The following is a 47,071-nucleotide window of genomic DNA, read 5'->3' on the forward strand; positions in this document are numbered from 1 at the left end:
GCGCAGCCGCGATCGGGTACAGCAAATCCCGTCAGGACCGCAGTGAGAGCGAGGCCCGCACCCGAAAGGGACAGCGGGCCTCACTCATGTCACCGCGTCAGCGGCGGTGGAAGAGCCCGGGTCGGCAGACCCGGGCTCTTCTTCGTGTGCGCGCCGGCCGACGGCGCCCGGCACTCGGCGCCCGGCAGCGGGCGCCCGCGACCAGGGAGGCGCTGGGCGCCCCTCTCGCGGCCTTGACGGCGTCACATTCGCTCGGTACTCCGGAAGCAGGGCCCGCTCTCCGTGCGGCCCCCGGAGGTGGCGTATGGCGGCATCGGCGAGGCACGAGACCCGGGCACTGCTCCGCGCGCACCTGTCGGCCGCGTCGTCGTACCGCCATCTGACGCGCCACTGTCCGATCTGCCACCGCCTGCTGCGGCTGGCGATGGATTCGGCGCCGCAGCCCGCGAGCGGCCCCCAGGAGGCCGGAGAGGACGAAAGTCCCTCCCCGGCGTGACCTTCGCCGGCCCCAACACCCGTACGGCGGTGGGATGCTGGAGGGCGAGCCTCCTCTATCGCACATATGCCAGAGACAACAAGCACCGCGATGTGTGACGGGTGTCACCGCATGAGTTTTTGAAACCGCGGTATTTACACCCCGCCTACAAGCGGTCAATTTAATATGTGCAATTGCACCGGTGTCCTGAGCGGTCGCACAGCCGATCCGACACCCCTCCCCACACTCCGACAAGGACGCTCACAGAGCCGCCCTCGGGCCCGCCACCAGGCACGGAAAGCCCCCGGTCCGGCACAGGAAAGCCCCGCTCCGCACAAAAAAGATCGCGCTGGACCCGGCGGAGTCCAGCGCGATCGACGACGCACCCTCACTGAGGCGAGGGGTCTGTTGGGGCAGACCCCGACGTCGCTTGGAGCTGTGGGTCCGAGCGCTTCGGCAGGTTGGGGGACCTGCCGGTTTGCCCGGTTATGCGGTTGTTCAGGCCTCGCTGCGCTGCTGCGGGATGCCCGCGAGCAGAGCGCGGACCTCGGCCTCGCGGTAGCGGCGGTGCCCGCCGAGCGTGCGGATCGACGTGAGCTTGCCGGCCTTCGCCCAGCGCGTGACCGTCTTCGGGTCGACGCGGAACATGGTGGCGACCTCAGCCGGGGTCAGCAGCGGCTCGGCATCAGGGGTGCGAGCGGTCATGAGCGGCCTCCTCGGGAGAACCGAACCTTCTCGGTTCTTTCCTCTAAATTCTGCACCTTGACCCGCGTTGCCCGAAATGGCGGACGCGAGTCGAGTCGGTTATAGGACGAACGGCTTGTCCTCGGCACTACAACTACACCATCTGTCCAGCCGCGTCGGCCAAACCGATGGAATTGCCCTCCCAGGTGTTCATCAGCGACGGAAGCCGATGGACCATGCCATAGCGGACAGTCACGCCACTGTGACGATCAGTCACAGGGCGATCAGGAGTTACCAGACCCCCCAAAGCGCGCATTGCCGAGATTCCCCCCACAGTGCAGCACATCAGGACGGACGGAGCCCTCCCCGGACTCCTTGTCCTATTTTGGCATGAGGGTGGGCAACGGGCGCAAGGGTGGGGTACGTGCGGTCCGTCACGCTTGAGACAAACGCCCGGATCGGGACCTACGTCCCGTGTTCGGCCCGTGTCCGCCCGGGAGTACTCCGCCTTGACGGAGCATCAGGAACCTCAGAGCGAGGACGAAACCCCAAAACGAGCGTCACGTCAAACGCCCGTTCGCCACCCCCGCGCCGGGGTCAGTTCGCCGACCGCCGGTCACGCACCGCCCGCCACCGCTCCACGAGCCGCCCGTACGCCGCCCCCGCGGCCGCCTCGTCGCCGTGCCGCAGCGCCTCGATGCCCTCGGCCACGTCCGCCGCCGAGTGGTCGTCCTCCAGCTCCCCGGCCGGCAGGGCGTGCACCAGCCCGCCGTAGTCCAGCTCGACGTACGACCGCGGGTGGAACTCCTCCAGCCAGCGCCCCACGTCCACCAGGCCGTCGATCAGCGGCCCGTCGTCCACGGCGTCCCGCAGAGCCCGCAGCGCCCGCGCCACCCGCCGCCGGGCCTGCACCATGGGCGTCCGGTAGCGCAGCACCGGCGGCTCGGCGCCCGGGTCGCCGGAGCCCTTGGCGTACTCCCGCTCCTCGTCGGTGACGAGCACGAACCAGTTGATCGGCACCTGCCAGGTGGAGGTGCGGATCCACGGCCGCGCGTCCGGATTGCGGGCGAGCCAGCGCTCGTAGTCCTGCGCGGCCTGGCGGCGGACCAGCGGGGGCAGCGCCGCGTCCAGGACCGTCGGCGGGAGCTCCCCGGCGGCCTCCTCCAGGGCCTGCCAGCCGCGCAGCCGGGTGCGCCAGGGGCACACGCAGACCACTCCGTCGGCCTCCAGCACGAACGCGTCACCGCTCTCGTGCACCGGCACCACGACCGGAGGGGTGGGCAGCAGGTCGGCCAGGGCGCGGCGGAGTTCGTCCTGGCAGGTGGGCAGGTCGTCACGGCGGGCGTAGCGCGCCCAGTGGCCGCGCTCAGGCTCGGGGAAGGCGGCCAGCGGCTCGTACACGCGCAGGTACGCCGCGTAGGGAACGATCACCGAGGTCACCTTGGGCACGCCTGCTCCCTCCCCCGCGCACCGTCGCGAAAACCTGCGGAACGGCCGCAGGCACGCGGAAAACCCACGCGCATCGTCGCACGGCCGTACTCCGTGCGGAGGTGATCCTGGACACGGTGCGGCGGCGGGGCACCGTCAGGCTCTAATCTCGTGCCACCAGCTCCCGCCACCCCTGGGGGCCGGCCTCCGACCGGCGCAACGTACCGAGGAGTCACCACCGTGACCGACGTAACCGGCGCACCTGCTGACGTACTGCACACCCTGTTCCACTCGGACCAGGGAGGCCATGAGCAAGTCGTGCTCTGCCAGGACCGTGCCAGCGGCCTGAAGGCCGTCATCGCCCTCCACTCCACCGCCCTGGGCCCCGCGCTCGGCGGCACGCGCTTCCACCCGTACGCGACCGAGGCGGAGGCCGTCGCCGACGCGCTGAACCTCGCGCGCGGGATGTCGTACAAGAACGCCATGGCCGGGCTCGGCCACGGCGGCGGCAAGGCCGTGATCATCGGCGACCCCGAGCGGGACAAGACCGAGGAGCTGCTGCTCGCCTACGGGCGGTTCGTCGCCTCGCTCGGCGGCCGGTACGTCACCGCCTGCGACGTCGGCACGTACGTCGCCGACATGGACGTCGTGGCGCGCGCGTGCCGCTGGACCACCGGGCGGTCCCCGGAGCACGGCGGCGCGGGCGACTCGTCCGTGCTGACCGCCTTCGGCGTCTACCAGGGCATGCGGGCCTCGGCCCAGCACCTGTGGGGCGACCCGACGCTGCGCGACCGCACGGTCGGCGTCGCGGGCGTCGGCAAGGTCGGCCACCACCTGGTGGAGCACCTGCTGGCGGAGGGCGCCCGGGTCGTCGTCACGGACGTCCGCGAGGAGGCCGTGCGGCGGATCACCGAGCGGCACCCGTCGGTGCGGGCCGTCCCCGACACCGACGCGCTCATCCGCACCGAGGGTCTGGACGTCTACGCCCCCTGCGCGCTCGGCGGGGCGCTGAACGACGACACCGTCCCGGCACTGACCGCCCAGGTGGTCTGCGGCGCCGCCAACAACCAGCTCGCCCACCCGGGCGTGGAGAAGGACCTCGCCGACCGCGGGATCCTCTACGCGCCGGACTACGTGGTGAACGCCGGCGGGGTCATCCAGGTCGCCGACGAGCTGCACGGCTTCGATTTCGAGCGGTGCAAGGCGAAGGCGGCGAAGATCTACGACACCACGCTCGCAATATTCGCACGTGCGAAGGAAGACGGTATTCCGCCGGCCGCGGCGGCCGACCGGATCGCCGAGCAGCGGATGGCGGAGGCCCACAAGCGCCCGGCGGCGGGCTGAATCCGGGGCCGGGTCCACGGGCTCGATCGCACAAGTGAGCGGTACCCGCCGGTGGGCAGTTGGAGAGAACTCTCACTTTCACCGGCGGGTCGAGCGGGGATAAGTGGTTAAAATCGCGGTTGACCAGCGAGGACAGGGCACCTCGAAGGTTCTGGGCGCGGGCACGTCATGCGGGCGACGTACCGTATGGGCGCGGGCTCAGGTACCGTGGAAGCCCTACGGACCGGCCTCTCCACGGAGAGTCCGTTCCGGATCATGAACGCGTGTCAAGACTCTGGGGCCGTCGAGCCCCGTCGTTGAGGGGGTCGAGCCATGGGGCGCGGCCGGGCCAAGGCCAAGCAGACGAAGGTCGCCCGCCAGCTGAAGTACAACAGCGGTGGGACGGATCTCGCACGCCTGGCCGAGGAGCTGGGCGCATCGACTGCGAACGCGTCGCCGAACGGCGGCGAACGGTTCCAGGACGATGAGCACGACGACGACCTGTACGCAAAGTACGCCGACCTCTACGAGGACGACGACGAGGACGAGGACAGCCAGTCCCCGCAGCAGCGTCGCGGCGCTTGACCTTGCACTGAGCATCAACCCGGTCGGTGACCTCCGTCACCGGCCGGGTTCTGTGCTGCCCGAGCAGCCCGGACCGGGCCGGGCCGGCCGTGGTCCCACCCGCGGGGGCGGGACCACGGAGGCGGCCGGTGCTCAGCTCGCGTAGTCGCCGATCAGGGCGGCGCCCGTCCCGTGGTCGCCGCGGCCGGTGATCTCGCCGGCCACCCAGGACTCCACACCGCGGTCGGCCAGGGTCGCCAGCGCCACGTCCGCCGACTCCTGCGGCACGATCGCGATCATGCCGACGCCCATGTTGAGGGTCTTCTCCAGCTCCAGTCGCTCGACGTCGCCGGTCCTGCCGACGAGGTCGAACACCGGGCCGGGGGCCCAGGTGGAGCGGTCGACGACCGCGTGCAGGCCGTCGGGGACGACGCGGGCCAGGTTGGCGGCGAGTCCGCCGCCGGTGATGTGGCTGAACGCGTGCACATCGGTGGTGCGGGTCAGGGCCAGGCAGTCCAGCGAGTAGATCTTCGTCGGCTCCAGCAGCTCCTCGCCGAGGGTGCGGCCGAGCTCGTCGACGTGCGTCTCCAGGGCCAGGCCGGCCTGGTTCAGCAGGACGTGCCGGACGAGCGAGTACCCGTTGGAGTGAAGGCCGGAGGACGCCATGGCGATCACCGCGTCCCCTTCGCGGATGCGGTCCGCGCCGAGCAGCCGGTCGGCCTCCACGACGCCCGTACCGGCGCCGGCGACGTCGAAGTCGTCCGCGCCGAGCAGGCCGGGGTGTTCGGCCGTCTCGCCGCCCACCAGGGCGCATCCCGCCAGCACACAGCCTTCGGCGATGCCCTTGACGATGGCGGCGACGCGCTCGGGGTGGACCTTGCCGACGCAGATGTAGTCGGTCATGAACAGCGGCTCGGCGCCGCACACCACGATGTCGTCCATGACCATGGCGACCAGGTCGTGGCCGATGGTGTCGTAGACGCCCATCCGGCGGGCGATGTCGACCTTGGTGCCGACGCCGTCCGTGGCGGAGGCCAGCAGGGGGCGGTCGTAGTTCTTCAGGGCGGAGGCGTCGAAGAGGCCGGCGAAGCCGCCGAGGCCGCCGAGGACCTCGGGGCGCTGCGTCTTCTTCACCCACTCCTTCATCAGCTCGACCGCGCGGTCGCCCGCCTCGATGTCGACGCCGGCAGCCGCGTAGGAAGCACCGGAGGCACCGGTGACACCGGTGGGGGTCTCAGACATTGCCTGGGATCTTTCGGGTTGGTGATACGGGGCTGGCGGGGGCCTACGGACGGCGGATGGCGTCCGAGGCGGCCGTGGCGGCGGGCCCGGCGGCCAGCTCGGTCTCCAGCAGCTGCTTGCCCAGCAGCTCCGGGTCGGGGAGCTCCATGGGGTACTCGCCGTCGAAGCAGGCGCGGCACAGGTTCGGCTTGGCGATCGTGGTCGCCTCGATCATGCCGTCGAGGGAGATGTAGGCGAGGGAGTCGGCGCCCAGGGACGTGCCGATCTCCTCGACCGACATGCCGTTGGCGATCAGCTCGGCGCGGGTGGCGAAGTCGATGCCGAAGAAGCACGGCCACTTCACGGGCGGGGAGGAGATCCGGATGTGGACCTCGGCGGCGCCCGCCTCGCGCAGCATGCGGACCAGGGCCCGCTGGGTGTTGCCGCGGACGATGGAGTCGTCGACGACGACCAGCCGCTTGCCCTTGATGACTTCCTTCAGGGGGTTCAGCTTCAGGCGGATGCCGAGCTGGCGGATGGTCTGGGAGGGCTGGATGAAGGTGCGGCCCACGTAGGCGTTCTTCACCAGGCCGGCGCCGAAGGGGATGCCGGACGCCTCGGCGTAGCCGATGGCGGCCGGGGTGCCGGACTCCGGGGTCGCTATGACCAGGTCGGCCTCGACCGGGGCCTCCTTGGCGAGGCGGCGGCCCATCTCGACGCGGGAGAGGTACACGTTCCGGCCGGCGATGTCGGTGTCCGGGCGGGCCAGGTACACGTACTCGAAGACACAGCCCTTGGGCTTCGCTTCCGCGAATCGGGAGGTGCGCAGGCCGTTCTCGTCGATGGCGATGAACTCGCCCGGCTCGATCTCGCGGACGAAGCTGGCGCCGCAGATGTCGAGGGCGGCGGTCTCGGAGGCGACGACCCAGCCGCGCTCCAGCCGGCCGAGGACCAGCGGGCGGATGCCCTGCGGGTCGCGGGCGGCGTACAGGGTGTGCTCGTCCATGAAGACGAGGGAGAAGGCGCCGCGCACCTGGGGCAGCACCTTGGCGGCCGCCTCCTCGATGGTCAGCGGCTTGCCGTCGTCGTCGGCCTGGCCGGCCAGGAGCGCGGTGACCAGGTCGGTGTCGTTGGTCGCCGCGACCCGCGTGGAGCGGCCGTCCTGCTTGGGCAGGTCGGCGACCAGCTCGGCGAGCTGGGCGGTGTTGACGAGGTTGCCGTTGTGGCCGAGCGCGATCGAGCCGTGCGCGGTGGCGCGGAACGTCGGCTGGGCGTTCTCCCACACGGAGGCGCCGGTGGTCGAGTAGCGGGCGTGTCCGACCGCGATGTGACCCTGGAGCGAACCGAGCGAGGTTTCGTCGAAGACCTGGGAGACCAGGCCCATGTCCTTGAAGACGAGGATCTGGGAGCCGTTGCTGACCGCGATTCCCGCGGATTCCTGACCCCGGTGCTGGAGGGCGTAGAGCCCGAAGTACGTGAGCTTTGCGACCTCTTCACCCGGAGCCCAGACACCGAAGACGCCGCATGCGTCCTGGGGGCCCTTCTCGCCGGGGAGTAGATCGTGATTGAGTCGACCGTCACCACGTGGCACGCCTCCGAGTGTAGGCGAGACCGGCCGCTGGTCCGAATGGGGGATACGGGATTCCGGGGGAGGTCACCGGTCGGCGACGGCGCGCACGGTGGTGCCGTTCTCGCTGGTCAGCGTGAGGGTCTGCTGTTCGATCCGGTAGTCGGCCCGGGAGCCGAAAAGCCGCAGGAGACGCTTTTCGGTGTCCATGAGTGAGTCTTCGCACACCCTTCGGGTGGCGACCGCGGCGCCGAGGGTGAGAGAGCCGTCGCGGACGGTGGCCCCGGCGTGCGCGGTGTTGCAGCCGAGGTGGGCGGAGACGGTGTCCTTCGCGTCGTCGAAGGTGAGATGGGCCCGGGTGGCGCCGCCTCCGGGGGCGGTGACGGTCCACTGGGTGCCGTACAGGGGGGCGTCCTGCCGTTTGCTCAGCCGGACGGTGTCCCCGTCCGGCGCGGTGAGCGTCAGCCGGTCGCCGCCGGCGTCGGCCTCGGCGGTGAGCGGACCGGCGGTGAGGGTGCGGGAGAGGGCCTCCTCGACGGCCAGGGGCGTGTCGTCGCAGGCCATTTCGGTGGCCGTGGCGTCGCTGAGCCGGACGCGGTCGCCGTCGACGGCGGCCCGGGCGCTGAACCGGTTGCAGCCGAGGCTGCCCTCCGCCCGGCCGCCGGCGTCGATGCGGACGTGCGCCCGGTCCGGCGCGCGGTGCGTGGTCCCGTCGACGGTGACGCTGTCGACGCTCCAGTGGACGCCGGTCACGGGGGCCTTGCCGGCGTCGGCCGAGGCGCTCCCGCCGCCCGCCTTCTCGCTGCCGCAGGCCGCGGCGAGCGGGAGGAGAGCGGCGGCGGCCACGGTCAGGGTGATGCGCTGCTTCATCCTGTACATGCCGATTCGACGGGAGCGGGGAAGGATCGGTTCCCCGCGCGCTCACGGCTTCTCGCGGGTTCTCGCGGCTCCTCGCGAGTTCTCACGGCTCCTCGCGGGTTCTCGCGGCTTCTCTCTCCCCTCGCTTCTTCTGGCTCTTTCTTCCGCTTCTTCTGGTTCTTCCGCTTCTTCCGCTTCTTCCGGTTCTTCCGGTCTTCACGCCAGCAACGGCAGCAGTTCCCCGAGGTCGGCCCGCTCGCCGCTCGCGCTCACCTTGGCCTCGGCGACCGCGTCCTTCCAGGCCAGCCGTCCGGTGGCGAGCCGGATCCAGGTCAGCGGGTCGGTCTCGACCACGTTGGGCGGGGTGCCGCGGGTGTGCCGGGGCCCTTCCACGCACTGCACGACGGCGTACGGCGGGATGCGCACCTCCGTCGCCCCGCCGGGCGCCTTCGCGGCGAGCGTGTCGGCCAGTAGGCGGGTCGCGGTGGCCAGGGCCTGGCGGTCGTAGGGGACGTCGAGGCCGGGGACGGCGGCGTTCAGGTCGTCGGTGTGGACGACGAGTTCGACGGTGCGGGTGACGAGGTAGTCGGCGAGCGGCAGGACGCCCGCGTTGGTCGGCAGCAGCCTGCCGGCGGGCTGGGTGTCCAGGTGTGCGGTGAAGGTCCGCTCCACGTCGGCCAGATGGGCGTCCAGGTCCGGGTGCTGCTCGGCACGCCGGCGGGCGGTGTCGGCGAGGGCGGGGGCGTGTGCTCCGACGGCGGAGGGCCAGTCGAGCAGCCGCCCGTCCTGCCGGGCGGGTTCGGGCTGGGCGAGCAGCCGGTCCACGACCGTGAGCGCCATCCCGAAGTGCGCGACCAGGTCGCGTACGGTCCACTCGCCCAGGCGCGTGGGCAGGGCGAGCTGCTCGGGCGTGAGGGCGCGGACGGCGTCCCGTACGTGGCCGAACTGGGCGAGCACGGCGGCGCGGGTGCGGGCGGGGTCGTAGCTGCGTGGGCGGCGCTTTCCGGTCGTGGGCATGGGGCGAGCCTATGCGCGGTCACGCGCGGCGATCCTACGTTTTCAGGCGCACCGCGAGCGAGTACAACCGGGTGATCTGGTCGGCGCTGCCGTTGTCGTCGGTGATCAGGTACAGCGGGCGCCAGCCCTTGTACTCCCCGGTGGTCCACTCCTCGCCCACGGCCATGCCCTCCACGTTGTCCACCAGCGGGTTGTCCGGGTTCGAGGCGGGGGTGGCGACCGCTCCGGGGCCGCCGTGCGGGCAGGCGGCCAGGGAGAGGACCGGGGTCTCCTCCGCGAAGACGTCCGTGGGAAGGCCGTAGAGGGAACCGGTGTCCGTCACGTCGCGGGCGCCGTCGAGGGAGACCTGGACGACGCGGACGGAGGTGCCGAGGCCGGCGGTGTACTCGCGCTCCAGGGCGAGGAGACCACCCTCGTCGTCCAGGGCAACCAGCTCGACCAGGTTCATGCCGTCGCCGGCGAGATAGACGTACTGCTGGTCCGGCTCGTAGGACCCGCCGGGCTCGCCCGTGTAGCGCTGAATGCGGATCAGGGGCCGGCCGCGCCGGTCGCCGTCCTTGGCGAGGGGCGCCTCCCAGCCGGCGTAGAGGTGCTTCCCGTCCGGGGAGAGTGCGAGGGACTCGATGCTGCGACCGGTCTGGGCGCTGCCGTCGGGCCAGTACCGCAGGTCCTTCGGGATGGGGAAGTCCTCGCCGATCTGTCTGCCGCCGGCGATGTCGAAGCGGCGGATGGCGGGGCCGGTCTCCGAGGCGATCAGCGCCGTCTTGCCGCCCTCCTCGACAACCAGCGCCTCGCCGTCGTACCACGGGGCGAACTCCTCACCGTTCGCGTGGCGCAGGGTGTGCGCGGTGTCCGCGACGGGGTTCAGGTCGAAAGGGCCGCCGAGGTTGAGGGGGAAGAGCAGGCCGGGGGAGTTGTCGGCGAGCGCGAGCGCCTCGACGCCGTCCTCGCTCTCGCCGACCAGGGCGAGGGAGGAGAGGCCCGCCACGCTCTCGTAGTCGATGTTCTTCTTGTCCAGCGCGTCGGAGTGGTCCAGGAGGACCGCCCGGGGCGTGTCGGCGCCGGGCAGGTGGCCGCCACAGGCGCCGGTCGCGGGCGCGGGGCGCACGGTGCGCCACCAGTCGACGGCCGGGGGCGCGCCGAGGCCGAGGGCGAGACCGGTCGCCGCGGCGGCCAGGGACCACACGAGGGTGCGGACCCGGTGGCGGGGCGGTGGGACGGCGCCGGGGCCGGACGGCGGGGACAGGGGCGGGAGCACCGCCACGTTGCGGACGAAGGCCAGTCCGCCGACGCCGTTGCGGTCCTCGTCCTGGGGCTCTTGCGGCAGCTCGGGCCGCATGGCCGCGATGCGCTTCTTCACCGCCTGGAAGAGATCGTGCAGGCCCAGCATCCCGGGCCCGTCCGGCAGTCCCTGCCGCAGGACGTCCACGAGCGCCCCGGTGAAAACCGTGCAGCGTTTTGGATCGGGGGCGTGCGAGGGGCGGTCCTTCGGGGCGGAGGTCATGACATACGAGCCCTCGACCCCGCGCAGCGTCTCCACCGCCACCTTGCCGCCCTGTGCCCCGCGGTCGGTGCCGGCCATCTCGTTGAGCACCCGGCCGCTGAAGCAGCAGTCGAGGATCAGGACGCGGCGCAGCGCGGGGCCGGTGTCCCGGATGGCCCGGCGTACGTCGCCGGAGCGCACGCAGGTGTCCGGCCGGTCCTCCACCGATCCGGGCAGGGTGAGCAGGAGCTGCTGTCCCTCGTGCCGGTCGAGCAGGCCGTGCCCCGCGTAGTACACGATCAGCGTGTCCTCGGCGAGGAGCGCGGCCTCGCGGATGGGATCGACCAGATCGGCGGGTACGGCCGGATTGGAGACGGTGACGATCCGGTCCTCGGGGATCCCCCAGATCTCGGGGTCGGTGAGCGCGGCCCGCAGTCCCACGAGGTTGTGGCGGACGCTGCGCAGAGAGTCGAGGACCGTGTAGTCGTCCACGCCGATCAGCACGCAGGCGGAGCGGGCGGGGTCGATCCGGGCGGGTGGGTCGGTGGCCGGCGACGGGTCCGCTCCGCCCCGGGGAGTGGTCACGCCTCCGCCTCCCCGGAGCCGTCCGGGACGCCGTCGCCGCGCAGCCTGCGCAGCAGGGTCTCGGCCTCGGCAGGGTCGCCGCCGACGATCTGGACGGTGACCGGTGGCGTCCGGTCCCGGCGGCTCTGCCGCCAGGCGAGGTACGACAGGGGCAGTTGCAGTACCCCGGTCGCGGTGGAGATCACGGCGAGAACCGCCGCGAGGTCGGGACTCATCCGTCCCGGGCTGACGGCGCCGACCCGCTCCAGCCGGATGTGGCCGCGCAGCGACCGGTCGTCCGCGAGCCAGCCGTACAAGGAGTGGAGTTCCCCCTGGTGATCCGGCCCTTCCGGCTCGAACCTGATCCGTAACCGCTCACCCATCGGTCCCCACCCAGGTGTGATCGTCACACGTACGCCCTCGGATCGGCATTCACCACCATGCCCGTCAGGAGGCGTCAGGAAACCCAGGCGACACGGAGACGGACGACGGGCCGCCGCTCCGGTGCGGAGCGACGGCCCGTCCGGGCGTCCGGGCGTGTTTACGCCAGCAGCGCCGGGATCGTCGCCTCGTGGGCGGTGCGCAGCTCGTCCAGGGTGAGCGTGAACTCGCCCTGGACTTCCACCGTGTCGCCGTCGACGACACCGATGCGGGTGGCCGGCAGGCCCCGCGCGCCGCACATGTCGTTGAAGCGGACCTCCTCCGAACGCGGCACCGCGACGATCGCGCGGCCCGCCGACTCGGAGAAGAGGAAGGTGAACGCGTCCAGACCGTCCGGGACGATCAGGCGGGCGCCCTTCTCCCCGAGCAGCGCCGACTCGACCACGGCCTGGATCAGACCGCCGTCGGACAAGTCGTGCGCGGAGTCGATCATGCCGTCGCGGGAGGCGGCGATGAGGATCTCGGCGAGCAGGCGCTCGCGCTCCAGGTCGACCTTGGGCGGCAGGCCGCCGAGGTGGTCGTGGATCACCTGGGACCAGGCCGAGCCGCCGAACTCCTCGCGGGTGTCACCCAGAAGGTAGATCAGCTGGCCCTCCTCCCGGAAGGCGGCCGGCGTGCGGCGGGCCACGTCGTCGATCACGCCGAGGACGGCGACGACCGGCGTCGGGTGGATGGCGGCCTCGCCGGTCTGGTTGTAGAGCGAGACGTTGCCGCCGGTCACCGGGGTGCCCAGCTGCCGGCAGCCGTCCGCCAGACCGCGCACGGCCTCCGCGAACTGCCACATGACCGCCGGGTCCTCGGGGGAGCCGAAGTTCAGGCAGTCGGAGACGGCGAGCGGCTTGGCGCCGGTCGTCGCCACGTTCCGGTACGCCTCCGCGAGAGCGAGCTGCGCGCCCGTGTACGGGTCGAGCTTGGTGTACCGGCCGTTGCCGTCCGTGGCGAGGGCGACGCCGAGGCCGGTCTCCTCGTCGATGCGGATCATGCCGGAGTCCTCGGGCTGGGCGAGGACGGTGTTGCCCTGCACGAACCGGTCGTACTGGGAGGTGATCCACTGCTTGGACGCCTGGTTGGGGGAGGCGACCAGCTTCAGGACCTGGTCCTTCAGCTCCTCGGAGGTCCGCGGGCGCGGCAGCTTGTTCGCGTCGTCGGCCTGGAGCGCGTCCTGCCACTCGGGGCGGGCGTAGGGGCGCTCGTACGTCGGGCCCTCGTGGGCGACCGTGCGCGGGTCGACGTCGACGATCTTCTCGCCGTGCCAGAAGATCTCCAGGCGGTCGCCGTCGGTGACCTCACCGATGACGGTGGCGATGACGTCCCACTTGTCGCAGATCTCCAGGAAGCGGTCGACCTTGTCGGGCTCGACCACCGCGCACATGCGCTCCTGCGACTCGCTCATGAGGATCTCCTCAGGAGACAGGGTCGAGTCGCGCAGGGGGACGTCGTCCAGGGTGACGCGCATGCCGCCGGAGCCGTTGGAGGCCAGCTCGCTCGTGGCGCAGGACAGGCCCGCCGCGCCCAGGTCCTGGATGCCGACGACCAGCTTCTCCTTGAACGCCTCCAGGGTGCACTCGATGAGCAGCTTCTCCTGGAAGGGGTCGCCGACCTGGACGGCCGGGCGCTTGGAGGGCTTGGCGTCGTCGAAGGTCTCGCTCGCCAGGATCGAGGCGCCGCCGATACCGTCGCCGCCGGTGCGGGCGCCGTACAGGATGACCTTGTTGCCCGCGCCGGACGCCTTGGCGAGGTGGATGTCCTCGTGCCGCATCACCCCGATACAGCCGGCGTTGACCAGCGGGTTGCCCTGGTAGCAGGCGTCGAAGACGACCTCACCGCCGATGTTGGGCAGGCCCAGGCAGTTGCCGTAGCCGCCGATGCCCGCGACGACGCCCGGCAGGACGCGCTTGGTGTCCGGGTGGTCGGCGGCGCCGAACCGCAGCGGGTCGACGACCGCGACCGGCCGCGCGCCCATGGCGATGATGTCGCGGACGATGCCGCCGACACCCGTGGCCGCGCCCTGGTAGGGCTCCACGTACGACGGGTGGTTGTGCGACTCGACCTTGAAGGTGACCGCGTAGCCCTGGCCGACGTCGACCACACCGGCGTTCTCGCCGATGCCGACGAGCAGGGCGTCGTTCTCGGGGGCCTTCTCGCCGAACTGGCGGAGGTGGACCTTGGAGGACTTGTACGAGCAGTGCTCGGACCACATCACGGAGTACATGGCGAGTTCGGCGCCGGTGGGGCGGCGGCCGAGGATCTCGACGACTCGCTCGTACTCGTCCTTCTTCAGGCCGAGTTCGGCCCAGGGCAGCTCGACGTCGGGGGTCGCGGCCGCGTGCTCGACCGTGTCCAGAGGCGTCCGGCTCATGCGTTGACCAGCTTCTTGAGGATCGAGGTGAAGAACGGGAGGCCGTCGGTACGCCCGGTACCGATCAGCGGCTCCACGGCGTGCTCGGGGTGCGGCATCAGGCCGACGACGTTGCCGGCGGCGTTGGTGATGCCGGCGATGTCGTTGAGGGAACCGTTGGGGTTGAAGTCCACGTACCGGAAGGCGACCCGCCCCTCGGCCTCCAGCTCGTCCAGCGTGCGCCGGTCGGCGACGTAGCGGCCGTCCATGTTCTTCAGCGGGATGTGGATCTCCTGGCCGGCCGTGTAGTCGGTGGTCCAGGCGGTGTCCGCGTTCTCCACCCGCAGCTTCTGGTCGCGGCAGATGAAGTGCAGGTGGTCGTTGCCGAGCATCGCGCCGGGCAGCAGGTGGGCCTCCGTGAGGATCTGGAAGCCGTTGCAGATGCCGAGGACCGGCAGACCAGCCTTCGCCTGGTCGATCAGGGGCTCCATCACCGGCGAGAAGCGGGCGATGGCGCCGGCGCGCAGGTAGTCGCCGTAGGAGAAGCCGCCGCACAGCACGACCGCGTCGACCTGCTTGAGGTCCTTGTCCTTGTGCCACAGGGCCACGGGCTCGGCCCCCGCGACGCGGATCGCGCGCTGCGTGTCCCGGTCGTCGAGGCTGCCCGGGAAAGTGACGACGCCGATACGAGCGGTCACTTCGCGGCCTCCGCGACTTCCGCCGCTTCCTCGACCCGGACCGTGAAGTCCTCGATCACGGTGTTGGCGAGGAAGGATTCCGCAAGATCGTGGATGCGGGCGAGGGCGGCCTCGTCGACCGGCCCGTCAACTTCCAGTTCGAAACGCTTTCCCTGGCGGACGTCCGAGATCCCTTCGAAACCCAGCCGCGGCAGTGCGCGCTGCACCGCCTGGCCCTGGGGGTCGAGGATCTCCGGCTTGAGCATGACGTCGACTACGACGCGTGCCACTGGCACTCCCGGTGTGTGGTGCTGAGCAGGTTCCTTCAGACTACCCGCACAAAATTTCTACGCGGGTAGAGTTGGAGGAAACTACGTGATCGCGGTCACGATGCGGCGCCGGGGGCACCCCTGAGCGAAAAGATACGGAAAAGATCCCGGACCACACCGTGGCGCCTATTGCGCGCCACCCGCGTGCTCCGTTTCAGTCGGACTTCACATTGCAATGCCGGGCCCTGTACAAATGAAATGCCAATAGCCGATACTTTGCCCAATAACAGGCGAACAGTCGGCATCTTCGCGGCGTCTCGGCACGTCATCGCGGTAGATGCCGCACGAAGGGACCGATATTCGTGGCGCAGCGTGTCGTAGTCACTCTCTTTGACGACATCGACGGCTCGGAAGCGGCGGAGACGATCGCCTTCGGACTCGACGGCAAGATGTACGAGATCGACCTGAACGAAGCCAATGCCAGGAAACTCCGCGAGGCCCTGGAGCCGTACGTGGCGGCCGGCCGCAAGCGGTCCGCCTCCGGCCGGGCCTACCGGCAGACGGAGGTCGCCCCCGACCCGGCGGCCGTCCGCGCCTGGGCCCAGTCGAACAAGATGGACGTGCCCGCGCGGGGCCGCATCCCCAAGAAGGTCTACGAGGCGTTCGCCGCGGCCCGGTGAGCCGCACCGGCCACATCGGCCGACGGCCGGTCATCCGCCCCTCGCGGCAACCGACTTGCGCGACACCCCTGGTGATCAGCTAAAGTCTGGAGCACGCCGAGGGGCGAGCCGAAAGGCCCAGCTCACGGACCATGCGGGTGTAGTTCAGTAGTAGAACATCCCCCTTCCAGGGGGAAGGCGCAGTGTGCGATTCCTGTCACCCGCTCTATGCACCGGTCACGACCACTCCTGTGGATCAGGTAGGCTGGTGCTCGCGCCGATCGGTGAAAGCCGGTCGGAGGCAGTGCGGACGTAGCTCAGTTGGTAGAGCGCAACCTTGCCAAGGTTGAGGTCGCGAGTTCGAGCCTCGTCGTCCGCTCGGGAATGAGACCCCGGTCCTTCAGGGCCGGGGTCTTTTCGTGTGTCCACGGACCGTCCCCCGGCCTCCGCTCCCCGCCCTCGGCCCCCCGTCTTCCGTGGGCAGCCGTCTGACATTTGTCATGCCGGGTGATGACAGCGCGCACTGCCGCCGGGTGCGCTGCGGCGGGAGGCTGAACGGCATGGACACAGGCGAACACGAACACGTGATTGAGGTCACCGATCTGCGGCGTGTGTACGGGGGCGGGTTCGAGGCGGTGCGCGGGGTGAGCTTCTCCGTGCGGCGCGGAGAGGTCTTCGCCCTGCTGGGCACCAACGGTGCCGGCAAGACGTCGACGGTGGAACTGCTGGAAGGGCTGGCCCGGCCGGCCGGCGGCACCGTGCGCGTCCTCGGGCACGACCCGTACACCGACCGGGCCGCCGTACGCCCCCGCACCGGCGTGATGCTCCAGGAGGGCGGCTTCCCCTCCGAGCTGACCGTCGCCGAGACCGCGCGGATGTGGGCGGGCTGTGTCAGCGGCGCCCGCCCGGCGGGCGAGGTGCTGACGCTGGTCGGGCTCGAAGCGAAGGCCGGCATACGGGTCAAGCAGCTGTCCGGCGGTGAGCGGCGGCGGCTGGACCTGGCGCTCGCGCTGCTCGGCAGGCCCGAGGTGCTCTTCCTGGACGAGCCGACCACCGGGCTGGACGCCGAAGGGCGCCGCGACACCTGGGAGTTGGTGCGCGCGCTGCGCGACGGCGGTACGACGGTGCTGCTGACCACGCACTACCTGGAAGAGGCCGAGAACCTCGCCGACCGGCTCGCCATCCTGCACGCCGGGCGCATCGCCGCGTCCGGCACGCCCGCCGAGGTGACCGCGGCCCAGCCGTCCCGGATCTCCTTCGAGCTGCCCGAGGGCTGGTTCGTGGGGGACCTGCCGCCGCTCGGCGAACTCGGCGTGTGCGGGCACGAGGTGGAGGGCCGGACCGTCCGGTTGCAGACGCGCGAGCTGCAGCGGGCCGCCACCCGGCTGCTGGTGTGGGCCGAGGAGGCCGGGGTGGAACTGCGCGGACTGGACGTGCGGTCGGCGTCGCTGGAGGAGGCGTTCCTGGGCATCGCGCGGGAGGCGTCGGCCACCGAGGTGAAGGAGTACGCGGCATGAACGGCACGACCGCCGACGCGAAGGAGTACGCGGCATGAACGGCACGGCCACCACCCCCGCGCGCCGCATGATGGCGCTGGCGCGGGCCGAACTGACGCTGCTGGGACGCAGCAGGGGCTCGCTGTTCGCCATGCTGTTCGTGCCGGCGGTGCTGCCGCTGAGTCTGTACTCGGCGCTGGAGGACACGGACCTCGACCGGGCCGGGCTGACCGTCGGCACGGTCATCCTGCCCTCCGCGATCGGCTTCTCCCTGCTGTTCGCCGTCTACGGGGCGCTCGTCGGCGTCTTCGTCGTCCGGCGCGAGGAGCTCGTCCTCAAGCGGCTGCGCACCGGAGAGCTGCGCGACGCCGAGATCCTCGCCGGGTCCGCGCTGCCGGCCGGCGCCACCGGGCTCGTCCAGAGCCTGCTGCTGGCGGTGGGCTGCACGGTCCTGCTGGACGTGCCCGCGCCGCCCGCGCCCCACCTGGCCGTGACCGGCGTCCTGCTCGGCCTGGTGCTGTGCGCGGCGCTCGGCGCCGTCACCGCAGGCTTCACCCGGACCTCCGAGAGCGCCCAGGTCACCCCGATGCCGCTGCTGCTGCTCTCGATGCTGGGCTCCGGGATGACCGTCCCGCTGGAGATCCTGCCCGACCGGCTCGCGATGGTGTGCCGCGCGCTGCCGCTGACGCCCGTGGTCACCCTCGTCCGCGGGGGCTGGACCGGGGACCTGTCCGCGGGGGAGGCGCTCGGCGCCGTGGGGATGGCTCTGGCCTGGACCGTCGTGGCGGTGTTTGCTGTACGGCGGTGGTTCCGGTGGGAGCCGCGGCGATGACCTGCGGGGAGGGCGGTCGGATGCACAGGCCGGATGTGTGGTGGTGGGGGAAGAGCACACCGGCGAAGGTGGAAACGTACACGCGGTGGTCGCTGTACTCCTTCGCGCTGGTCGAGGTCGGCTGGCTCGGGCCGATGACCTTCACCCATCTGCCGTTCCCGTTCGCCGTGGGGCTGCTGGCCGCGCTGTGCGGGCACGCCGCGCTCGGTGCCGTGACGGCCGCGCGGTCCCTGGACTGGACCCGGGGCCGCCGGGACCAGCCCGTGCGGCTGGTGACGGCCTACGGGGTGATCACCGCCGTGCTCGCCGTCGGCTCGCTCGCCCTGCTCATGCGGGTGCCGGGTGACAACAGCGGCAACTCCACCGCCGTGGTCCTCTTCGTCGGCGTGCTCATGGTCGGCGCCGGCAACGTCACCCTCGGCCTGCGCAGCCGCCGCCGGGTGATCGCCTCGGTGTTCAGCGCCGCCATCGGGGCCGGGACGGCGAGCCTGCCGGTCGGGCTGCCCGGGCTGCCCGCGCTGATCACCGGGCTCACCGTGCTGTTCGCCACCGGCGTCTTCGCCCTCACCGCCTCCTTCTCCGTCTGGATGCTCGACGCCGTCTACGAGCTCGACGAGGCCCGCGAGACCCGGGCCCGGCTCGCCGTCGCCGAGGAGCGGCTGCGGTTCGGGCGGGACCTGCACGACGTGATGGGGCGGAACCTCGCCGTGATCGCGCTCAAGAGCGAACTGGCCGTGCAGCTCGCCCAGCGGGGGCGGCCCGAGGCCGTGGAGCAGATGATCGAGGCCCAGCGGCTGGCCCAGGAGGCGCAGCGGGAGGTCCGGGAGGTCGTGCGCGGTTACCGCCAGGCCGACCTCGGCGCGGAACTCGCCGGAGCGCAAGGCGTGCTGGCGGCGGCGGGGATCGACTGCACGATCACCGGCTCGGCCGACGGGCTGCCGGCTCCGGTGCAGTCGGCGCTCGGCTGGGTCGTGCGGGAGGCGGCGACGAACGTGCTGCGGCACGGCGACGCCCGGCGCTGCACGGTGGGGCTGGAGGTGACGGAGGGGCGTGTGGTGCTCTCCGTGGAGAACGACGGGGTGTCCGAGACGGCCGCCGGCACCAGGACCGGGTCCGGGCTGGCCGGGCTGCGGGAGCGGCTGGCCGGGATCGACGGCACGCTGCGGGCCGGTCCCGACGGACAGGGGTGCTTCCGCCTGACCGCCGAGATACCGCTGCCACCGGCCGCCGAGTCCCCCTCCAGCTCCCCGTCCTCCGTCCCCTCGTCCTCCGTCCCCTCGTCCTCCGTCCCCTCGTCCTCCGTCCCCTCGTCCTCCGTCTCCCCGTCCTCCGTCTCCCGGCCTGTGAACGAGGTCACCGCATGACGCCCTCCCGGCCCGTCCGGCTGCTGCTGGCCGACGACGAACACCTGATCCGCGGCGCGCTGGCCGCCCTGCTGTCCCTGGAGGACGACCTGATGGTCGTCGCCGAGGCGGCCTCCGGGCCCGAGGCCCTGGCCATGGCGCGGGCGCACGTGCCCGACGTGGCCGTCCTCGATCTCCAGATGCCCGGCGCCGACGGTGTGAAGGTCGCCACATCCCTGCGGGCCGAGCTGCCCGGCTGCCAGGTGCTCATCGTCACCAGTCACGGCCGCCCCGGACACCTCAAGCGGGCGCTCGCGGCGGGCGTGCGCGGCTTCGTGCCGAAGACGGTCAGCGCCCAGCGGCTCGCCGAGATCATCCGCACGGTCCACGCCGGAAACCGCTATGTGGACCCGGAGTTGGCCGCCGACGCGATCTCCGCCGGGGACTCGCCGCTGACCGCGCGGGAGGCGGAGGTACTGGAGCTCGCCGCGGACGGGGCGCCCGTCGCGGAGATCGCCGAGCGGGCCGCGCTGTCGCAGGGGACCGTGCGGAACTACCTGTCGTCGGCCGCCACGAAACTCGGCGCGGAGAACCGTCATGCCGCGGTGCGTCTCGCACGCGAGCGAGGTTGGGTATAGTTGCTCTCGCGCCACGGCGCAACGCGGACGTAGCTCAGTTGGTAGAGCGCAACCTTGCCAAGGTTGAGGTCGCGAGTTCGAGCCTCGTCGTCCGCTCCAGTGACAAGCCCCCCGGTTCCGGCCGGGGGGCTTGTTTCGTTCCAGGACAGAAGGGTTGTTCCGCTCCGCGGTCGTAGCGGTCGTGGTGACCGCTACGACCCACGGCCACTACGACCAGCTCAGGCCCGTCAGGCGCTCGTACGCCTCGACGTACTTGGCGCGGGTCGCGTCCACCACCTGCTGCGGGAGCGGCGGCGGGGGCTGCTCGCTCCTGCGGTCCCAGCCGGACTCGGCAGAGGTCAGCCAGTCGCGGACGAACTGCTTGTCGTACGACGCCTGCGGGCGGCCCGGCTGCCACTGGTCGGCCGGCCAGAAGCGGGAGGAGTCCGGGGTGAGGACCTCGTCGGCCAGGACGAGGTCCTCACCCTCGAAGCCGAACTCGAACTTCGTGTCCGCGAGGATGATCCCCCGGTCGCGGGCGATGTCGCGGGCGCGGGAGTACACGGCGAGGGTCACCTGGCGCAGCTGGGCGGCGGTCTCCGCGCCGACCTGGCGGGCGACCTCCTCGTAGGAGACGTTCTCGTCGTGCTCGCCGACCGCGGCCTTGGTGGCCGGGGTGAAGATCGGGGCGGGCAGCTCGGAACCGTCGACGAGGCCCTCGGGGAGGGCGAGGCCGCAGACGGTCCGGGACGCGTTGTACTCGGTGAGGCCCGAGCCGGTGAGGTAGCCGCGGGCCACGCACTCGACCGGGACCATCCGCAGGGACTTGCAGACCAGGGTGCGGCCGGCCCAGTCGGCGGGGGCTCCCTCGGGCAGGTCGGTGCTCAGGACGTGGCTGGGGACCAGGTCGGCGAGCTGGTCGAACCACCACAGGGAGAGCTGGGTGAGGATGCGGCCCTTGTCGGGGATCTCGGTCGGCAGCACCCAGTCGTAGGCGGACATGCGGTCGCTGGCGACCATGACGAGGTCGCCCGCCTCGTTCCGGTACAGGTCGCGCACCTTGCCGGTGTGCAGATGCACCAGACCCGGAACCTGGATCGGCTCGGGCTTTTCGACGAATCCGGACACGGTTCCTCCCCGTGGTTCTGTCCAATGAGTCGATTCTCCCGTATGCGGGGACGACCGGGCCCAGTGGGTCCGTCCGGGGGCGCGGGTGGGGGTGGATGGGGGTGGTGGGACGGGGGAGACAGGTCAGTCCCGTTTGCAGATGCGGTCCAGGAGGTTCGCGGTGGCGCGCTGGATCCGCAGGTCGACGTGGTCGGGGCGGTCCAGGGCCGGGGACCACGCGAACGTCCCGGACGCGAACACCCAGGCGCCGGACGGGGCGCGGTACAGGGACGTCTCCTGGTGCCGGCGGATGCCGTCGACGTCGGTGTACGGGGAGTGGGCGAGCAGGATCCGCTCGTCGTGCTCCGGCAGCGGGGTGCGCGGGAAGTAGCGGTCGGCCTCGCCCGCCACGAGGCCCTCGATCTCGTCGCCTTCGTGTGCGCCGGTGGCCTCCCACAGCCAGTGGTCGGCGTTGCGGACGATCAGCGGGTGCGGCTCGGGGACGCGGCCCGCGTACTGGATGCCCAGCAGCTGCTGCTCCGCCCGGTCGATCTCCCGCCACAGCGCCGGGCGCCCCGGGCCTTTGCGTTTGCGGCAGGTCAGCAGGCGGTCGGGGACACCGGACGGGGACGGGGACAGCTCCACCTGCCAGTACATGGTGTTGGCGGAGAGGAAGACGAGCGAGGTGCCGTGCTCGCGGGCGAGTTCCACGGTGCGGCGCATGGGCACGGACCAGTACTCGTCGTGGCCGGGGAAGACCAGGCCCCGGTAGCGGGTGGGGTCGATCCGGCCGGAGTGCAGGTCGCGGGCGTCGGCGTAGGCGAGGTCGTAGCCGTAGCGCTCGGCGAAGCGGATGAAGTCGTAGGCGTGGCCGACGTGCAGGGGCAGGCCCGCGCCCGCGTACGGGCGGTCGAAGGAGACGGTCGTCGCGGCGTCCGCCTCGCCCAGCAGGCGGCCGTCCTCGTCCCAGGCGTGGTAGAGGCTCGCGCCGGTCCGGCCGTCCTCGGGGTACAGGTTGTACGCCTGCCAGGTGATGTCCGGCAGGACGAGCAGCAGGTCTGCGGGGTGGGCGTCGCGGACCGTGAAGGGGACGTGGGAGCGGTAGCCGTCGGCCGTGGTGAGGACGGCGACGTACGCGCCGTCGTTCCAGTACGACGGGATCTGCAGCCGCCAGGACAGCCACCAGTGGTGGCAGGAGACCGTGCGGTCGGCGGTGAGCGGCGCCGGCTGCACGATCCCGGACAGGCGCGGACTGGTGGTGATCTTCGCGGCGCCGTCGCCGCCGTAGTGGCCGATGCGGTAGACGTCGACGCCGAACTCCTGGGGCGGGTCGACGGTGATGTGGAAGTCGATGGCCTCGCCGGGGGCGACCGCGCCGGTGGAGGTGAACCCCTTGATCTGCCGGTGGACGTCGTCGGCCGCACGGGGGCCGCCGGTGGGGCGGTGGGCGGGGCGCTGGGCGGGGATCCTCCTGGTGCCGCCCGCCGGGGCGGGGTCGGGCTCCGGGTCCACGTACCAGGGGACGACCTGGCCGGTGTCGCTGAAGTACGTCTCGCCGCCGCGCAGCCAGGGGACCGGACCTTGCCCGAAGGGATCCGTCACGGCATGCGCGAGTGCTCCCGACTCCCAGCGGCGTACGTGCTGCGACCCCATGGGTCGTTCCCCTCCCTCTTGCCCCGTGTCGTGCGGTGTCGTGCGGTGTGCGGTGTGCGGTGTGGTCTGTGGCAGCCGGTGCGGTGCGTGGGGGTGGTGCGGTGCGTGGTGCGGCTGCGCAGTGCGTGGTGCGGCTGTGTGGTGCGTGGTGCGGCTGTGTGGTGCGTGGTGCGGTCCGGTCGCCGGGCGGGTCCCGCTGTCGTATGTCGGGCGCCTTTGCCACGACGGCTACCACTCCCCAGCACATCACATTTCGCACGTGCGTTGTCACTATTTGTTGTGAACCGGCCGAAAGTGGAACTGACGGATCCGAATAGTGAGACCGTCGGCTCCGGCCGAGGGCGGCCGGGATCAGACCAGTCGCACCGGCTTCTCCGGGCGTATGCCGAGGTCGGTGAGCCAGGCTCGCAGGGGAGCCGGGTCTCCGCTCTCGACCAGGGTGAGGACGCGGGGGGCGAGATCGGACACGCGTTCGCCATCGATGCGGAGGACCGGGCCGTCGAGCCAGTCGAGCCCCGGAACGGCGCCGGCGGTGTCCATCGCCGCGCAGCAGACCATCGCCGTGATGTGGTCGGTGAGCAGATCGCGGGCCGCGCGCGGGGGCTGGAGCGGGAAGAGGGGCAGCGGACGGTCGTCCCAGAGGACGGTGTCGGGGCCGGACGCACCGGCGGGGGGTTGGCCGGGAGGTGCGGAGGGCCGGGACTCCGCCTCCTCGCGGGCCAGCTCGGCACTGAGCCGGGCGGCGAGGGCGGCGCTGCGGGCGGTGGTGCCGGAGAGTTCCTCGTCTTGGTCGGCTCCGTCCGCCGGGGCGGTTCCATCCGCCGGGGCGGTCTGGTTCTTCGGTTCGGCCTGGGGCTGTGGGGTGGTCCCGGGCGCCGGGGTGGTCCCGGGTGCCGGGGTGGTCCCGGGTGCCGGGGTGGTCTCGGGTGCCGGGGTGGTCTCGGGTGCCGGGGTGGTCTCGGGTGCCGGAGCTGTTTCCTCATAGAGGGCTGCCGGGTCCGTCAGGTGGTCGATGACGCGGGCCAGGGTGGGGCCGTCGGACGGTGGTGCGGTGGCGGTGCGGCGGACGCCGAGGGCGTCCAGGACGCGGTGGAGGCGGGTGGCGTCCGTGCGCCAGGCGCGGTCGACGACCTCCTCCGGATACGCCTGCCACTCCACCGGTGACCAGTCCGGCCCGGGCTCGGCGGGGCCGCCGTGGAAGAGGCGCGCGGCGAGGAGGGAGACCGCCTCGTCCACCGCGCCGGGCTCCTCCAGCAAGTCACAGGCGGGACGCTCGCCCAGACGGGAGGCGAAGCCCTCGGCCAGGCGGTCGCGGCGGGACAGTTCGGTGAGCGCCGCGACGACCCCGACGTCCAGCCGGGAGGGCCAGCGGCCCATTCGCCAGGCGGGCAGCGCGACCTTCGTCAGCAACCGGTCCCAGCCCGCGTACGCCAGGCCCACCTGCTCCTGGGCGACGATCCGCAGCCCGTAGTCCACGGCCTGTGCCCGCTCCGCCGCGGCCGCCGCGACCCCGCGTTCCATCTCGGCGGCGTGGCCGCGGCAGCTGCGCAGCAGCAGGCGGGATATCCAGCCGACGCCCGCGTACACCGCGCGGGAGAGCGGGAAGCGGCTGTGCGTGGAGGCGATCGCCACCGCCGCGTCCAGGCCGCGCACGAAGCGCCGGGCCGCGGCTATGTCGGGGTGCGCCGACGGTCCCGTACCGGCGACGACCGGGGCGAGTACCGCACGCAGTTCGCCGACGCGCATCCACCACAGGAAGGGGGAGCCGATGACGAGGACGGGAGCGGCGGCGGGCCGGTGGCGGGAGCGTCCGGCCGGGCCCGCCATGTCGTCGTGCTCCTGCGGGGGCGGAAGCGGGGGCCCGTGGGCCGGATGGGTGCGGTCCTCCAGCCAGCTGTCGCAGTCCGGGGTGAGCGCTATCGCGGACGGGGCGGGCACGTCGAGCCGGTCGGCGAGGTCGCGCACCATCCGGTACAGGTCCGGGGCCGACTCCTCGGCGACCGGAACCGTCGGGCTGACGGCGGGTCGGGCGCGGGCGACGAGCAGGGCGATACCGGCCGCGGCGAGGAGGACGACGGCGGCGACCGCGGTCACGGTCCAGCGGGCGGCGTCCCAGCCCCCGCCCACGAAGTGCCCCGTCGCACCACCGGCGAGCAGGATCACGGCGGCGGCAGCGGGCAGCAGGGCGACGGCCACGGCCCGGCTGCGGATGCGCAGCACGGCCAGCGCCCGGGAGCGCGCGGCCTGCGCGCCCTGTTCCTCCACGCCCGTACCGGTCATGGCCGGACCTCACCCCCTCCCTGCCTGTCGTGACGCTGTCCTGGTGGTGCTCACTCCCCCACTGTGGCACCCGCCACTGACATCGCAATGTCGGTGGGCCAAGTGCCGGAACACTTGCGCGGCACCCTAGTTGGGGCCTCGGCGCCCGTCAGCCGGATGGGGCATTGGTCACTCGATGGAATGGCTTTGGGGAAAGGTGGGTGACGGACGGCAAAGGTCAGGCCCCGGCTCCTGAGCTCGGGGCTCAGGAGCCGGGGCCTGCCGGGTCCGGTGTCGATCGGAGGGGCCGGGTCCTTGGGGGCCTGGTGACCTCGGGGCCTGGTGGCCGCAGGGCCTGGTGGCCGCAGGGCCTGGCGGTCTCGGCCTATGCGTCGGCTGCCGCCTCCGCCGCCTTCGCCGCGATGTCCGTGCGGTGCTGGGAGCCGTCGAGGCGGATGCGGGAGACGGCCCGGTAGGCGCGGTCGCGGGCCTCGGTGAGGTCCTTGCCGGTGGCCGTCACGGACAGGACGCGGCCGCCCGCGCTGACGACCGCGTCGCCCTCGCGCCGGGTGCCCGCGTGCAGGACGTACGCGTGCGGGGCGTCCTGCGCCGCGACCTCGTCCAGGCCGGTGATCGGGTCGCCGGTGCGCGGGGTGCCGGGGTAGTTGTGCGAGGCGACGACCACGGTGACCGCCGCCTCGTCGCTCCACCGCAGGGGCTCCAGGTCGGCGAGGTTGCCGGTGGCGGCGGCCATCAGCAGGCCGGCCAGCGGGGTCTTCAGCCGGGCGAGCACGACCTGCGTCTCGGGGTCGCCGAACCGGGCGTTGAACTCGATCACGCGCACGCCGCGAGAGGTGATCGCGAGACCGGCGTAGAGCAGCCCGGAGAACGGAGTGCCGCGGCGGCGCATCTCGTCGACGGTCGGCTGCAGGACCGTCTCCATGACCTCGTCGACCAGCTTCGGGTCGGCCCACGGCAGCGGCGAGTACGCGCCCATGCCGCCGGTGTTCGGGCCCTCGTCGCCGTCGAGCGCGCGCTTGAAGTCCTGGGCGGGCTGGAGCGGACGGACCGTCTCGCCGTCGGTGACGGCGAACAGGGACACCTCCGGGCCGTCGAGGTACTCCTCGATGACCACCCGGTCGCAGGCCGCGGCGTGCGCCTTGGCCGCGTCGAGGTCGGAGGTCACGACGACGCCCTTGCCGGCGGCGAGCCCGTCGTCCTTGACGACGTACGGGGCGCCGAAGGCGTCGAGGGCCGCGTCGGCCTCCTCCGGGGTCGTGCAGACGTACGAGCGGGCGGTGGGTACTCCGGCCGCCGCCATGACGTCCTTGGCGAAGGCCTTGGAGCCCTCCAGCTGCGCGGCCTCCTTGGAGGGCCCGAAGACCGGGATGCCCGCCTCGCGTACGGCGTCGGCGACCCCGGCGACGAGCGGTGCCTCCGGACCGACCACGACCAGCTCGGCACCGAGCTCGGTGGCCAGCGCGGTCACGGCCTTGCCGTCGAGGGCGTCGACCTGGTGCAACTCGGCGACCTCGGCGATACCGGCGTTGCCGGGTGCGCAGTGCAGCGCGGTGACGTCGGGGTCGAGGGACAGGGAACGGCACAGGGCGTGTTCGCGGGCGCCGCTGCCGATGACGAGGACCTTCACGGGGTCAGCCTAACGGCAGGGGGGCGGCACGGTTTGTGCGGGCCGCCGAGGGGGTGAGGGACGGTTGTTTGTGGGTTCCTCCGAGGGGGTGGCTCCCGTCTTCACCCCCGGCCCGTCTCCTCGCCCGTCCGCTACTCGTGCGCGATCTCCTCCACGACCGTCGCGCCCAGCTCCCGCACGATCAGTTCCTTGCCGGAGAGGGCCGACTCGTCGAGGTCGGGGTCGTCGTCCTCGGGGATGTCGTCCTCGGGGGAGACGGGGGGCGGCTCCGGCGCCGGGGGCACGGGGGCGGGGGCGGCGGCACGGGAGGAGGCGGGTGCCGGCGCCGGCGCGGGTGCCGGGGACGGCGACGGGGTCGACGACGGGGAAGGGGAGGCCGGCCGCTGTGCGGACGAGGGCGCGCCACCGCCGTAGCCGCCGTAGCCGCTGCCGCCGCCCGGGGCGGCGCCGCCCGTGCCGTGGCCGCCGGTGAAACCGGAGGGACCGGCGGTCGGCGGCGGTGCCGAGCCGCCGGAGGGGTCGACGACCGCCTCGATCTTCCACTGGACGTGGAACTGCTCGGCCAGCGCCTGGCGCAGCACGTCCTCGCTGCCGCTGCTCAGGAAGTTGTCCCGGGCGCCGGCGTTGACGAAGCCGAGCTGGAGGGTCGTGCCGTCGAAGCCGGTCACCTGGGCGTTCTGGCTGAGCAGGATCCAGGTGAACCGGCGGCGGTTCTTGACCGCCTCCAGGATGTTCGGCCAGAGCGAGCGGGGGTCGACGCCGCCGCCCGGGGGCGGGGAGGCCGGGGCGGCCGGGCCGGCCGGCGGCACGGAGGCGGGGACGGACCGGGAGGCGGGAGCGGGCGAGGTGGGCGAGCCGGGCGCCGGGGGCTGCTGCCCGCCGCCCGCGGGCGCCGCCGTCGGCCAGCCGCCGGGCCGGCGTCCGCTGCCTGCGGCGGCGGCCGTGGGCCAGGCACCGGGCACGGGGGCGGCCGCGGCCGGTGACGCGGCGGCGGGAGCAGGCGCAGGGGCAGGAGGTGCGGGGGTGGCAGGGGCAGGGGCGGGCGCGGCCGGCGCGGAGGCGGCCGGCGCGGGTACGGCAGCGGCCGGCGGCCGGGAGGTCTGCCCCGCGGCGGAGGCCGGCACGGCGGCACCGACGGCCGGTGCACCGGCCGCACCGGGACCGGTGGGCGTGGCGGCAGCCGCCGCACCCCCGGCACCGGCCGGCGCGCCGGAAGCGCGCACCGCCGCCCGGGCCGCGGCCGGTCCGCCGCCCGGCGGAACCGGAACGGCGGCGTCGCCCGCGTGGGCCTCGGGACCCGGCACGTACCCCATCGCGGGGGCACCGGCGCCCGCGGAGAAGTGCACACCGCGCTCGATCCGGTCGAGGCGGGCCATCACCGACCGCTCGTCGCCGTAGGCCGCCGGCAGCAGCACGCGCGCGCAGATCAGCTCCAGCTGGAGACGGGGAGAGGTGGTCCCCCGCATCTCGGTGAGCCCTTGGTTGACGAGGTCCGCGGCGCGGCTCAGCTCGGCGGCGCCGAAGGACCGCGCCTGGGCCTGCATCCGCTCGACGACGTCCGCCGGGGCGTCGATGAGCCCCTTCTCCCCCGCGTCCGGCACGGCGGACAGGATCACCAGGTCGCGGAGGCGCTCCAGCAGGTCGGCGACGAAGCGCCGCGGGTCGTTGCCGCTCTCGATGACACGGTCGACGACCTCGAAGGCCGCCGCCCCGTCCCCGGAGGCGAACGCCTCGACGACGGAGTCCAGCAGCGAGCCGTCCGTGTAGCCGAGCAGGGCGGTGGCCATGGCGTACGTCACACCCTCGGCACCGGCGCCCGCGAGCAGCTGGTCCATGACGGACATGGAGTCTCGTACGGAACCGGCGCCCGCCCGCACGACGAGCGGGAGCACGCCGTCCTCGACGGGGATCTTCTCCTGCTCACACACCTGGGAGAGGTAGTCCCGCAGGGTGCCGGGCGGCACGAGCCGGAAGGGGTAGTGGTGGGTCCGCGACCGGATGGTCCCGATGACCTTCTCGGGCTCGGTGGTCGCGAAGATGAACTTCAGGTGCTCCGGCGGCTCCTCGACGACCTTGAGCAGGGCGTTGAAGCCGGCCGACGTGACCATGTGGGCCTCGTCGATGATGTAGATCTTGTACCGGCTGCGGGCGGGGCCGAAGAACGCCTTCTCCCGCAGGTCGCGTGCGTCGTCCACACCACCGTGCGAGGCGGCGTCGATCTCGATGACGTCGATGGAACCGGGGCCGTTGCGCGCCAGGTCCCGGCACGACTGGCACTCGCCGCACGGCGTCGGCGTGGGACCTTGCTCACAGTTCAGGCAGCGGGCCAGGATCCGCGCGCTCGTCGTCTTGCCGCAGCCGCGCGGACCACTGAACAGGTACGCGTGATTGACCCGGTTGTTCCGCAGCGCCTGCTGCAGCGGGTCGGTGACATGCTCCTGCCCGATGACCTCGGCGAAGGACTCCGGGCGGTAGCGGCGGTAGAGCGCGAGAGACGACACGCATACGAGGTTATAGGCGCCCGCCGACAACCGGCCGGGCCTCGGCTCCGCCCCTGGTCAGGGGCTTGGCCGCGTCCCGGCCGACCGCTTGGCCGCCCCCTCGGCCGACCGCCCGGCCCGACGTCCGGTCCGGAGTCCGGCCCGACGTCCGGTCCGGAGTCCGGTACGACGTCCGGTCCGGAGTCCGGTACGACGTCCGGTCCGGAGTCCGGTACGACGTCCGGTCCGGAGTCCGGCCCGGGACCCGCCCTGCCCGGCCCGCCTGGCCCGCCTGGCCCGCCGGGTCCGGCCCAGGAAAGGCCCAGGAAAGGCCCCCGGGAACGAAAGCGCCCCCCACGCACCCGCCAGAGCCAACCTACCCTTGCTGCCTTCCGGCCCTGGGGGAGTTCAGTCAGATAGCGCCGCGTGAGGGGCTGCGCTCAGGTTACCCGATTCCACGGGCTCGGAACGAGTTCGCGAGCACTCCCCAGCGTCATGTAATGTTCTCGACGGAGGATTCGCCTAGAGGCCTAGGGCGCACGCTTGGAAAGCGTGTTGGGGGCAACCCCTCACGAGTTCGAATCTCGTATCCTCCGCAGCCGCCCGAACAGGCGGAATGACGAGCCGGATCGCTTCTCGCGATCCGGCTCGTCTTCGTATGCGGCGAATCCTGCGTATGCGACGTATGAGGTGGTGGTCGTGCCCGGTCCCGCCCGCCCGGTCGCGAGCCCTGCCCGAGAGGGGCGGGGTTCCGCTCCTCTCCGGTCGGTTCCTCGGGGCCGGCGGAAACAGGGACAGCATCTGCCGCCATGCCTCGCCGAGGACCACCAGGTCGCACCAGGAACCGTCCGTGAAGTGGAACCGGAGGGTGGCCTGGCCCGGCGTGCCCCCGGTCCGTTCAGGGTGCCCGACGCCCCGGACCCGCTCCCTCGGCCGCCTTGAGGCGCGGCTGCTCGCGCGTCGGGGCAGGGGTGCTCGTCTCGATCCGCCGGTCGTACGGCGCTTCCGCACACCGGTCCCGGGCCAATTCCCCTGTAGCTTGCGGTGGTTCGCCGGTCCTCCTCGCCCACGGGATCGAGAGACATCGGGGAGCACGGAGAACACGGGGAGCACGGGGAACACCAGGGAAGGGAGCGGGGCGTGCCGCATGTGCTGGATCTCTGGCGTCGGCAGCTGGGGAAAGTACCCGAGTCGGTCTGGGAGCGTACCGAGCTGGAGGTGCTGATCCTCGCGGACAACGGGCTCACGGACCTTCCGCCGGAGATCGGCCGGCTGCTCCGGCTGACCACCCTGGACCTCGGGCACAACCACCTCGCCTCCGTCCCCGACGAACTGGGCGACCTGGTCGGTCTGAGCGGCTGCCTCTACCTGCACGACAACCGGTTGTCCCGGGTCCCGGACTCCCTGGGGAACCTGACGCGGCTGTGCTACCTCAACGTCGGCGAGAATGCCCTCACCGCCCTGCCCGAGACCGTCGGCCGGATGACCGGGTTGGTCGAACTCCGGGCGCAGCACAACCGGCTGACCACCCTGCCCGACGGCATCGGGAACCTTCGCGAGCTGCGGGAGCTGTGGCTCCGCGGCAACGTGATCGTCGATCTGCCGCCGTCCGTGGCCGGTCTGCGCGAGCTGCGTCACCTGGATCTGCGGGAGAACGCGCTCACCGAACTGCCCCGGGCGCTGGCCGGGCTGCCCCGGCTGCGTCAGCTCGACGTACGCGGCAACCGTCTGACCGGGCTGCCGGACTGGGTCGCCGACCTGCCCTCGCTGGAGAAGCTGGACCTGCGCTGGAACGCGTGCGAGCCCTCCCCGGCGATGATGTCCGAGCTGCGGCGGCGAGGGTGCTTCGTGCTGCTGTGAGCAGGGCTCCGGCCGGTCCGGCCGGTACGACCCCTTCTCCCCGGCCGGGTGACTCCGGGGTGCGGCTCGGTGCGGAGGGCTCTTCACTGGGAGGGCTGAAGGCTGGAGGGGCCGGAGGAGGTGGCGCGCACGCGGTGCCGTGCCTCCGGGCGTCCCTTCGACTCCGTGGAGGCGAGATGGCCGGACACCGGGCACGCCGGGTGGTGGGTGCCGCCCCGGTGGTGGGCGCCGTGGTGCTGTCGCTCCTGCTGGCCGGCTGCGCCGACGGGGGCGACGACCGGTCCGAGGAGCCCGCCGACGCCGCCAGCCGGGCCGCGTCGGCCGCGTCCTCCCTGGCCTCGGAGGCGTCGGACGTACTGGCCTCGGCGACGGCGGAGGCGGGGCGCAGGATCGAGGAGATCACCGAGGGCATCGACGTCAGGGACGACGTACGGCTCGGCACGCCGCGCACCGACGGTGACGGGCGGGTCGCGGTCGAGGTCACCGCCCGCAACACCACCGGCTCGGCGAAGTCCTTCGTGGTGCAGATCCACTTCACCGACCCGGACGGCAATCTGCGCGACACCGTCGTCGTCACCGTCCCCGACGTCCCGGCCGGGCGGTCCGGCCGGGCCACCGCCCGCAGCACGTACGGCCTGTCGGAAGACGTGCGCGCGAAGGTGGCCCGGGCGGTGCGCTACTGAGCGGGTGAGGGCGGTGGTCCGGGGGCCCCTTGTCGGGGGCCCCTTGTCGGGGGCCCCTTGTCAAGGGCGGGGCGGCGGGGTAAAGCGTTGTCCGACGGCCCCGTGGGCCCGGCCGGGCGGTCCGGCCCCGGGGAGCCGTCTTCCGTCCGAAGCGACCGACGTCCGTCCGTCCGATCGGAGGTGTGCCGCAGTGATCACCGAGCTTGCCGTGGAGCGTGTCGAGTTCACCTGTGGGTCGTGCTGGCACCGCTGGAGCGCCGACTACGACGTCCAGCGCTACCTCGACGGCCACGGGGACGAGTGGGAGTACTTCTCCCGGGACAACGCCGCCGTACCCTCCCCGTACACCCCCGAAGGGGCGCCCCCGTGCCCGTACTGCGGGCGGCGCTGGGTCGGCCGGCTCGTGGCGCGGCGGCCCGTCCCGCTCTCCGGGACCCCCGACGCCCCCCGCAGCCGGGTGCCGGCGGAGGGCACCCACCGCCCCGAGCGGCACGCGGCGCCGTTGCTGGAGTCCGCCGGTCATCCCCAGCCGGCTCCCGGCGCCCCGGAGCCGAGCGGCTGACGCGCCTGACGCGCTTGATGCGCCTGACGGCCGGTGGGGCCGGGGCGGCCCGCCCCCACCGGCCGCCGGCGGGTCCCGGCCGGCCTTACAGGGCCAGCCAGGCCGTCGTGTCCGGTCCCAGCCGTCCGTCCTCCAGGGGCACGCTGGTCAGCAGCACCTCCCCCGCGGGCAGCGGCACCGTCCTGCCGGACAGGTTGGCGACGCAGCGCCAGCGGTCGGAGCGGTCGAACCGGAGTACGCCCCGGGGCTCGTCGTCGGACCAGGTCAGCGTCTCGCCGTCGAGCAGCTTGCGGCGCAGCCGCAGGGCGGTGCGGTACAGCTCCAGGGTGGAGCCCGCCACCCCGTCCTGGGCCTCGACGGCGTACGCGGCGAAGCCGGGTGGCTGCGGCAGCCAGGAACCGCCCGGTCCGAAGCCGTACGACGGTCCGGTCGTCGTCCACGGCAGCGGCACCCGGCAGCCGTCGCGGCCCTTGCGGACGTGGCCGGTCTGCTCCCAGATCGGGTCCTGGAGGACGGCGGTGGGCAGGTCGGCGACCTCGGGCAGGCCGAGTTCCTCGCCCTGGTAGAGGTAGGCCGAGCCGGGCAGGGCCAGCATCAGCAGGGTCGCGGCGCGGGCCCGGCGCAGGCCGGCCGCCTCGCCGATCTCCGGGGCACGGCCGCCGGACAGCAGCCAGGCGTTGTCGTCCGTGCCCGGCGGCAGCATCAGGCGGGAGGTGTGGCGGACGACGTCGTGGTTGGACAGCACCCAGGTCGCCGACGCCCCGGCGGCCGCCGCGTCGGCGAGCGACCCGGTGATGACGCGGCGCAGTTCGTCCGCGTCCCAGCTCGCTTGCAGGTACTCGAAGTTGAACGCCTGGCCCAGTTCGTCGGGGCGGGCGTACAGCGCGCGGCGGGCGCCCGGCACCCATGCCTCGGCGACGGCCATGCGGGGCGGGGCGTAGGCGTCGAGGATCTTCCGCCAGTCGCGGTAGATCTCGTGGACCTCGTCGCGGTCGTAGAAGGGGTGGGTGCCCGGCTCGAACCCGGTCAGCGCCTCCTCGCGGCTCAGCTCGGGGGCGCCCAGGTCGCGCAGCGGCTCGCTCAGGTCCTTGGCGAGGGCGTGGGCGACATCGACGCGGAAGCCGTCGACGCCGCGGTCGGACCAGAACTTCAGGGTGGTGCGGAAGTCGGCGCGGACCTGTTCGTTCTCCCAGTTCAGGTCGGGCTGCTCGGGGGTGAACAGGTGCAGGTACCACTGCCCGTCGGGCACCCGCTGCCAGGCGCTGCCGCCGAAGACGGACTGCCAGTCGGTGGGCGGGAGCTCGCCGCGCGCGCCGCGGCCGTCGCGGAAGACGTACCGGTCGCGGGCGGCGGAGCCCGGCCCGGCGTTCAGGGCCTCCTGGAACCACGCGTGGCGGTGCGAGGTGTGGTTGGGGACGAGGTCGACGATCACCTTCAGGCCGAGGCGGTGGGCCTCGGCCACCAGGGCGTCGAAGTCGTCCAGGGTGCCCAGGCGCGGGTCGACGCCCCGGTGGTCCTCGACGTCGTAGCCGCCGTCGGCGAGTTCGGAGGGGTAGAAGGGGCTGAGCCAGAGGGCGTCGACGCCGAGGGCGGCCAGATGGGTCAGGCGCTGGGTGATGCCGCGGAGGTCACCGAGCCCGTCGCCGTCGGCGTCGGCGAAACTGCGCGGATAGATCTGGTAGATGACGGCCTGCCGCCACCAGTGGGGGTCCTTGGACGACAGGTCGGGCGTGGTGGTGCGGACGGTCACGCGGTCTCCTCTGCGATGCGTGCGGGCGACAGCATGAAATCTGTCCAGAACACCGGAAAAGTGAACACGCGCACCGAGCGGAACGGATCGGTCCCGAGGTGACGGAATTGTGCAGACAGGGCAAGGTTTTTGACATCGTCGCAGGTTGACAGCGGTGATCAGCGACGCCCACCATGGCCCTGTCTGCGACTCATGGGAACAATGAGTCCGGCGATTCTTCGACCACTCACCCCCGGTACGGCCGGCCCGCGCGTCTCCCGCTGCCCGCCGCCGTCACCCCGGGTACTGCACACATCAAAAGAGGATCTGCATGTCCATAGCGAGACGTGTCACCGTGCGCCGCCTGCTGGGGACGGGCGCCGCGAGCCTCGCCCTCTGCGCCGCGTCCGTCGCTTCCGCCTCCGGGGCCTTCGCCCACGGCGCGCCGGGCGGCGACGGCTGGGGCTCGGGCGGTGGCTACAAGCCCGGGACGGGCGCGGGCACGGTCACCGAGACCGACCGCTGCCAGTTCTCGCTCGACGGCACGAACTTCTACGACTCGGTCAAGGTCGACCAGCAGAACCTGAAGCCCACCGAGGACGGCAAGGTCCACATCAAGGTCCGCACCGCCGGTGACGCCACCACCTGCACGGCCTCCCTGGCCTCCTACCTCGCCCACGGCGCCACCTTCGCCTCCTCCGGCGAGCAGGTCTTCGTCGACTTCGACACCGTGACGGTCAAGCCGGGGCAGACCGACTCCCTCGACATCGCGGTGCCCGACGCGGGCTGCTTCGCGCAGATCGACCTGTACCGCGGGGCGGTCAAGTACGACGGCAAGCTGGACGCGAACGACGGCGTCGAGCACGGCCCGCTGCCCAAGGGCCCGAACGGCGCGGTCATCAAGGACAAGCTGATCGCCGCCTGGAACGGCGGGACGAAGGACTGCGCGACCGGCACCACCGAGCCGTCCACCGAGCCCGAGCCGTCGGCCTCCGAGTCCACCGAGCCGTCGGACACGGACACGGACGCGCCGGAAACCGAGGCCCCCGCCACGGAGAGCCCGGCCGGGACGCCGTCGGCCGATGCCTCCGCGTCCGAGGCGCCCGCGTCCGAGGCCCCGGCCGGTGCGACCCCGTCCGCCTCCGCCTCCACGTCGGCCGCGGCCCCGGCCGACGCGCCGAACGGCGGCAGCGGCGACCTCGCCGAGACCGGCGCCGACAGCAACACCCTGCCGTTCGCCATCGCCGCGGCGGTGCTGCTGGCGGGCGGCGCGGGCATCGTGGTGGCGACGCGCCGCCGCCGCTCGGCCCGCTCCTGATCCACGGCTCAGCCCGTACGAACGCCCCGGAGAGGTCTCCGGGGCGTTCGCCGTCCACGGGTCTCCAACGGCTCCGTGGGCCCGTATCGGCTCCGCTCGGCTCCGTGGGCCCGCATCGGCTCCGCTCGGCTCCGTGGGCCCGCATCGGCTCCGCTCGGCTCCGTGGGCCCGCATCGGCTCCGTTCGGCTCCGTGGGCCCGCATCGGCTCCGCTCGGCTCCGTGGGCCCGTATCGGCTCCGTTCGGCTCCGTGGGCCCGTATCGGCTCCGCTCGGCTCCGTGGGCCCGTATCGGCTCCGTGGCCCCGCTCGGTCTCGCTCGGCTCCGCGGTTCCTACGGCCCTTCCACAGCCGTCAGATACAGCTTCACGTACCGCTCCACGTCGACGCCGAGGGCCACGTCCACCAGCGTCTGTTCCCGTCCGCTCCCGTGGATCTCGGACTCGCCCGGGCGGGCCCTGCGGTCGACGATCGTCTGGCCGCGCGTCGGGCCGGGGGCCAAGGACACCTCCACGGGCAGCAGCTGGGTGGTCAGGCCCTCGGGGTCGACGACCGCGCAGACCGCACCCGCGTCACCGAGACCACCGCCGGGCTCCGTCTCGCCGGTGACCGGGCCGCGGTGGGCGAGCAGCTCGCCGGCGAGCCGGGCGCCCGGCTCGGAACTGCCCCGCAGCCGCGCCACGTCCGCCCCCGGGACGACGACCTGCTGGAACACGTCCAGCCCGTACATGGTCATGGGCACCCCGGCGGTGAGCAGGACCGCCGCCGCCTCCGGGTCGTGCCAGACGTTGAACTCGGCGACCGGCGTGGCGTTCCCGGTGGCCACCGCGCCGCCCATGAACACGATCCGCTCGATGTTGCGGGTGACCTCGGGGTGGGTGCGCAGCAGCAGGGCGATGTTGGTCAGGGGCGCCGTCGGGATGAGGGTGACCGGGCGCGGGGAGGCGAGGATCTCGCGGCGCAGCAGCGTCACCGCGTCCACGTCGGCCGCGGTGCGGGCGGGAGCGGGCAGGCCGAGGTCGCCCATGCCGTCCTGCCCGTGAACGTGCCGGGCGGTGCGCACCGCCTCGATCAGCGGGCGCTCGGCGCCCCGCGCGACGGGGACGGCGGGGGCGCCCGCCTGCTCCAGCACGGTCAGGGTGTTGCGGACGACGCCGTCGACGTCGGTGTTCCCGGCCACGCAGGTGACCGCGCGCAGGTCCAGGCCCGGGTGGCGGACCGCGAACAGCAGGGCGAGGGCGTCGTCGATGCCGGTGTCGCAGTCGATGATCACCGGGATGGGCTGTTCGGTCGTCACGGCCGGGGCTCCTTCCACCGTGGCCACGGGACCTGGCGCCCGCGGCACCTCCTCCGTGACCTTACGCGGACGTGTCCTCACGCGGGTCCCCACAGCTCTCCTCCCCGGTCCCGTGCCCGTTCGGCGACCCGCCGCAGCAGTTCCGCGCCGGACACCTCCCCCGGCCGCCGCCCGTCCCGCAGCCGTACGGCCACCCGGTCGCCGGCGGCGGCCTCCCGCTCCCCGATCACCGCCTGGTACGGCACGAGCCGCGCCGCCCGGATCCGGGCGCCCAGGGTGCCCTGCCCGGGCCCGGCGACCTCGGCCCGCAGCCCCAGGGCGAGGGCCTCGCGCACCAGCCCGTACGCCCGTTCCTCCTGCGCCTCGCCGACCGGCAGCACCACCAGCTGCACGGGCGCCAGCCACACCGGGAAGGCGCCGCCGTGTACCTCGATCAGGTGCGCGACCGCCCGCTCCACGCTGCCGACGACGCTGCGGTGCACCATGACCGGCCGGTGCCGGCGTCCGTCGGCACCGGTGTACCGCAGGCCGAAGCGCGCGGGCTGGTGGAAGTCGACCTGGACGGTGGAGAGGGTGGTCTCGCGTCCGGCGGCGTCCGCGATCTGCACGTCGATCTTGGGTCCGTAGAAGGCGGCCTCCCCCTCGGCGGCCTCGTACGGCAGCCCGTCCGGCGCCTTTTCCAGCTCCTCTTCCGGCTTCTCTTCCGGCGCCTCTTCCAGTGCCTCCTTCAGCAGGGCGGTGGCCCGCCGCCACAGTTCCGGATCGGCGACGTACTTGCCGCCGGGACCCGGCAGGGAGAGCCGGTAGCGGGCGGCTCGGATGCCGAGGTCGGCGTAGGCGCGGCGGATCAGGCCGAGCGCCGCCCGGACCTCGCCGGCCGCCTGCTCGGCGGTGCAGAAGACGTGCGCGTCGTTGAGGTGGATGGCCCGCACCCGGGTCAGGCCGCCGAGCACGCCGGAGGGCTCGGAGCGGTACATGGCCCCCAGCTCGGCGATGCGGAGGGGCAGTTCGCGGTGGCTGCGGGCACGGGAACGGTAGACGAGGGCGTGGTGGGGACACAGGCCGGGGCGCAGGACGACCTCCTCGGCGCCCAGCCTCATCGGCGGGAACATGTCGCCGCGGTACAGGTCCCAGTGCCCGGAGATCTCGTACAGCTCGCGTTTGCCGAGGACCGGCGAGTACACGTGCCGGTACCCGGCGCGCAGCTCCGCCTCGCGGACGTACTCCTCCAGGGCGTGGCGGACGACGGCGCCGTCGGGCAGCCAGTACGGCAGCCCCGCGCCCATCAGGGGGTCGGTGTCGAACAGGCCGAGGTCGCGGCCGAGGCGTCGGTGGTCGTGCACGGTGGGCTCCTCACATGCCGGGTACGGGGAGGGCGAGCACCACACGACGAAGCCCCGGGCGCTCGCCCCGGGGCTTCGGATGCCGAAAGATCAGCCGTCAGCGCGCCGGGACACTCTCCGGCGTCGTCGTCGAGAACGGGCGGACGGGCGCGACGGGCGCGACGGGCGCGACGGGCGCGACGGGCTGCATGGGTCGACGGTAGCGGCCGGGCGGCGGGAGCACGACGGGTTTTCCCGGGGCGGCGGGCGTACGCGCCGGGGGTGCCGGGGGGCCGGACGCGCCGGGGGTGCCGGGGGGCCGGACGCGCCGGGGGTGCCGGGGGGCCGGACGCGCCGGGGGTTCTGGGCGTGTCCGGCGTCGTGCCCTCGCGGTCTCCGCGGCCGTCTCACCCGGACGGCCCCGCGCGCTGGTGGGGGGCCGGGTGTGGTGGTGCCGTGGAGGAGCGAACCGGTCTTGGACGGCTCTTCAGGAGGCACCCCGATGACCCATCCCCCGGCCGTCCGCCCCTTCGCTGTCGCCGCCCTCTCGGTGGCCGTCCTGCTGACCGTCGCCGCCTGCGCCGCCGACGGCCGGGGAGCGCCCCGCCCGTCCGCCACCTCCCCGGTGGCGGCCCGGACCGCGGTCGCCGAGCCGCCGCCCGCCGCGCCGCCCGCCCTCACCGAGGACCAGGCCCGGGCGGCCCTGATCACCGAGGCGGACCTCGGGACGCCGTGGGTGCCGACGCGCGGCACCGCGACCTGGCGGGACGAACTGCTCAAGGCCACCGCCGACGTGCCCGACTGCGGACACCTCCTGGACGCCCTCTACACCGAGGACGTCCTCGGCGGCGACGCCCCGGCCCCGCGCGCGGTGACCGCCCTGGACGACGCCTACGACGGGGCCCAGCTGCACTACCGCGTCACCGCCCACCGCGCGGCGGACGTGGACCGCGTCCTGGCCCGGCTGGGCGCGCTCCCGGACACCTGCGCCCGCTTCCGGGCCGTCGGCGCCGGCGGGGACGTCCGCCCCGTGCAGGTCACCGGCATCCCACTGCCGGACGTGGGGGACGCCCGGCAGGGTCTGCGCGTGACGCTGAGCGGCCGGACGGCCGACGGCGGTCCCGCCCTCCTCACCGTCGACCTGGCCGCCGTCCGCGTCGGCGACGACGCGATCACCCTCACCCACGGCGGCCTCGGAGAGGTGTCGGGTGAGGCGACGTGGCGGGCGGTGGAGGCCGGGGCCCTGCGGCTGGCGGAGGTACGGAGGCTGGGGCGGGTGCAGGTGTAGGGCGGGGCAGGGGCGGACGACCGGACGGGCGGAGGACCGGACGGGCGGACAGCCGGTGGACGGACGGCCGGTGGACGGACGGCCGGTGGACGGACGGCCGGTGGACGGACAGCCGGTGGACGGACAGCCGGTGGACGGACAGCCGGTGGACGGACAGCCGATGGACGGACGGCCGATGGACGGACGGCCGATGGACGGACGGCCGGTGGCGCCGTGTGATCAGCGCCGGTCGTGGCCGTGGGGGAGGAACCCGGCGGACGCCTTGCTCACGACGTCCACCCCGCGCACGCCGTACGCCGTACACCGTCCCGGCCTCCTCCTCCGCGCTGTTCCTCGCGCAGTCGGTGCCGTGGTCGCCGGGGCCGAGGTTCGGCTGGCCGGCGACCTCGACGGCGTCGCAGCCGGCGACCTGCCCGTGGTTGCCGAACTTCACCTTGTCGTCGTCGGCCGCCTGCGCCCTCGATGTCCCCGGCGCCCGCGTGCCCTCCGGACCGTGTGGGCACGCGGTCCTACCGGTCCCGCTCGAACCGCTCCCGGTGCGTCACCACGTCCCGGGCCACGTCGTGGGCCGTGCGGCCGTGGGCGAAGGCGTGGGCGCGCAGGCGGGCCAGGGCCTCGTCGGCGCCCACGCCGAGCTGGGCCATGATCATGCCGACGGCCCGGTAGACCTCGTCGTGCTCGGCGGCCAGGCCGCTCAGCCAGGGTTCGCCGCCCTGGGCGTCGTACTCCTCGCCGTGCGGCAGCGCCATCAGGGCCACCGTCATGACGGCGGCCACGAGGCGCGCGGTGTGCAGCTGGGGGCCGGTGAGGGTGCCGGGGGTGTCGCGGTAGAGATCGAGGGTGCCCACGCACACCGAGTCGTTGCCGAGCGGCAGCGCGTACACCGACCGCACGCCGACGGCCGTGGCGTACTGGGCGTAGACCGGCCAGCGGCGGGCGTCGGGGCCCGTCGTCAGGTCGCGGGCGAGCACGGGGCCACCGGACTCGGCGGCCTGGACGCAGGGGCCCTCCCCCAGCGTCGCCTGGACGTCCGACAGATAGGCGGCCAGATCGCTGCTGGCGCACAGCTGGACGGGGACGCCGTCGCCGCGCAGGGACGCGCTCGCCCCGGTCACCGGCAGCAGCCGTACCGCCACCTCGCACAGGCGCCCCGGAACCTCACCGGGCCCGGCGCCGCCCATGCCCTCGGCGATCGCCTCGGCGGCGTACGTCCGTTCCGCCGGGTCCGGGTACCGTTCGGTGCCGTATGCGGGCGGCCGGGGACCGTCGCCGCCCGGCTCGCCGCGACGGTCGTCGTCCCTGGGACGCACGCCTACCGCCTCCTTCGGTCTTCGCGGCCGGCAACGTCGGCGGCTCCGGGGCAGGACGAGCCGCCACCGACGGCGTCACCTGCCCGGAGACGAGCCCCGACTACCCCTGGCCACAGGGGCGAAACCCGCCCTGCCGCCTTGCCCGTCCGACGCCACCGGCCCTAAGTTCAACCGTGAACCATGTGTGTTCGGCCCGGTGCCGTGCCGAACGCCGCCCCCCGCTCCGTGTCACCCCGCATCACCCCGCATCACCCCGTGTCACCCCGTGTCACCTCTCGCCACCCCCCCACCCCCTGCCGTTCGTCGTCGACCGCCGCCGACCGGCACTTGACCGTCGCTGCGAGGTCGCCGTGCTCGTCCGCACCCGTTCCGCCGAGCGGTACGTCAGAGGTCTGGCCGCCGCCGCCGTCGCCGTGGCCCTCCTGGGCCTGGCGGCCAACGCGGGCCCCGTTCCGGTGACGGACCCCGGCTCCGGCCGCGGCTCCGGATCCGGCTCCGGCACGCACACCGCGTACACGCCCGGCACCTCCGTGGCGGACGGCGCGCCCCGGCGGCCGTAGCGAGGCCGCGCGGTCCGAGACGCCGTCCGGGGTGTGTCAGTGTCGGTCCGGGGCGTCAGTCCGGCAGCGCCTCGCGCAGCTCCTCGTCCAGGGCCCGGGCCAGTTCCTCGTCGCTCGGCGGGCCGGCGCCGAACAGGGGGCCGAGGCGGGCGGTGAGCGTCTGGGTGAAGGCGCCGTACAGCGGGGTGCGCGGGCGGTGCACGGCTCTGCGGAGGGCCGGCAGCAGGATGGGGCGGGCGTACTCGGGCCGGCCGGCGGCGTCGCGGGGCATGCGGTCGGCGCTCTCGCCGGTGGGCGACGCCGACGGGGCGCCGGCGGTCACCGGGCAGCGGACCGTGTCGTCCGTGTAGGCGGAGACCCGGGTGGCCGCGAAGCCCGCGTCGAGCAGGCACCGTTCGCTCTCCCGGCCGGTGAGGTACTCGATCAGCTCGGCCGCCTTGCCCGCCCGCCGGGACGCCCCGGTCACGGCGAGGTTCTGCCCGCCGAGCACCGCCCGGCCGGGCAGCGGGGCCACGCCGAGCTGCCGCCTCGTGAAGGACTGGTACAGCGTGCGGTAGACGGACGGCCAGTGCCGCAGGAACGCGGTGCGGCCGTCGGCGAAGTCGCCGACGGAGGCCGCCTCGTCGGACCGGACGGCGTCGGGGAGGGTGTACGACGCGTCGGTGCGCCGGCGCAGTTCGGCGATCCCCCGGGCCAGTTGCCCGGCGGTGGCGCGGTAGCGGCCGTCCGCGTCGGTGAGCACCAGGTCCGGTACGGCCGAGGCGAACGCCTCCACCGCGTTGACCGTGCGGCCCTCGTAGGCGGCGAGCTGGGTGGTCCAGCCCTGGTCGTAGGCGCCGGGGTCCCGGTCGTCGAGGTCGACGATCAGGGTCCGCAGCCGTTCCCAGTCCAGGCCGGAGCTCAGGTCGGTGTGCTGGACACCCGCCTGCCTCAGGTAGTCGGGCCGGTAGTAGAGCAGCCCGACGTCGCTGTTGAAGGGCACCGCGTACACCCGGCCGTCCCACCGGGCCGTGCTCGCCACGGACGGGATGACGTCCCCGTCGACCAGCCGCTCGGGCAGCGGGCGGACCAGGCCCGCGGCGGCGAACTCCGGCACCCAGGTCACGTCCAGGTTGACCACGTCGTACCCGGCGCTGCCGGACTGCAGGGCGCCCAGCAGCTGGCTGCGCTGCTCGTCGGCGCTGCCGGGGAGCTCCACCAGACGGGCGCGGTAACCGGTGCCCTCCCGCTCCTGACGGACGTTCCAGGCGTCGATGAGCCGCTGGCGGACGCCGTTCTTGCCGGTGACGTCCCGGCCGCTGGCGACCACGATGTCCCCGGGTTCGTCGGCGGTGGCGGACGGTGAGGTCTGCGGGCCGCCGCCCCCGTCACCGCCCCCGCCCCCGCCGCCGGTGCAGGCGGCGAGGAGCAGCAGGGCGGCGAGCAGCGCGACGAACCGCCGCGGCGCCGCGGCACGGAATCCGCGCGGCGCCATCGCGCGGAGCCTGTGCAGCACCACCGCGCGCAGTCCGTACGGGGCCGCTGAGCGACGTGGTCCGTACGAGGCTGCTGAGCGACGTGGTCCGTACGGGGCCGCTGAGCGACGTGGTCCGTACGAGGCCGCTGAGCGACGTGGCCCGTACGAGGCCGCTGAGCGACGTGGCCCGTACGAGGCCGCCGGGCGTCGCCGTCGTGGTGTCGCCGCACCGGCCGCGGGTCCCCCGGTCATGCGTCCTCCCCCGTTCCCGTGCGCGCCACCTCGTCGTGCAGGGCGGCACCGAGGTCGTCGTCGGCGTCCAGGCAGCGGCCACCGCCGGCCGCGGAGACCGCGGCGTCCGGCTTGCCCCGGTCGCAGCCGCCGCCCGCCAGCGACACCATCGTCACCGGCACCCGTGCCGCGCGGGACAGGTCGCGGACGTCGTCGAGGCGGTCGCCGGTGAGGCGGCCGGCGTCCTCGTCGTCGGTGATGAACACGATCAGCTGGGGGCGCTGGTCGTCGGCGCCGCGCCGCTGCATCTCGTCGAGCGCGGCGCGCAGCGCCCCGTACGGGTCGGCCTCGGCGTCCCGGACGCGGGCGAGGCGGTCGATGTCGCGTTCGGCCTCCGCGCGGGAGTGCCGGGCCAGGGGCAGCAGGGTGTCGTAGGTGTCCTCGCCGGTGCCGTACACCGCCCACACGCCGTACTCGTCGCGGGGGCCGAGCCCGCCCAGGGACTGTTTCAGCAGGCCGGGGCCGCCACTGGGCCCCTCCCACAGGTCGGCCATCGAGCCGGAGCCGTCCAGCAGGAACAGCACCCTGCCGGGCCCGTTGGCGCCCCGGTAGCCCGCCAGCGCCGCCTCCATCGCGTCCCGGCCGGCGGGCTCGGTGAGCGGGAAGGGGTCGCGCAGCACCCCGTCGGCGACGTCCCCGGTGTCCAGCAGCGGCCGGTCGCCGGTGGCCGCGCGGAACCCGTCCCGGCCGAACACCTCCTGCCCCCGGTCCCCCAGGAGCCAGGACCGGAAGCCGTCGGCCGCCGCGTCGCGGTCGTCCTCGTCCCGGTCGGCGCCCTGCCAGCGGACGCGGACGAAGGTGGGTTCGAGGCCGGGCACGTCGATGGGGTACTGGGCGCTGCGCGGGGTGCGCCGGGCGCTGTCGCAGCCGAGGCCGCTCTTCATCAGGAACTCGGGGACGAGGGCCGCGGTGCGGTCGTCCACGGCGTCGTCGTCGGGCAGCGTGCACAGCAGGTCGGCGGCGGTGGGCGAGGGCGGGCCCGGCTGGTCGACGCGGCGTTCGGCACGGCCGGGGTCCCATGGGTCGGTGTGGTACAGGCCGGTCGTGGCGAGCAGCCCGGTGGTGGCGAACTCGGGGTCGGGGCGGTGCACCGCGGCGTCCTCGTGGCGGGCGCGCAGGGCGTCGATCATCTCGTTCAGCGTCGGGCCGCGGCGTTCGTCGAGCCGCTCCGCGGCGAGGTCCTGCGGCACGGCCAGCACCACCGGGGAGTAGGCGAGCGGTTCCCCGTCCGGTTCGAGGGCGGCGACGGCGTCCGTGTCCTGCCCGGTGGTGACCCGGCCGGCGTCGGCGCGGGAGGCGGGTATCCACACGTCCGGCTGCGGGCCGACGTCGCGCTGCGGGTTGACGTCGTCGTCGTGCGGTTCCTGCCAGGCGCCGGTCTGCCCGCGCAGGGCGGCGACCGCGTCGGCGGCTCCCGCGCTGTAGACGGTGATGCCGCTGCGGCGGCAGCCGTCGCCGGTGGTGTTCTCGTCCGAGGTGAGGTAGGCGTCGGCGGCGGCCCGGACGGTCGGCTCCAGGTCGGGGTCGGTCAGCACGCGCAGCTCCAGGGCCGGTGCGCAGGGGGCGCGGTCGCCGGCGACGACGGCGGTGACGCCGTACCAGCCGAGGCCGGCGGCGGCCAGGACGAGCAGGGCGGCGACGGCGCGGGCGACCGGGCGGCGGCCGGGGCGCGGGTGTCCCGGCCGTGCCCGCAGCCGGGCGCCCACGGCGGCGGCCCCCCTCCCCGGCGCGGCGATCAGGGCCGCCCACGGCGACCGGCGCGGGGGTGGGGATGGTGGGGGCGGCGGGGGCGGCGGGGGTGCCGTCCGGGTCGCCAGCAGCACGTCCTCGCCGGGTTCCGTACGGCTCTGCGGCTCCCAAGGATCACCGCGCACCGTGCGGTGGCCGCCCGCGGCCATCCGTTCCCGCAGCCGGTCGGCGAGGTTCCGGAACGTCAGCTCCTCCCCGCTCTCCAGGAGCGTCACGAGCTCCCCGGTGAACGGCGTCGGCGTGTGCGGGGCGCCCGCGTCGATGCGGTGGTTGGCCTGCACGCTCATCAGCAGCAGCACGCGCCGCTTGTCGCGGGCGGTGAACGTCTCCCAGATCCGGGCGGCGTTGCCCGCGAAGCAGCAGTCCAGGACGATGACGATGCGCCGGGCGGGGCTGGTGGCGAGGACCGTCAGAACGGTGGTGAACATCTCCGCGCCGGGGAACACGGCATGTCCGCCCGCGACGACACGCGCGTTGCGCATCTGCAGGAACAGCTCGTCCCCCGCGCTGGGGATCGCCCCGTGCCCGGCGAAGTACAGCAGCAGCAGGCCGTCGGCCTCCTTGGCGGTGGTGCCCAGCGTCCGGCTGAAGTCGTCCAGGGTGGGCGAGGGCAGCACCGTGATCTCGTGCTCGCCGAACACCCCGCCCCGCCGCAGCGCCTCGCGGAGCCGGTGCAGGTTGTGCCGGACGGCGGGCAGGTCCCCGGGCACGCCGTCCGGAGGCCCCGTGACGTCGTACTCGGACACCCCGGCCAGCAGCGCCCGGTTCACCAGCCCACGCGGGTCGAAACCGGCCACGGGGTTACCTGTCGTCGAGGTTCACCGGATCGACACGGCCCTCGGGCGGCTCGCCGTCCTCCACCTCGCGCCGGTTGGCCCGCCAGGCCTGCACGGCCGCCTTGACCTGGTCCAGCAGTTCCCGGAAGACGACGGAACCGGCGCCGCCGACCAGCGCCACGACGATCTCCATGCCGATGCCCATGGGGGCGCCGGTCTCGTCGGCCCGGCTCCGTTCGTGGATCCGCAGCTCGCCCGCGCGGATCAGCTCCTCCAGCGGTTTCTCCCGCTCCAGCCACTTGCGCAGGGCACCGATGTCGCTCTCGCTCGCGGTGCCGTCCAGCCGGATACGGATACCCTGCGTGGTCACTCCGTCCCCCTCCGCCATAACTCACCATCATGGCACCGGAGTCACGCACAGGGGAGGGTCCGTACGCCGTCGTCACCGAGCGTGCGCGGGCGCGTGCGCAGGGGTGTCACCGGCGCCCGGTGCGGTGCGGTCCGGAGCGGTGCGGCCCGGCACGGCACGGTCCGGAGTGGTCCGGTGCGGTGCGGCACGGCACGGCACGGTCCGGAGTGGTCCGGAGCGGTGCGGCCCGGCACGGCCCGGCACGGCGCGGTCCGGCACAGCGCGGCACGGCGCGGCCCGGCACAGCGCGGCCTGGCGCGGGTCAGGGCTGGGTCTGCAGCCGGTCCAGCTGCTGGCGCACATGGTCCAGCGCGCCCTGCCGGCGGCCGGGCACCCGGCCCCGCAGCTCCGCGAGCGCGGCGCCGAGCTCCCGGGCGCGGGACGCGTCGCGGATGCGCGCCCACTGGTGGTGGGCCCGGTCGGCGGCGGCCTCGACGGCGGGCGCGTCGGCCGCCTGGCCGGCGTTGAGCCGGGTGGTGGCCACCACCAGCCAGGTACGGCAGCTGCGCACCGGGTCCCCGGCGAACATCGCCAGGTCGGCGCGGACCTCGGCCCAGTGCAGCGCCTCCTCCGACGCCGCGCCGTACGCCTGCCGGGCGGCGCGCTCGTGGTGCGCGGCGAGCGCGTCGGCGTCGGCGTGCCGGCCCGCCTGGACGGCGGCGGTGATGGCGGCGTGCGGATCGCCCGGCACCGGTCCGGGCGCGGTCAGCACCAGGCCGGGCGACGGGCTCTCGGCGGCGGTGCGGGCCAGCGCGTGCTGGTGCAGCTGGTCCAGCGGGGGCCGGTACCCGCTGCGCAGGATCGTCGCCACGCTCTTCATGTACGCCGGCACGGCCACCCCGCGCCGGGCCGGCGGCGGCGCGACGCGGCCGTAGACGGCGTTGTTGCGGCCCGAGTCGAGGGGGTGGGTGCCGAGCCACTCCCAGGTCTCCTGGTCCGCGTGCAGGTCCAGCAGCAGCGTCGTCGCGCCCGCCGGGCGCAGCCGCAGCTCCTCGCGTATCCAGTGCCAGGGCAGGGCGGTGTAGCGGACGGTGGCCGGGGTGGTGCGGGCCAGCGCGAGGTGGGGCAGGCGCTGGCGGCGGTCCAGCTGGAGCTGCCCGGCGAGATAGACGGTGAGCGGGCCGGGGGCCGCCGCGGCGGCGCGCAGCCTGGTGAGCACCGCCTGCGGCTCCAGGGGGTCGGCGAGCTCGACGACGGTCGCGGCCTCCGTGCCGGACAGCACGGAGGGCGGCACGGCGGCGAGGACGGGCAGCACGGAGGCGGCGTCCACCAGGCGTCCCTTGCCCACGGGCGAGGCCGCGAGCAGCAGCACGGTTCCGGGCATGTCCTCCCCCTGTCGGTCACGTGGCGATCACGTACGGCAGCACGGTAACCGGTGCGGCTGCAAAGAGGGGGGCCGAGCGGGGGACGCTCACCCGTCCCGGGGCCGACGGGGGCGCCGTACCGCGAGCCCTCACCCC

Annotated in this window: 38 protein-coding genes, 4 tRNA genes and 1 other RNA gene; 18 read left to right on the forward strand and 25 right to left on the reverse strand. The window is 73.6% G+C overall.

The window, feature by feature from the left end; translation table 11 throughout:
• Window positions 1–304 precede the first annotated feature (304 nt).
• Window positions 305–496 (forward strand): DUF6274 family protein, encoded by a 192-nt coding sequence (locus tag ABZ340_RS11565; protein WP_358781552.1) that lies wholly within the window; start codon window positions 305–307, stop codon window positions 494–496.
• A gap of 477 nt (window positions 497–973) precedes the next feature.
• On the opposite strand, the gene bldC is transcribed toward ABZ340_RS11565, so the two are convergent.
• Entirely contained in the window at window positions 974–1,180 is a 207-nt protein-coding gene (bldC, locus tag ABZ340_RS11570; RefSeq protein WP_003949541.1) for a developmental transcriptional regulator BldC, read from the reverse strand.
• 576 nt (window positions 1,181–1,756) lie between these two features.
• Window positions 1,757–2,608: a hypothetical protein gene (locus tag ABZ340_RS11575; RefSeq protein ID WP_358781553.1), complete on the reverse strand. Its 852-nt coding sequence runs from the start codon at window positions 2,606–2,608 to the stop codon at window positions 1,757–1,759.
• A 219-nt stretch (window positions 2,609–2,827) separates the two neighbouring features.
• On the opposite strand from ABZ340_RS11575, the gene ABZ340_RS11580 reads away from it, so the two are divergent.
• A complete protein-coding gene (locus ABZ340_RS11580) occupies window positions 2,828–3,931 on the forward strand; it encodes a Glu/Leu/Phe/Val dehydrogenase dimerization domain-containing protein (RefSeq protein ID WP_358781554.1) in 1,104 nt (367 codons plus the stop codon).
• Between the two features lie 312 nt (window positions 3,932–4,243).
• Window positions 4,244–4,495 carry a DUF3073 domain-containing protein gene (locus ABZ340_RS11585; protein WP_029382614.1) on the forward strand — a complete coding sequence of 84 codons (252 nt, stop codon included), beginning with the start codon at window positions 4,244–4,246 and terminating at the stop codon, window positions 4,493–4,495.
• A gap of 132 nt (window positions 4,496–4,627) precedes the next feature.
• Here the strand turns inward: ABZ340_RS11585 and purM are convergent, their stop codons facing one another.
• From purM to purS, 9 genes are all read right to left on the reverse strand, one after another.
• On the reverse strand, window positions 4,628–5,716 hold the full coding sequence (gene purM, locus ABZ340_RS11590; protein ID WP_358781555.1) for a phosphoribosylformylglycinamidine cyclo-ligase: 1,089 nt from the start codon (window positions 5,714–5,716) through the stop codon (window positions 4,628–4,630).
• A gap of 43 nt (window positions 5,717–5,759) precedes the next feature.
• On the reverse strand, window positions 5,760–7,286 hold the full coding sequence (gene purF, locus ABZ340_RS11595; protein ID WP_358781556.1) for an amidophosphoribosyltransferase: 1,527 nt from the start codon (window positions 7,284–7,286) through the stop codon (window positions 5,760–5,762).
• 63 nt (window positions 7,287–7,349) lie between these two features.
• On the reverse strand, window positions 7,350–8,141 hold the full coding sequence (locus ABZ340_RS11600; RefSeq protein ID WP_358781557.1) for an META domain-containing protein: 792 nt from the start codon (window positions 8,139–8,141) through the stop codon (window positions 7,350–7,352).
• A gap of 195 nt (window positions 8,142–8,336) precedes the next feature.
• Complete coding sequence (locus tag ABZ340_RS11605; protein ID WP_358781558.1) at window positions 8,337–9,137, reverse strand: sterol carrier family protein; 801 nt, start codon at window positions 9,135–9,137, stop codon at window positions 8,337–8,339.
• Window positions 9,138–9,171: 34 nt separating this feature from the next.
• Window positions 9,172–11,205, reverse strand: a complete 2,034-nt coding sequence (locus tag ABZ340_RS11610; RefSeq protein WP_358781559.1) for an esterase-like activity of phytase family protein — start codon at window positions 11,203–11,205, stop codon at window positions 9,172–9,174.
• Complete coding sequence (locus ABZ340_RS11615; RefSeq protein WP_358781560.1) at window positions 11,202–11,567, reverse strand: hypothetical protein; 366 nt, start codon at window positions 11,565–11,567, stop codon at window positions 11,202–11,204. Before ABZ340_RS11615 ends, ABZ340_RS11610 begins: the two co-directional genes overlap by 4 nt.
• A 158-nt stretch (window positions 11,568–11,725) precedes the next feature.
• The gene (gene purL / locus ABZ340_RS11620) at window positions 11,726–13,984 is read right to left on the reverse strand and encodes a phosphoribosylformylglycinamidine synthase subunit PurL (RefSeq protein ID WP_358781561.1); all 2,259 of its coding nucleotides are present in this window, start codon (window positions 13,982–13,984) and stop codon (window positions 11,726–11,728) included.
• Window positions 13,981–14,661, reverse strand: a complete 681-nt coding sequence (gene purQ, locus ABZ340_RS11625; protein ID WP_358781562.1) for a phosphoribosylformylglycinamidine synthase subunit PurQ — start codon at window positions 14,659–14,661, stop codon at window positions 13,981–13,983. The genes purL and purQ overlap by 4 nt, the downstream gene beginning before the upstream one ends.
• Window positions 14,658–14,930: a phosphoribosylformylglycinamidine synthase subunit PurS gene (gene purS / locus ABZ340_RS11630; protein WP_071380673.1), complete on the reverse strand. Its 273-nt coding sequence runs from the start codon at window positions 14,928–14,930 to the stop codon at window positions 14,658–14,660. The genes purQ and purS overlap by 4 nt, the downstream gene beginning before the upstream one ends.
• A gap of 341 nt (window positions 14,931–15,271) precedes the next feature.
• On the opposite strand from purS, the gene ABZ340_RS11635 reads away from it, so the two are divergent.
• From ABZ340_RS11635 to ABZ340_RS11670, 8 genes are all read left to right on the forward strand, one after another.
• Window positions 15,272–15,589, forward strand: coding sequence for an Lsr2 family protein (locus tag ABZ340_RS11635; RefSeq protein WP_358781563.1), 318 nt, complete (start codon window positions 15,272–15,274; stop codon window positions 15,587–15,589).
• A 133-nt stretch (window positions 15,590–15,722) separates the two neighbouring features.
• Window positions 15,723–15,794: transfer RNA gene (locus ABZ340_RS11640), tRNA-Gly, on the forward strand.
• A gap of 80 nt (window positions 15,795–15,874) precedes the next feature.
• Window positions 15,875–15,947 (forward strand) — tRNA-Gly (locus tag ABZ340_RS11645).
• 181 nt (window positions 15,948–16,128) lie between these two features.
• Window positions 16,129–17,085 carry an ABC transporter ATP-binding protein gene (locus ABZ340_RS11650; RefSeq protein ID WP_358781564.1) on the forward strand — a complete coding sequence of 319 codons (957 nt, stop codon included), beginning with the start codon at window positions 16,129–16,131 and terminating at the stop codon, window positions 17,083–17,085.
• A 34-nt stretch (window positions 17,086–17,119) separates the two neighbouring features.
• Window positions 17,120–17,896 carry an ABC transporter permease gene (locus tag ABZ340_RS11655; protein WP_358781565.1) on the forward strand — a complete coding sequence of 259 codons (777 nt, stop codon included), beginning with the start codon at window positions 17,120–17,122 and terminating at the stop codon, window positions 17,894–17,896.
• A gap of 20 nt (window positions 17,897–17,916) precedes the next feature.
• Window positions 17,917–19,260 carry a sensor histidine kinase gene (locus tag ABZ340_RS11660; protein WP_358781566.1) on the forward strand — a complete coding sequence of 448 codons (1,344 nt, stop codon included), beginning with the start codon at window positions 17,917–17,919 and terminating at the stop codon, window positions 19,258–19,260.
• Window positions 19,257–19,877 (forward strand): response regulator transcription factor, encoded by a 621-nt coding sequence (locus ABZ340_RS11665; RefSeq protein ID WP_358781567.1) that lies wholly within the window; start codon window positions 19,257–19,259, stop codon window positions 19,875–19,877. Before ABZ340_RS11660 ends, ABZ340_RS11665 begins: the two co-directional genes overlap by 4 nt.
• A gap of 23 nt (window positions 19,878–19,900) precedes the next feature.
• Window positions 19,901–19,976: transfer RNA gene (locus ABZ340_RS11670), tRNA-Gly, on the forward strand.
• A gap of 108 nt (window positions 19,977–20,084) precedes the next feature.
• On the opposite strand, the gene ABZ340_RS11675 is transcribed toward ABZ340_RS11670, so the two are convergent.
• The 6 genes from ABZ340_RS11675 to ffs all read right to left on the reverse strand — a co-directional run bounded on the left by ABZ340_RS11675 (window position 20,085) and on the right by ffs (window position 29,442).
• Complete coding sequence (locus ABZ340_RS11675) at window positions 20,085–20,984, reverse strand: phosphoribosylaminoimidazolesuccinocarboxamide synthase (RefSeq protein ID WP_358781568.1); 900 nt, start codon at window positions 20,982–20,984, stop codon at window positions 20,085–20,087.
• A gap of 123 nt (window positions 20,985–21,107) precedes the next feature.
• Entirely contained in the window at window positions 21,108–22,616 is a 1,509-nt protein-coding gene (locus ABZ340_RS11680) for a N,N-dimethylformamidase beta subunit family domain-containing protein (RefSeq protein WP_358781569.1), read from the reverse strand.
• A 351-nt stretch (window positions 22,617–22,967) separates the two neighbouring features.
• A complete protein-coding gene (locus ABZ340_RS11685) occupies window positions 22,968–24,896 on the reverse strand; it encodes a hypothetical protein (protein ID WP_358781570.1) in 1,929 nt (642 codons plus the stop codon).
• A 364-nt stretch (window positions 24,897–25,260) separates the two neighbouring features.
• A complete protein-coding gene (gene purD / locus ABZ340_RS11690; protein ID WP_358781571.1) occupies window positions 25,261–26,523 on the reverse strand; it encodes a phosphoribosylamine--glycine ligase in 1,263 nt (420 codons plus the stop codon).
• A 131-nt stretch (window positions 26,524–26,654) separates the two neighbouring features.
• Complete coding sequence (locus ABZ340_RS11695; RefSeq protein WP_358781572.1) at window positions 26,655–29,024, reverse strand: DNA polymerase III subunit gamma and tau; 2,370 nt, start codon at window positions 29,022–29,024, stop codon at window positions 26,655–26,657.
• Between the two features lie 319 nt (window positions 29,025–29,343).
• Window positions 29,344–29,442: signal recognition particle sRNA small type (gene ffs / locus ABZ340_RS11700), an RNA gene on the reverse strand.
• Between the two features lie 72 nt (window positions 29,443–29,514).
• Between ffs and ABZ340_RS11705 the strand changes: the two genes are divergently transcribed.
• The 4 genes from ABZ340_RS11705 to ABZ340_RS11720 all read left to right on the forward strand — a co-directional run bounded on the left by ABZ340_RS11705 (window position 29,515) and on the right by ABZ340_RS11720 (window position 32,108).
• Window positions 29,515–29,599 (forward strand) — tRNA-Ser (locus ABZ340_RS11705).
• A 544-nt stretch (window positions 29,600–30,143) separates the two neighbouring features.
• The gene (locus tag ABZ340_RS11710; RefSeq protein WP_358781573.1) at window positions 30,144–30,863 is read left to right on the forward strand and encodes a leucine-rich repeat domain-containing protein; all 720 of its coding nucleotides are present in this window, start codon (window positions 30,144–30,146) and stop codon (window positions 30,861–30,863) included.
• Between the two features lie 176 nt (window positions 30,864–31,039).
• Complete coding sequence (locus tag ABZ340_RS11715; protein ID WP_358781574.1) at window positions 31,040–31,546, forward strand: hypothetical protein; 507 nt, start codon at window positions 31,040–31,042, stop codon at window positions 31,544–31,546.
• Window positions 31,547–31,736: 190 nt separating this feature from the next.
• A complete protein-coding gene (locus ABZ340_RS11720; protein WP_358781575.1) occupies window positions 31,737–32,108 on the forward strand; it encodes a hypothetical protein in 372 nt (123 codons plus the stop codon).
• A gap of 85 nt (window positions 32,109–32,193) precedes the next feature.
• Here the strand turns inward: ABZ340_RS11720 and ABZ340_RS11725 are convergent, their stop codons facing one another.
• On the reverse strand, window positions 32,194–33,858 hold the full coding sequence (locus tag ABZ340_RS11725; protein WP_358781576.1) for a glycoside hydrolase family 13 protein: 1,665 nt from the start codon (window positions 33,856–33,858) through the stop codon (window positions 32,194–32,196).
• 310 nt (window positions 33,859–34,168) lie between these two features.
• Here ABZ340_RS11725 and ABZ340_RS11730 point away from each other — a divergent pair, with 310 nt between their 5' ends.
• Window positions 34,169–35,155, forward strand: a complete 987-nt coding sequence (locus ABZ340_RS11730; protein ID WP_358781577.1) for an LAETG motif-containing sortase-dependent surface protein — start codon at window positions 34,169–34,171, stop codon at window positions 35,153–35,155.
• Between the two features lie 332 nt (window positions 35,156–35,487).
• On the opposite strand, the gene ABZ340_RS11735 is transcribed toward ABZ340_RS11730, so the two are convergent.
• Window positions 35,488–36,450 (reverse strand): nucleoside hydrolase, encoded by a 963-nt coding sequence (locus ABZ340_RS11735; protein WP_358781578.1) that lies wholly within the window; start codon window positions 36,448–36,450, stop codon window positions 35,488–35,490.
• 77 nt (window positions 36,451–36,527) lie between these two features.
• A complete protein-coding gene (gene thrS / locus ABZ340_RS11740; RefSeq protein ID WP_358781579.1) occupies window positions 36,528–37,793 on the reverse strand; it encodes a threonine--tRNA ligase in 1,266 nt (421 codons plus the stop codon).
• A 481-nt stretch (window positions 37,794–38,274) separates the two neighbouring features.
• On the opposite strand from thrS, the gene ABZ340_RS11745 reads away from it, so the two are divergent.
• On the forward strand, window positions 38,275–39,060 hold the full coding sequence (locus ABZ340_RS11745; protein WP_358781580.1) for a hypothetical protein: 786 nt from the start codon (window positions 38,275–38,277) through the stop codon (window positions 39,058–39,060).
• A 509-nt stretch (window positions 39,061–39,569) separates the two neighbouring features.
• On the opposite strand, the gene ABZ340_RS11750 is transcribed toward ABZ340_RS11745, so the two are convergent.
• Window positions 39,570–40,241, reverse strand: a complete 672-nt coding sequence (locus ABZ340_RS11750; RefSeq protein ID WP_358781660.1) for a GAF and ANTAR domain-containing protein — start codon at window positions 40,239–40,241, stop codon at window positions 39,570–39,572.
• A 479-nt stretch (window positions 40,242–40,720) separates the two neighbouring features.
• On the opposite strand from ABZ340_RS11750, the gene ABZ340_RS11755 reads away from it, so the two are divergent.
• Window positions 40,721–40,930 (forward strand): hypothetical protein, encoded by a 210-nt coding sequence (locus tag ABZ340_RS11755; RefSeq protein ID WP_358781581.1) that lies wholly within the window; start codon window positions 40,721–40,723, stop codon window positions 40,928–40,930.
• Between the two features lie 55 nt (window positions 40,931–40,985).
• On the opposite strand, the gene ABZ340_RS11760 is transcribed toward ABZ340_RS11755, so the two are convergent.
• From ABZ340_RS11760 to ABZ340_RS11775, 4 genes are all read right to left on the reverse strand, one after another.
• A complete protein-coding gene (locus ABZ340_RS11760; protein WP_358781582.1) occupies window positions 40,986–42,404 on the reverse strand; it encodes an extracellular solute-binding protein in 1,419 nt (472 codons plus the stop codon).
• A 230-nt stretch (window positions 42,405–42,634) separates the two neighbouring features.
• A complete protein-coding gene (locus ABZ340_RS11765; protein ID WP_358781583.1) occupies window positions 42,635–45,223 on the reverse strand; it encodes a substrate-binding domain-containing protein in 2,589 nt (862 codons plus the stop codon).
• 4 nt (window positions 45,224–45,227) lie between these two features.
• Complete coding sequence (locus tag ABZ340_RS11770; protein WP_358781584.1) at window positions 45,228–45,572, reverse strand: hypothetical protein; 345 nt, start codon at window positions 45,570–45,572, stop codon at window positions 45,228–45,230.
• 301 nt (window positions 45,573–45,873) lie between these two features.
• A complete protein-coding gene (locus ABZ340_RS11775; RefSeq protein WP_358781585.1) occupies window positions 45,874–46,935 on the reverse strand; it encodes a hypothetical protein in 1,062 nt (353 codons plus the stop codon).
• Between the last annotated feature and the right edge of the window lie 136 nt (window positions 46,936–47,071).

Origin of the sequence: Streptomyces sp. NPDC006134, from assembly GCF_040628835.1 — a bacterium.
Lineage (GTDB): Bacteria > Actinomycetota > Actinomycetes > Streptomycetales > Streptomycetaceae > Streptomyces.

What these genes read in the sequence shown, in the direction of transcription:
- ABZ340_RS11565 (WP_358781552.1), top strand. Translation starts at nt 305, where the DNA reads ATGGCGGCATCGGCGAGGCACGAGACCCGGGCACTGCTCCGCGCGCAC.
- bldC (WP_003949541.1), bottom strand. Translation starts at nt 1,180, where the DNA reads ATGACCGCTCGCACCCCTGATGCCGAGCCGCTGCTGACCCCGGCTGAG.
- ABZ340_RS11585 (WP_029382614.1), top strand. Translation starts at nt 4,244, where the DNA reads ATGGGGCGCGGCCGGGCCAAGGCCAAGCAGACGAAGGTCGCCCGCCAG.
- purM (WP_358781555.1), bottom strand. Translation starts at nt 5,716, where the DNA reads ATGTCTGAGACCCCCACCGGTGTCACCGGTGCCTCCGGTGCTTCCTAC.
- ABZ340_RS11600 (WP_358781557.1), bottom strand. Translation starts at nt 8,141, where the DNA reads ATGTACAGGATGAAGCAGCGCATCACCCTGACCGTGGCCGCCGCCGCT.
- ABZ340_RS11605 (WP_358781558.1), bottom strand. Translation starts at nt 9,137, where the DNA reads ATGCCCACGACCGGAAAGCGCCGCCCACGCAGCTACGACCCCGCCCGC.
- ABZ340_RS11615 (WP_358781560.1), bottom strand. Translation starts at nt 11,567, where the DNA reads ATGGGTGAGCGGTTACGGATCAGGTTCGAGCCGGAAGGGCCGGATCAC.
- purL (WP_358781561.1), bottom strand. Translation starts at nt 13,984, where the DNA reads ATGAGCCGGACGCCTCTGGACACGGTCGAGCACGCGGCCGCGACCCCC.
- ABZ340_RS11650 (WP_358781564.1), top strand. Translation starts at nt 16,129, where the DNA reads ATGGACACAGGCGAACACGAACACGTGATTGAGGTCACCGATCTGCGG.
- ABZ340_RS11655 (WP_358781565.1), top strand. Translation starts at nt 17,120, where the DNA reads ATGAACGGCACGGCCACCACCCCCGCGCGCCGCATGATGGCGCTGGCG.
- ABZ340_RS11660 (WP_358781566.1), top strand. Translation starts at nt 17,917, where the DNA reads ATGCACAGGCCGGATGTGTGGTGGTGGGGGAAGAGCACACCGGCGAAG.
- ABZ340_RS11665 (WP_358781567.1), top strand. Translation starts at nt 19,257, where the DNA reads ATGACGCCCTCCCGGCCCGTCCGGCTGCTGCTGGCCGACGACGAACAC.
- ABZ340_RS11680 (WP_358781569.1), bottom strand. Translation starts at nt 22,616, where the DNA reads ATGGGGTCGCAGCACGTACGCCGCTGGGAGTCGGGAGCACTCGCGCAT.
- ABZ340_RS11685 (WP_358781570.1), bottom strand. Translation starts at nt 24,896, where the DNA reads ATGACCGGTACGGGCGTGGAGGAACAGGGCGCGCAGGCCGCGCGCTCC.
- ABZ340_RS11715 (WP_358781574.1), top strand. Translation starts at nt 31,040, where the DNA reads ATGGCCGGACACCGGGCACGCCGGGTGGTGGGTGCCGCCCCGGTGGTG.
- ABZ340_RS11730 (WP_358781577.1), top strand. Translation starts at nt 34,169, where the DNA reads ATGTCCATAGCGAGACGTGTCACCGTGCGCCGCCTGCTGGGGACGGGC.
- ABZ340_RS11745 (WP_358781580.1), top strand. Translation starts at nt 38,275, where the DNA reads ATGACCCATCCCCCGGCCGTCCGCCCCTTCGCTGTCGCCGCCCTCTCG.
- ABZ340_RS11750 (WP_358781660.1), bottom strand. Translation starts at nt 40,241, where the DNA reads ATGGGCGGCGCCGGGCCCGGTGAGGTTCCGGGGCGCCTGTGCGAGGTG.
- ABZ340_RS11760 (WP_358781582.1), bottom strand. Translation starts at nt 42,404, where the DNA reads ATGGCGCCGCGCGGATTCCGTGCCGCGGCGCCGCGGCGGTTCGTCGCG.
- ABZ340_RS11775 (WP_358781585.1), bottom strand. Translation starts at nt 46,935, where the DNA reads ATGCCCGGAACCGTGCTGCTGCTCGCGGCCTCGCCCGTGGGCAAGGGA.